The organism is Rodentibacter genomosp. 1 (genome assembly GCF_001999285.1).
Lineage (GTDB): Bacteria > Pseudomonadota > Gammaproteobacteria > Enterobacterales > Pasteurellaceae > Rodentibacter.
In genome coordinates, this window is the sequence record NZ_MLHN01000022.1 from 1 (window position 1) to 49,934 (window position 49,934).

General features: G+C 39.7%; 44 protein-coding genes and 3 pseudogenes. 20 read left to right on the forward strand and 27 right to left on the reverse strand.

Annotation, left to right across the window (positions count from 1 at the left end):
- Nucleotides 1–542, reverse strand: a pseudogene (locus tag BKK54_RS10150) (cell wall anchor protein); the annotation flags it as partial.
- A 22-nt stretch (nt 543–564) separates the two neighbouring features.
- A complete protein-coding gene (locus BKK54_RS10155) occupies nt 565–1,437 on the reverse strand; it encodes an OmpA family protein (protein WP_077542963.1) in 873 nt (290 codons plus the stop codon).
- Between the two features lie 799 nt (nt 1,438–2,236).
- On the opposite strand from BKK54_RS10155, the gene hemC reads away from it, so the two are divergent.
- From hemC to BKK54_RS10175, 4 genes are read left to right on the forward strand one after another with little or no spacing between them, the layout of a single operon-like run.
- Nucleotides 2,237–3,172 carry a hydroxymethylbilane synthase gene (hemC, locus tag BKK54_RS10160; RefSeq protein WP_077542964.1) on the forward strand — a complete coding sequence of 312 codons (936 nt, stop codon included), beginning with the start codon at nt 2,237–2,239 and terminating at the stop codon, nt 3,170–3,172.
- Nucleotides 3,172–3,912, forward strand: a complete 741-nt coding sequence (locus BKK54_RS10165; protein ID WP_077542965.1) for a uroporphyrinogen-III synthase — start codon at nt 3,172–3,174, stop codon at nt 3,910–3,912. The genes hemC and BKK54_RS10165 overlap by 1 nt, the downstream gene beginning before the upstream one ends.
- A gap of 21 nt (nt 3,913–3,933) precedes the next feature.
- Nucleotides 3,934–5,184: a uroporphyrinogen-III C-methyltransferase gene (locus tag BKK54_RS10170; RefSeq protein WP_077542966.1), complete on the forward strand. Its 1,251-nt coding sequence runs from the start codon at nt 3,934–3,936 to the stop codon at nt 5,182–5,184.
- Between the two features lie 9 nt (nt 5,185–5,193).
- Nucleotides 5,194–6,465, forward strand: coding sequence for a heme biosynthesis protein HemY (locus BKK54_RS10175; RefSeq protein WP_077542967.1), 1,272 nt, complete (start codon nt 5,194–5,196; stop codon nt 6,463–6,465).
- Between the two features lie 45 nt (nt 6,466–6,510).
- Here BKK54_RS10175 and ispF read toward each other — a convergent pair whose 3' ends face one another.
- Genes ispF through ftsB form a run of 3 tightly spaced genes read right to left on the reverse strand, consistent with a single transcriptional unit; the run spans nt 6,511 to nt 7,948 of the window.
- Nucleotides 6,511–6,990: a 2-C-methyl-D-erythritol 2,4-cyclodiphosphate synthase gene (gene ispF, locus BKK54_RS10180; protein ID WP_077542968.1), complete on the reverse strand. Its 480-nt coding sequence runs from the start codon at nt 6,988–6,990 to the stop codon at nt 6,511–6,513.
- Nucleotides 6,990–7,670 (reverse strand): 2-C-methyl-D-erythritol 4-phosphate cytidylyltransferase, encoded by a 681-nt coding sequence (gene ispD / locus BKK54_RS10185; protein ID WP_077542969.1) that lies wholly within the window; start codon nt 7,668–7,670, stop codon nt 6,990–6,992. Before ispD ends, ispF begins: the two co-directional genes overlap by 1 nt.
- Nucleotides 7,670–7,948: a cell division protein FtsB gene (gene ftsB / locus BKK54_RS10190; RefSeq protein WP_077543004.1), complete on the reverse strand. Its 279-nt coding sequence runs from the start codon at nt 7,946–7,948 to the stop codon at nt 7,670–7,672. The genes ispD and ftsB overlap by 1 nt, the downstream gene beginning before the upstream one ends.
- A gap of 241 nt (nt 7,949–8,189) precedes the next feature.
- Between ftsB and BKK54_RS10195 the strand changes: the two genes are divergently transcribed.
- Nucleotides 8,190–9,011, forward strand: coding sequence for a 5'-nucleotidase, lipoprotein e(P4) family (locus BKK54_RS10195; RefSeq protein WP_077542970.1), 822 nt, complete (start codon nt 8,190–8,192; stop codon nt 9,009–9,011).
- A gap of 46 nt (nt 9,012–9,057) precedes the next feature.
- Here the strand turns inward: BKK54_RS10195 and fabR are convergent, their stop codons facing one another.
- Nucleotides 9,058–9,684 carry an HTH-type transcriptional repressor FabR gene (gene fabR, locus BKK54_RS10200; RefSeq protein ID WP_077542971.1) on the reverse strand — a complete coding sequence of 209 codons (627 nt, stop codon included), beginning with the start codon at nt 9,682–9,684 and terminating at the stop codon, nt 9,058–9,060.
- Nucleotides 9,684–10,589: a DNA-binding transcriptional regulator OxyR gene (gene oxyR / locus BKK54_RS10205; RefSeq protein ID WP_077542972.1), complete on the reverse strand. Its 906-nt coding sequence runs from the start codon at nt 10,587–10,589 to the stop codon at nt 9,684–9,686. Before oxyR ends, fabR begins: the two co-directional genes overlap by 1 nt.
- A gap of 121 nt (nt 10,590–10,710) precedes the next feature.
- Between oxyR and BKK54_RS10210 the strand changes: the two genes are divergently transcribed.
- On the forward strand, nt 10,711–11,442 hold the full coding sequence (locus BKK54_RS10210; protein WP_077542973.1) for a glutathione peroxidase: 732 nt from the start codon (nt 10,711–10,713) through the stop codon (nt 11,440–11,442).
- Between the two features lie 114 nt (nt 11,443–11,556).
- On the opposite strand, the gene BKK54_RS10215 is transcribed toward BKK54_RS10210, so the two are convergent.
- Nucleotides 11,557–12,030, reverse strand: a complete 474-nt coding sequence (locus tag BKK54_RS10215; protein WP_077542974.1) for a DMT family transporter — start codon at nt 12,028–12,030, stop codon at nt 11,557–11,559.
- Between the two features lie 150 nt (nt 12,031–12,180).
- On the opposite strand from BKK54_RS10215, the gene brnQ reads away from it, so the two are divergent.
- From brnQ to BKK54_RS10230, 3 genes are all read left to right on the forward strand, one after another.
- Nucleotides 12,181–13,494, forward strand: coding sequence for a branched-chain amino acid transport system II carrier protein (gene brnQ, locus BKK54_RS10220; protein ID WP_077542975.1), 1,314 nt, complete (start codon nt 12,181–12,183; stop codon nt 13,492–13,494).
- A gap of 438 nt (nt 13,495–13,932) precedes the next feature.
- Nucleotides 13,933–15,033 (forward strand): alpha/beta hydrolase, encoded by a 1,101-nt coding sequence (locus BKK54_RS10225; RefSeq protein WP_077542976.1) that lies wholly within the window; start codon nt 13,933–13,935, stop codon nt 15,031–15,033.
- Nucleotides 15,034–15,101: 68 nt separating this feature from the next.
- The gene (locus BKK54_RS10230; protein ID WP_077542977.1) at nt 15,102–16,196 is read left to right on the forward strand and encodes a porin; all 1,095 of its coding nucleotides are present in this window, start codon (nt 15,102–15,104) and stop codon (nt 16,194–16,196) included.
- Between the two features lie 134 nt (nt 16,197–16,330).
- On the opposite strand, the gene BKK54_RS10235 is transcribed toward BKK54_RS10230, so the two are convergent.
- The 6 genes from BKK54_RS10235 to BKK54_RS10260 form a co-directional block, all read right to left on the reverse strand.
- Nucleotides 16,331–17,371 (reverse strand): Gfo/Idh/MocA family oxidoreductase, encoded by a 1,041-nt coding sequence (locus BKK54_RS10235; RefSeq protein WP_077542978.1) that lies wholly within the window; start codon nt 17,369–17,371, stop codon nt 16,331–16,333.
- Between the two features lie 211 nt (nt 17,372–17,582).
- Nucleotides 17,583–18,725: an aldo/keto reductase gene (locus tag BKK54_RS10240; protein ID WP_077542979.1), complete on the reverse strand. Its 1,143-nt coding sequence runs from the start codon at nt 18,723–18,725 to the stop codon at nt 17,583–17,585.
- 478 nt (nt 18,726–19,203) lie between these two features.
- Complete coding sequence (locus BKK54_RS10245) at nt 19,204–20,148, reverse strand: DMT family transporter (RefSeq protein ID WP_077542980.1); 945 nt, start codon at nt 20,146–20,148, stop codon at nt 19,204–19,206.
- 239 nt (nt 20,149–20,387) lie between these two features.
- Complete coding sequence (locus BKK54_RS10250; protein WP_077542981.1) at nt 20,388–21,632, reverse strand: sigma-54-dependent transcriptional regulator; 1,245 nt, start codon at nt 21,630–21,632, stop codon at nt 20,388–20,390.
- Nucleotides 21,626–23,545: an ATP-binding protein gene (locus BKK54_RS10255; protein ID WP_077542982.1), complete on the reverse strand. Its 1,920-nt coding sequence runs from the start codon at nt 23,543–23,545 to the stop codon at nt 21,626–21,628. Before BKK54_RS10255 ends, BKK54_RS10250 begins: the two co-directional genes overlap by 7 nt.
- Nucleotides 23,542–24,756: an ABC transporter substrate-binding protein gene (locus BKK54_RS10260; protein WP_077542983.1), complete on the reverse strand. Its 1,215-nt coding sequence runs from the start codon at nt 24,754–24,756 to the stop codon at nt 23,542–23,544. Before BKK54_RS10260 ends, BKK54_RS10255 begins: the two co-directional genes overlap by 4 nt.
- Before the next feature lie 287 nt (nt 24,757–25,043).
- Here BKK54_RS10260 and BKK54_RS10265 point away from each other — a divergent pair, with 287 nt between their 5' ends.
- Nucleotides 25,044–26,390 carry an MFS transporter gene (locus BKK54_RS10265; RefSeq protein ID WP_077542984.1) on the forward strand — a complete coding sequence of 449 codons (1,347 nt, stop codon included), beginning with the start codon at nt 25,044–25,046 and terminating at the stop codon, nt 26,388–26,390.
- Nucleotides 26,391–26,808: 418 nt separating this feature from the next.
- Here BKK54_RS10265 and copM read toward each other — a convergent pair whose 3' ends face one another.
- The 3 genes from copM to BKK54_RS10280 all read right to left on the reverse strand — a co-directional run bounded on the left by copM (nt 26,809) and on the right by BKK54_RS10280 (nt 30,359).
- Entirely contained in the window at nt 26,809–27,156 is a 348-nt protein-coding gene (gene copM, locus BKK54_RS10270; protein WP_077542985.1) for a CopM family metallochaperone, read from the reverse strand.
- 759 nt (nt 27,157–27,915) lie between these two features.
- A complete protein-coding gene (locus BKK54_RS10275; RefSeq protein ID WP_077542986.1) occupies nt 27,916–29,460 on the reverse strand; it encodes a class I SAM-dependent methyltransferase in 1,545 nt (514 codons plus the stop codon).
- 56 nt (nt 29,461–29,516) lie between these two features.
- Nucleotides 29,517–30,359 carry an aldo/keto reductase gene (locus tag BKK54_RS10280; protein WP_077542987.1) on the reverse strand — a complete coding sequence of 281 codons (843 nt, stop codon included), beginning with the start codon at nt 30,357–30,359 and terminating at the stop codon, nt 29,517–29,519.
- A gap of 115 nt (nt 30,360–30,474) precedes the next feature.
- Here BKK54_RS10280 and BKK54_RS10285 point away from each other — a divergent pair, with 115 nt between their 5' ends.
- Nucleotides 30,475–31,365 carry a LysR family transcriptional regulator gene (locus BKK54_RS10285; RefSeq protein ID WP_077542988.1) on the forward strand — a complete coding sequence of 297 codons (891 nt, stop codon included), beginning with the start codon at nt 30,475–30,477 and terminating at the stop codon, nt 31,363–31,365.
- Nucleotides 31,366–31,484: 119 nt separating this feature from the next.
- On the opposite strand, the gene slyD is transcribed toward BKK54_RS10285, so the two are convergent.
- The 3 genes from slyD to rraB all read right to left on the reverse strand — a co-directional run bounded on the left by slyD (nt 31,485) and on the right by rraB (nt 33,366).
- Entirely contained in the window at nt 31,485–32,108 is a 624-nt protein-coding gene (gene slyD, locus BKK54_RS10290) for a peptidylprolyl isomerase (protein WP_077542989.1), read from the reverse strand.
- Nucleotides 32,109–32,172: 64 nt separating this feature from the next.
- Nucleotides 32,173–32,892, reverse strand: a complete 720-nt coding sequence (locus BKK54_RS10295) for an SIMPL domain-containing protein (protein ID WP_077542990.1) — start codon at nt 32,890–32,892, stop codon at nt 32,173–32,175.
- A gap of 51 nt (nt 32,893–32,943) precedes the next feature.
- Nucleotides 32,944–33,366 carry a ribonuclease E inhibitor RraB gene (gene rraB, locus BKK54_RS10300; RefSeq protein WP_077542991.1) on the reverse strand — a complete coding sequence of 141 codons (423 nt, stop codon included), beginning with the start codon at nt 33,364–33,366 and terminating at the stop codon, nt 32,944–32,946.
- 121 nt (nt 33,367–33,487) lie between these two features.
- On the opposite strand from rraB, the gene truD reads away from it, so the two are divergent.
- The 9 genes and pseudogenes from truD (at nt 33,488) to BKK54_RS10340 (ending at nt 42,461) form a co-directional block, all read left to right on the forward strand.
- Nucleotides 33,488–34,507, forward strand: a complete 1,020-nt coding sequence (gene truD / locus BKK54_RS10305) for a tRNA pseudouridine(13) synthase TruD (protein WP_077542992.1) — start codon at nt 33,488–33,490, stop codon at nt 34,505–34,507.
- The gene (surE, locus tag BKK54_RS10310) at nt 34,507–35,247 is read left to right on the forward strand and encodes a 5'/3'-nucleotidase SurE (protein ID WP_077542993.1); all 741 of its coding nucleotides are present in this window, start codon (nt 34,507–34,509) and stop codon (nt 35,245–35,247) included. The genes truD and surE overlap by 1 nt, the downstream gene beginning before the upstream one ends.
- 39 nt (nt 35,248–35,286) lie before the next feature.
- Nucleotides 35,287–35,862: a YqaA family protein gene (locus tag BKK54_RS10315; protein ID WP_077542994.1), complete on the forward strand. Its 576-nt coding sequence runs from the start codon at nt 35,287–35,289 to the stop codon at nt 35,860–35,862.
- 11 nt (nt 35,863–35,873) lie between these two features.
- A complete protein-coding gene (locus BKK54_RS10320; RefSeq protein ID WP_077542995.1) occupies nt 35,874–36,059 on the forward strand; it encodes a lipoprotein in 186 nt (61 codons plus the stop codon).
- 13 nt (nt 36,060–36,072) lie between these two features.
- On the forward strand, nt 36,073–37,233 hold the full coding sequence (nlpD, locus tag BKK54_RS10325) for a murein hydrolase activator NlpD (RefSeq protein WP_077542996.1): 1,161 nt from the start codon (nt 36,073–36,075) through the stop codon (nt 37,231–37,233).
- A 47-nt stretch (nt 37,234–37,280) separates the two neighbouring features.
- Nucleotides 37,281–37,616, forward strand: a pseudogene (locus tag BKK54_RS10330) (alpha/beta hydrolase); the annotation flags it as partial.
- A 241-nt stretch (nt 37,617–37,857) separates the two neighbouring features.
- Entirely contained in the window at nt 37,858–38,145 is a 288-nt protein-coding gene (locus BKK54_RS11855) for a hypothetical protein (protein WP_167366626.1), read from the forward strand.
- Nucleotides 38,146–38,374: 229 nt separating this feature from the next.
- Nucleotides 38,375–39,016, forward strand: a complete 642-nt coding sequence (locus BKK54_RS10335; RefSeq protein WP_077542997.1) for a MerR family transcriptional regulator — start codon at nt 38,375–38,377, stop codon at nt 39,014–39,016.
- Nucleotides 39,013–42,461 (forward strand): annotated as a pseudogene (locus tag BKK54_RS10340) (acyl-[ACP]--phospholipid O-acyltransferase). The gene BKK54_RS10335 and the pseudogene BKK54_RS10340 overlap by 4 nt, the downstream one beginning before the upstream one ends.
- A 49-nt stretch (nt 42,462–42,510) precedes the next feature.
- On the opposite strand, the gene deoD reads toward BKK54_RS10340, so the two are convergent.
- The 7 genes from deoD to BKK54_RS10375 all read right to left on the reverse strand — a co-directional run.
- Complete coding sequence (gene deoD / locus BKK54_RS10345; RefSeq protein ID WP_077542998.1) at nt 42,511–43,230, reverse strand: purine-nucleoside phosphorylase; 720 nt, start codon at nt 43,228–43,230, stop codon at nt 42,511–42,513.
- Nucleotides 43,231–43,312: 82 nt separating this feature from the next.
- Nucleotides 43,313–44,560 (reverse strand): NupC/NupG family nucleoside CNT transporter, encoded by a 1,248-nt coding sequence (locus BKK54_RS10350; protein WP_077542999.1) that lies wholly within the window; start codon nt 44,558–44,560, stop codon nt 43,313–43,315.
- 95 nt (nt 44,561–44,655) lie between these two features.
- Entirely contained in the window at nt 44,656–45,453 is a 798-nt protein-coding gene (locus BKK54_RS10355) for a 4Fe-4S cluster-binding domain-containing protein (protein WP_077543000.1), read from the reverse strand.
- 75 nt (nt 45,454–45,528) lie between these two features.
- Entirely contained in the window at nt 45,529–46,161 is a 633-nt protein-coding gene (gene pdxH, locus BKK54_RS10360; RefSeq protein WP_077543001.1) for a pyridoxamine 5'-phosphate oxidase, read from the reverse strand.
- A gap of 71 nt (nt 46,162–46,232) precedes the next feature.
- Nucleotides 46,233–47,003 carry a HugZ family heme oxygenase gene (locus BKK54_RS10365; RefSeq protein WP_077543002.1) on the reverse strand — a complete coding sequence of 257 codons (771 nt, stop codon included), beginning with the start codon at nt 47,001–47,003 and terminating at the stop codon, nt 46,233–46,235.
- Nucleotides 47,004–47,228: 225 nt separating this feature from the next.
- A complete protein-coding gene (locus BKK54_RS10370; RefSeq protein ID WP_077543003.1) occupies nt 47,229–48,872 on the reverse strand; it encodes an ABC transporter substrate-binding protein in 1,644 nt (547 codons plus the stop codon).
- 265 nt (nt 48,873–49,137) lie between these two features.
- Nucleotides 49,138–49,934 (reverse strand): YadA family autotransporter adhesin (locus tag BKK54_RS10375; protein WP_208605823.1); only part of this gene is annotated, 797 nt, incomplete at its 5' end.

Consider the following 49,934-nt stretch of genomic DNA (forward strand, 5'->3'; position numbering starts at 1 on the left):
ATAGTTATCGTCGGACCTTTAGAAGACTCTGGCTTAGGTTGAGGAGCCGTATTTTTACTTCCACTACTTCCACCAGCAGCAATTGCAATACCCGCAGCTAATGGTACTAATGCTAATAACCACCATGGGTTAAATACCCAGAAAGCACTAGAAAGCTCTTCTCCCCCTAGTGCTTGCGGTGCAGCACTTCCTTCGGTCAACATACTCACTGCATCTGCTTTTACACCAGATTCAGGAACATAGGCATAAATGCCACCACTTTCGTGTTGACCAACGATCAAATTGGTCACTTTTTCTGAGTTCTCATCACCGTAGTAACCCTTAATCACCACATCCGAATACATATCTCCATCTTCTAGAAAGATTTTTAAATCTTTCCCTTCACGCTTAGCAATAATATTTTGTGGGCTAAATCCTGTTTGATCGTCAATCAATTGGTAGTTAGATTTATCTCTTGCCTCAAGAACTAATGCATCCCCTTTCTTAATTTTATGAGAGGCAATCACTTTTTTTGCACTTAATACTTTTAATGTAGTCGACATATTAATTCCTTAGATACTAAACTTATTTCGTTCCGTAAACCGTCACTTCAACACGACGGTTCGGTAAATTACATTGTTTTTCTGCAGCCCCGGATAATCCACCACAGTTCGTCACAACAGGTTCTTTCTTACCATAGCCAATTGCTTTCACAGGTACGGAAATACCCACTTGTTGTAACTGCTGTTTCACACTATTAGCTCGTTTCTCTGACAAGGAGAGGTTATAACTATCCGAGCCCAAATTATCTGAATGCCCTCCCACAACAATGTGAGAAACATTTAAGGTTTTTACGTGAGTCATAAATTGTTCTAATTTTTCACGACCATCCGGAAGAATATCTTTATAGCTATATTTATCAAAAGCGAATAATGCACTGCTATCTACTGCAATCGCTGCGATCACAACAGGCGGTTGACAGTTAGCTGCATTAGGCACCCTTGATAAGGTTTGATTCTCTTTCGGTAAATTTGCAATTTCTTGTTCAGCAATTGAACGCTCTACACGTTGTAAGTAAAGTTGCCCATTAGCCTCTTGCGATACCTTAACATATGCGACTTCACCTATAGGCAGCGTATAGCTCACCCCCTGTGTGCGATTACCAAATTTTTGATTTATGCTGAAAGATGTACTGAATAAATGTTTATCCGCGCATACCGGCACTGCACTGTAAGCATTTGGTAACAATGATGCTTGGTAGTTTCCATCTATATAAATATTGGTCGCAGGCCCCTGTAGATCTCCCTGGCGATAAAACACCGCTAAGGATTGGTTCTCACCCAGTTGGGCAGAAATTTTACTTTCGTTGAAGTTATTCCATACTTCTAATGGCTGACCATCACGTGAACAACCAGTCAAAGCATAAATAATGCCTAAACTAAGTAATGTTTTATTCATAAAAAAACCTCTTAAATAATTAAGTTATCAATAATAAAACAACCCAGCATGTTCAATTAAAAGCATCCTGAGAAGATTTAAGAAAAGTGTAGAAATCAGGAAAGGAAAAACCTAGTTGACAGTTGACAGTTGACAGTTGACAGTTGACAGTTGACAGTTGACAGTTGACAGTTGACAGTTGACAGTTGACAGTTGACAGTTGACAGTTGACAGTTGACAGTTGACAGTTGACAGTTGACAGTTGACAGTTGACACATTTTTATCCCTAATATGTTTAAGTCAAGATTTATTCCATATTTGTTGTATTGGTCAAACTAGCACTAGCACCAACTGCTTAGGGGTACTACCTAATTTTCGTTAAAATTTAAAGAAAAATTTACAACTCAACAAGCTTATTTACAAAAATTTACATAAACTCATCTTTTTATAAACAAAAGTTATTTAAACTTAACCACACTTTGTATATAAAACATCCCTAATTGTCATAGATTGATACGTTAATTAGACTAAGCCATCACAAATGTTAAAGAATTTAGACTCCTTAATTTGAAAGCAAGTCGTTCTATTACCAGTTTCACTAAATAACGGAACCCTTTACTCTTATCTCATTCATTTCTCATTTCGTTACGACTCTCAAAAGACTACATTAAAAATAAGATAGCTATTGAATCCTCCCAATCCTTCTACATTAGGGAAATATTGGGAAAACTCATACAGAACGAAAAATCAAAAAAACTGACTTTTCACTCTAACAGTGATAGGATAGGAGAATTGCTAAGACATAAACATCGTGATAATCATGTCGACCATTTTAAGAATTGCTACTCGTCAAAGTCCGCTTGCGCTATGGCAAGCGAATTTTGTTAAAGATCGTTTAGAAGCGCTTCATCCTAGTCTCTCCGTGGAACTTGTGCCCATGATCACCAAAGGTGATGTCATTCTTGATACGCCTTTGGCGAAAATTGGAGGAAAAGGCTTATTCGTTAAAGAATTAGAAAATGCGTTGTTAGAGAAACGGGCCGATATTGCCGTGCATTCCATGAAAGATGTTCCGATGCAATTTCCTGAAGGGCTTGGATTAAGTGTGATTTGTAAACGAGAAGATCCACGTGATGCCTTTGTTTCCAATCGCTATACATCACTTGACAAGTTACCTAAAGGGGCGATTGTTGGTACATCAAGTTTACGCCGTCAATGTCAGTTAAAGCAATTACGACCGGATTTAGATATTCGCTCATTACGTGGCAATGTCGGCACGCGTTTAAGTAAATTAGATAAGGGGGAATACGATGCGATTATCCTTGCTGCAGCGGGATTAATTCGCCTAGGAATGGAAGAACGCATTACTTCCTTTATTGATACCAGCCTTTCTTTACCTGCTGCCGGTCAGGGTGCTATCGGGATAGAATGTCGAACAGATGATATTGCCGTGCAAACATTACTTGCCCCTCTTTCAGATCAAGAAACCACAGCCTGTGTATTAGCGGAAAGAGCGATGAATGCTCATTTACAGGGAGGCTGCCAGGTGCCTATTGGTGGCTATGCAGTATTAGAAAACAACCAGATTTATTTAAGAGCCCTTGTTGGTGAACTTGACGGTTCATCCCTTATCAAAGCGGAAGGAAAAAGTGCGGTTGAAAATGCAGAAGAATTAGGTGTTCAAATCGCAGAGCAACTGCTCAGCCAAGGTGCGGATCGTATTCTTAGCAAAGTTTATGCCCAAGGGGAGCAATAATGGCTGTGCTCGTCACTCGTCCCGATGAACGAGGAAAACAACTGGTTGACTTACTCAATCAATCGGGAGTCGTAGCATTGCATTTACCTTTATTTACCTTTGAAAGTGGCAATGATCTTGGCGATCTCCCCAAGAAACTAAACCAGCTCAACACCGGCGATTATGTCTTCCTTGTCTCTAAAAGTGCGGTCGATTTTTCCGTGAGAACCTTGAAAGAAACCGGTTTTTCTTGGCGTGAAGATTTACAATACTTTACGGTCGGGCAGAGAACCGCGCAGTATTTTTCTTGTCAAAGCGAGCAAATTACCCGTTATCCTATTTCACAAGAAAATAGTGAAGCTTTACTTGCCCTTCCCCCTATGCAGCAACTTAATGGAAAACAGATTTTAATTTTACGTGGCAATGGCGGACGGGAATATTTTGCCGAACAAGCAAGACAACGGGGGGCAAATGTCGATATTTTGGAATGTTACCGCCGAGAACCTATTAATTATAATAGAGAGGAGCAAACCAGCATCTGTAAACGCTCCGGTGTGGATACTTTAGTCGTCACCAGCATAGAAATTTTGCAAGCACTCATTGAATTTGTTCCGGAAAATGAGCAGAATTGGCTTAAAAATTGTCGCTTAGTAGCAGTAAGCCCACGAATCGCTGAAGCTGCAAAAAGACAAGGCTGGCAAACCGTTATCTTATCGCCAAAAGCAGATAATCAAACTTTGTTAAAAACATTACTTAGCTAAATGACCTAATAAGGAATGAATATGACGAAAAATCAATCAAATGAAGTGCTAGAAAATCTTGATGATAGCGTACAAAATACGGTTGAAAATCAAGCAGATACACTCTCCCAAGCACCTCAAACTATCGTAAAAAAAAGTGGAACGGGGTTAAGTTTGCTCGCTATTTTAATCGCCTTGAGCGTGGGAGGCGCAGGCTATTATTTTGGTCAACAGCAAGTGAGCGAAATTCAACAAAAATTGACCGCACTTGAAGGGCAAATGATTCAAACAACGCTCAATCCTTCCGCCGAAAATAGTCAAGCGCAAGTTGTTACTCTTGAAAAAGCCAATGCTGAAATACAAGGCAAAGTAAGCCAGCTTGAACAGCAGATTTCTGCAAAAGAACAAGCCTTGAGTGCCATACGTCAACAGCTTGATTATGTGAGTAAACAAGCAGCAGCACAACAACCTAATGATTGGTTATTTTCTGAAGCTGACTTCTTATTAAACAATGCGTTACGTAAATTAGTCTTAGACAACGATGTCGATACCGGCGTATCTTTGTTAAAACTTGCCGATGAAACACTCGCAAAAATAAATAATACCGATGCAATAGCCGTTCGATCTGCCATAAATCAAGATCTGAAACAACTCCTTTCAGTGGATAGTATCGATCAAAACTCCGTCATGCAACGTCTCTCCCAATTAGCAAACTCCGTGGATGAACTGCCTGCACTCAATGTCAATTTTGGCGATGATCCAAATTCAGAGAAATTATCCGATTCTTTAGACGATTGGCAGGCAAATGCAGAAAAAAGTGCGGTTTCTTTTTTAAATCATTTTATTCGGATTACGCCAAAACAAGGGGCGGATAAAAAAGAATTACTCGCACCAAATCAAGACATTTATTTACGTGAAAATATCCGCCTTCGTTTGCAATTAGCCATTATGGCAGTACCACGCCAGCAAAATGACTTATACAAACAATCGTTAGATGCTGTAGCAACTTGGGTGCGTAGCTATTTTGATACCGATACTGAAGTGACTCAAAGCTTCTTAAAATCCGTTGACGAGTTGGCCGAACTCTCAGTTTATGTGGATGTACCAAACCAATTACAAAGTTTGAATTTGTTGGATAAACACCTCAATCGTGTACCGGTAGATGTACAAAAAATTGAAATTCAAGCAGAAAAAGCTTTCAATGAACCACCTAAAACAGAGGAAGCAAATAGTCAAGACGAACCGAAAGGCGTTTCCTCAGAGGAAAAACCAACAGCCGAGCCACAACAATAAGGATAGACTATGTTTAGAACACTCTTTTTAATGCTGGCTTTACTCGCCGGATTAATTGCAGGGCCCTATCTTTCAGGTCAGCAAGGTTATGTGCGAATTGAAACGGCAAACAATATTTATGAGATGTCCATCACAACTTTAGTTATTTTATTTATCGCAACACTTGCAATAATTTATGCGGCAGAATGGATAGTGAACCGTTTTTTACGTTTAAGTAATAACACTTATAGTTGGTTTTCACGCCGTAAACGGGTAAAAGCCCAAAAACAAACCCTTGAGGGTTTAATGAAAATGAATGAGGGGGATTATGCCAAAGCAGAAAAACTCATCGGAAAAAATGCGAAACATTCTGAAGAACCCATTCTGAACTTAATCAAAGCCGCTGAAGCAGCACAACAACGTGGTGATGAATTTAGTGCAAACCGCTATTTAATTGAAGCAACAGAGCTCGCCGGTTCAGACAACTTGATTGTAGAAATTACCCGCACTCGAATTCTATTACAACAGCGTAAACTACCGGCTGCACGTAGTTCAGTAGATAGCTTGTTGGAAATGACAGACCGCAATAAAGAGGTCTTAAAATTAGCTGTTGAAATTTATACTCAATCCAAAGCCTATCAAGCCCTTGATAATATTCTAGAGCCAATCCAACGTTCAGACTTGTATTCTGAGGAAGAGTTTAAAGCATTGCAAATGAAAACCGAAAATGGTTTACTTGATGAAAAAATGAATGAAGAAGGGGTCGATGGCTTACTCGCTTGGTGGGAAGAGCAACCACGCCGTCGCCGTAACGATTTAGACTTAAAGGTGGCGTTGATTGAACGATTAATTGATTGTAATGATCACGAATCTGCCTATGAATTTACTCTTGAGGTGTTGAAAAAATGGGGCGATAACACACCATTAAGCCAGACACTTTGCACACAAATAACACGTTTACAACCAGTTGATAATACTAAATTAATCAAAATAATAGAAAAACGAGCAAAACGTACGGATGAAAATCAACAATGTAGTCTCCAACGTTCCCTTGGCTATTTGTATGTCCGTAACAATGAATTTGCTAAAGCAGCCGAGTCATTCAAGAAAGTCATAGGTTGTCCAAAAGAGCTTGAATCAAACGATACCATGATGGCGGCTTATGTTTTTGAACAAGTCGGAGATAAAGCGATGGCAGAAAAAATCCGTCAAGAAAGCCTACACCATGCAATGTCGATCCAACCTAACGAGGTAGATAAAACTGAAGAAAATCCTACCGCACTTTTAGAAGAAAAAGCATAGTAGAAAAGGCGCAATATTTGTTTATTGCGCCTTAATTTTATCCGGTTAGATTGATTTCAGAAGCAACACGACTGCTTCACTGGCGATTCCTTCGCTTCTTCCGGTAAAACCTAATTTTTCTGTCGTTGTCGCTTTCACATTGACTTGCTCGATATCGCAGCTCAAGTCATCGGCAATCACCGCTCGCATATCATCAATATAAGGACGCATTTTAGGTGCTTGAGCAATAATGGTGACATCAACATTACCTACTTTATAGCCTTTCTCTTTCACTTGGCGAAAAGCCTCTCTTAACAAACCTCGGCTATCGGCATTTTTATATTGCATATCGGTATCGGGAAAAAGTTTTCCTATATCCCCTAACGCAGCAGCCCCTAACAGAGCATCCGTCAATGCGTGAAGGGCAACATCACCATCAGAATGAGCAATAAAACCTGTATGATAAGGAATTTCAACGCCACCAATAATTAATGGTCTATCTTCACCAAAGGCGTGTACATCAAAGCCGTGTCCAATTCTTATCATTATATTTTCCTTGTTAAATAAAATTCTGCTAATGCGAGGTCTTCAGGTCTTGTCACTTTGATATTATCACGCCTTCCTTCGATCAAGTGCGGTCGAAATCCGGCAAGTTCCATCGCTGAAGCCTCATCTGTAATAACACAATGTTGTTTTAATCCGTTATCAAGGGCATGTTTTAGCAAATCTGCTCGAAAAAATTGTGGTGTTTGAGCTTGCCAAAGTTGTGAGCGATCCTCTGTTGTAAGAATATCTCCCAATTCATCACTGCGTTTAATCGTATCCGTTACCGGAATGGCAAGAATTGCCCCATGCTCATCATTGATTTCTAGTAGCTTATTTAAATCCGTTTCTGTTAAACAAGGTCTTGCGGCATCATGCACTAATGCCCACGCATTTTCTTCGCTAATCGCTTCTAACGCATTTAAAACCGATGCAGCTCTAGTCTCCCCCCCCTCGACAAGTTGAATTTTTTTATGAGTGAGAACGGAAAGTGCCGAGACATACGGATCATCTTTTCCTACCGCCACAATAATTCGGGAAATCCTAGGATGATCAATCATGATACGCAGAGTATGCTCTAAAATCGTTTTACCTAAAACTGTTAAATATTGTTTCGGTCTATCCGCGTTCATTCTCGAACCCACCCCAGCCGCGGGGATAATCGCAATAATCGTTCGTGACATTATTTATGCTCTTTCACAATGTGGTAGAAGATCTCGTTTTCTTTTACAAGATCATGTTGCATTCTGGCACGCTCTTCAATAGATTCAAACCCTTTCGTTAAGCCTTGAATTTCCGCTGAAATCATTTGGTTTCTCTGCACGAGTTTTTCATTTTCAGCTTTATTTTCAATGATCTGCGCTGAAATGGCTTTATAATCCAAATAGCCATTCTTGCCAAACCAAAGATCGTATTGGAAAAGCGCAAGAATCCCCACAAGTATGACAATAAATATCCGCATAATTATTTTGTCTAGCTTACTGTAAAAAATGCCCATAGTTTATCTTGAAATAACAATAAAGGCGATGGAAAAGTGCGGTCAAATTTTGTGTATTTTTTCATCACCTATTAAATGGGACTAAATGTGATCTTAATCACAAATTTACGAGAATAGCTCCTCAATAAAATGAAATTTCATCGAATCTCAAAGAAAACTTGCTATACTTTTTCCGCCCTATTTTATCTTCTAAGAGGAAAATACAATGAAAAAAGCATTAAAAATGACCGCACTTGCTACAATTTCTGCTGTTGTATTAGCAGGCTGTACAAATAAGATGGATTCGCAAGAGCATGCCAATATGCAATTAGAGCAACAAGCCGTGTTAGGACTAAACTGGATGCAAGATTCAGGTGAATATCAGGCTTTGGCTTATCAGGCTTACAATACAGCAAAAGTGGCATTTGATCAGGCAAAAGTCGCCAAAGGCAAGAAAAAAGCCGTTGTCGTCGATTTAGATGAAACGATGTTAGACAATAGCCCCTACGCAGGCTGGCAAGTTAAAAACAACAAGCCCTTTGATGGTAAAGACTGGACTCGTTGGGTAGAGGCCCGTCAATCTCGAGCTATTCCGGGTGCGGTAGAATTTAATAACTATGTGAATTCTCATAAAGGAAAAATGTTTTACGTGAGTAATCGTAAAGATAGTAGCGAGAAAGCCGGCACAATTGACGATATGAAACGATTAGGTTTTAAAGGTGTTGATGAATCTGTCTTTTATTTGAAAAAAGATAAGTCAGCCAAGGCTGCTCGTTTTGCTGAAATTGAAAAACAAGGTTACGAAATTGTGCTCTATATTGGTGATAACTTAGATGACTTTGGCGATACGGTTTACGGTAAATTAAATACAGAACGCCGTGATTTTGTGGCGAAGAATCAGGCTAAATTTGGTAAAACTTATATTGTCTTACCCAATGCGAACTATGGCGGCTGGGAAGGCGGCTTGAAGAAGGATTATTTTAAAGGCGACACCCAAAGTAAAATTGAGGCACGTTTAGATGCCATTCAAGCATGGGATGGCAAATAGTCATTGATTGAAGATAAAGCGTTGTAAGAAGCAACGCTTTTTTATATTACGTTTGCTGAGCCTGTTTTTCTTTATCAGCGGCAAAATCTGCCCCTTTTGCAATCATACGTAATTGTAAAATCACGCGTTGTTTGAGTTGCTCACGTTCTTGTTTGGTCATATCTAACGCATTTGCACCGGCAGTAAAGACAATCGTCACAATCCCTTCCGCCTGCACATAGGCAATATATTGTGGATATTGATGTTTATGAGCAATATATTCCGCTAGTTCATCTACAAAATGTTTAATTTCTCTTGCTGCGGCAGTACGGAATGCCTGCGATGTCCCCGAACTTTCCCGTAATAATAATCGGAATACGTTCGTACTGTTGGTAATAAATTCAAAGAACGTATCAACTGACACAGCAATCACACTCCCACCGGCATCAATACGTTTACGAGCTTGACGCATAAGTTGGCGTAAAATCAATCCTGCTTCATCTACCATTTCTAAACCTAACTCATCCATATCACTAAAATGGCGATAAAAAGAGGTAGGGGCGATACCTGCCTCACGGGCAACCTCTCGCAAACTCAAATTAGAGAAACTTTTCTCTGCACTGAGTTGGTTAAATGCGGCATCCACCAAAGCACGACGGGTTTTTTCTTTTTGAATTGCACGAATGCCCGCCATTATTTTACTCCGGCAAGAATGGATTCAACCTCAGCTCTGACTGTTTTTGCCACACGCTCATAACGACTACGTAGCGGCGAGCCCGGTCGATATACCAACGCAATACTCCGTGCCGGTTCAGGAGAATGGCATGGAATATATTTCACACCTCTTCGCGTGCCCTCATTTCTAACTGCAAGTTCCGGCATAAATGTAATACCGGCATTAGCCGCCACCATATTACGCAATGTTTCAAGACTGGTTGCTTGAAAATGTGAGTTTTCCTTCGCACCTGAGACAAAACAATAATCTAATGTTTGATTGCGTAAACAATGTCCATCATCCAACATTAACATTTCTTGGCCGGTTAAACTGCTCATTGAGATATTTTTTTCTTTCGCCCAAGGATGTTCCTCCGGAACCGCCAGTAACATTTTCTCTTCAAAAATCGGCACTTCAATAAATGCCTCGGTCTGTTGCACTCTGGCTAAAATAGCACAATCTAAGCGTCCGGTTTCAAGCTGTTCTAATAATTGCTGTGTTTGAGCTTCATAAAGGAAAATTTCTAGATCAGGAAAAGCTGCTTTTAAAGTTGGCACAATATAAGGCAGCAAATAAGGCCCGACCGTAGGGATTAAACCGATATGGAGCGGGCCTGTCATTTCTTTGCCTTGATTACTTGCCATTTCTTTTAATAATTTCACTTCACGTAAGACTGTACGGGCTTGTTCAACAAGGAGCATACCGGATTGCGTAAATAGCACCTTTCTGCTCGTACGTTCTAATAAAATAATCCCAAGTTCATCTTCAAGTTTACGAATTTGCCCACTAAGAGTAGGTTGACTCACATTGCATGAATCGGCCGCACGGCGAAAATGTTTATACTCAGACAAGGCAACTAAGTATTCTAAGTCACGAATATTCATGAAGTCTTTCCTTATAGAAAAAGTCAATGAAAAAAATAAAATTAATTGGTTGAAACTATACCATAAGTTTGACTATAATCCAGCTTTCAATTAAAACTTGACTTAAAAACAAGGAGAAAATATGTCTCTTACTGATATGAGCGGTAAAAAAGTACCAAATGTCACATTCCATACCCGCCAAGGGGATGCCTGGGTTGATGTCTCTACCAGCGAATTATTTGATAACAAAACCGTCGTTGTATTTTCACTTCCGGGCGCATTTACTCCAACTTGTTCATCCACACACTTACCTCGCTATAACGAACTAGCTTGCGAATTTAAAGCGGCCGGTGTGGATAACATTATCTGTATTTCTGTCAACGACACCTTCGTAATGAACGCTTGGAAAGCCGATCAAGAATCAGAAAATATCACGGTGATTCCTGATGGTAACGGTGAATTTACTGAAGGTATGGGAATGCTTGTAAGTAAGGAAGACTTAGGTTTTGGTAAACGTTCTTGGCGTTATTCAATGCTAGTGAAAAACGGTGTTGTAGAAAAAATGTTTATTGAACCGGAAGAACCGGGTGACCCATTTAAAGTTTCCGATGCCGATACTATGCTCAAGTACTTAAAACCGGGTTGGACAGCAAAACCTTCCGTTACAGTATTCACAAAACCGGGTTGTCCATTCTGTGCTAAAGCAAAAGCCTTATTAAAAGCTAAAGATTATACCTTTGAAGAAATCGTTTTAGGTCGTGATGCAAGCACAATTTCTGTTCGTGCTATTACAGGCAAAACCAGCGTACCACAAGTCTTTATTGGCGGCGAATATATTGGTGGTAGTGACGATTTAGAAAAATATTTTGCATAACGAGGAATGCAAGTTTAGCTGATTTATTTAATTTGGAACTTTTATGAAAAAGCCAAACACTTTACTGAGTTTGGCTTTTTTATGAGCGAAATCTTGCCTAAATTCAACCGCACTTTACCCTTTTATGAAAGCCATCACCTTATCGCCAAAAAAGTAAAATGCCAATCCCAATCCAACAATTATCAACCCAACCAATTTTGTGATATTAACTTCCCGCACAGGCATACCGATTAAACCAAAGTGATCTATCGTTAAGGCCGCAAGCAATTGCCCGATAATGATAAAAAATAACATTGCGGTAATACCAAGTTTGGGCGCAAGCAATATTGTAGTAAACACGGCTAACGCACCTAGCACGCCCCCCAATAACTTCCACCAAGGTTGATGTGGAAGTGCGGTCAAACCTTGCCACAAATCTGCTTTGAATAAAGCAACAAAAAAGAGCAAGATTGTTCCCACTGAAAAAGAAATAAATGTAGCGATAATAGGTTCACTCCCCACGGCTTTTGCAAGCTGGGTATTGATCGCGGATTGGGAGGCGAGCGCCACCCCTGCAATGAATGCAATTAAAAGATAAATAAAAAACATAGCCCCTCCGAACCAATCAAATTATAGAAGTTTCATCACCATCGTCAAATGGGAAAACACCGGAAAAATTGACCGCACTTGATTTTTTCATACGAAGATCTTTCTATCGTGCTATACTCGCCACCCATTATTTACAGAGACATTATCATTATGATTAAAAAAGCAAGCTTAACAGGGCTTCTATTATTCGGTATGTTTTTCGGTGCCGGCAATTTAATTTTTCCTCCGGCCTTAGGCGCCCTATCCGGCGACCACTTTTGGCCGGCGATTTTAGGTTTTGTTCTATCCGGCGTTGGTATTGCTATTCTCACTCTAATTATTGGTATGTTAAACCCCAAAGGTTACGTGGACGAAATTTCCCAGAAAATTTCACCTTGGTTTGCGACCACTTATTTGGTGATGTTATATCTTTCAATCGGCCCTTTCTTCGCCATTCCCCGCACAGCAACCGTGGCTTATGAAGTCGGCGTATCTCCAATGTTATCCGCAAATATAAGTGAATACGGATTAATCCTCTTTACCTTACTCTATTTCCTTGCTGCTTATTTTATTGCACTTAATCCTTCAAAAATTTTAGATAGTATTGGGCGTATTCTCACTCCAATTTTCGCTCTATTAATAGTGCTTCTTGTGGGATTAGGCATCGCCAAATATGGCGCAGAATTACCTCAAGTAGCAACTGGCGACTATATAAAAAATGCCTTTGGAACAGGCTTTATTGAAGGATATAACACCTTAGATGCCCTCGCTTCCGTGGCATTTAGTGTGGTGGCAATTCAAACATTAAAGCAGTTGGGATTTCGTTCTCGGAAAGAATATGTATCCACTATTTGGTTGGTGGGAATCGTCGTAGCACTAGGTTTTAGTGTGCTCTACATTGGACTTGCTTACCTTGGAAATCATTTCCCCGTACCTATGGAAGTGATGAATGCCGACATAAATAAAGGGGTCTATATTTTATCTCAAGCCACACAAGCAATTTTTGGTGAATCCGCACAATGGTTTTTAGCCGTTATGGTTGCGATGACCTGTTTCACCACCACCGCAGGATTAATCGTTTCTACCGCTGAATTTTTCGCAACACGTTTCCCACGTTTTTCCTATAAACACTATGCTACGGTGTTTACAATACTTGGATTAGGTGTCGCCAACTTAGGTTTGAACGCAATCATTCATTTCTCACTCCCTGTATTACTCCTGCTTTACCCGATCACTATTGCCATTGTCGTGTTGGTGATTGTGGATAAATTTTTCCCTTTGTCAAAAATGGGAATGCAACTCACGATTGCACTCGTTACCTTTGTTTCACTCGCAAGCGTACTGGGAGAACAGTGCCAAGTTTTATTCATGACAGAATGGATTAACCGTCTCCCCTTTGCAGACCTTTCTCTGCCTTGGCTTATTCCGGCATTAGTGGGCTTATTGCTCGCAATGCTTCTACCTCGCCATAAAAAGAGAGAATAGCATGGTAAAAGTGCGGTCAATTTCACAATAAAAGACGAGACCGACCCATTTTCATTGTAACAACACAAAACGCACCTTTTGGTGCGTTTTTTTATCCGATAAATACAGGCTTTCTCTCAATCTACCCTCGCCTACATTTCTGTTTATGTGCATTTGCGACATCATACCTTAAACGTAATTACCATATCTCTCCCGACCTTTGTTCTTTTCAATTCATCGCTTTCCTCCCATTCATATGATGAATGTTCCCCACTCAGCATAATTTCAGACAAACCGACATCATCATTTCGACCATAAAAATACGCTTAGTGACAACCCGATACTTTCATCACAATTGTTGAATATTTTTCAATAGGGTTATGAATAAAAGGCTATTTTTTACAAAAATCAAAACGCTTACAATCACATCATATTTCATTTTTTTATTAAGGAACAACAATGAAAAAAACGTCTTTATTTTTAACCGCACTTTCCCTTGCTGTACTTTCCGGTTGCCACAATAGCAATTCATCGATCTTGCAAATTGAAAAACAAGGAAGCTTTACCGTGGGTGGTCGTTATGTTACTCATAAAGGCACATTTTCGCAGGAAAAATTTACCTCACCTGATGGGCAACGTGCTTATGGCGATTTTGCTTATGTGAATTATCAAACGCCGGTGAATGCCAAAAAATACCCATTGATTTTCCAACATGGTGGTGCACAATCTAAACGCACGTGGGAAACCACAGTGGACGGCCGTGAAGGTTTTAATAATCTCTTTTTACGCAAAGGTTATAGCGTTTATTTACTCGATCAACCTCGTAGCGGTGAATCCAACCTTTCAACCAAAGCATTAGATCCTGCAACGCCTTGGGCAAGCAATCCAATGTATGGCGATAGAACCTTCTATATTTTATCCCGTGTCGGTCATTATGATACACAAGGCACAGCTGTCCCTAATGCCCAATTCCCTGTTGGAGAACAATATTATCAAGCCTTCCAACAAAGTTGGTCGGTTGGTTCTGGACCGTTAGATAATGACTTAAATGCCGATGTATTAGCACAATTAGTCAATCAAACTGAAGGGGCTGTTTTAGTCACACACTCAATGGGTGGCACAATAGGTTGGCGTGCAGCAATCCGTAGCGATAAAGTGAAAGCGATTGTGGCGTATGAACCGGGTGGTACGCCCTTTGTTTTCCCTGAAACGGAAATGCCAAAAATTACAAAAGCACGCGTTGAACATTTATCCGCCACCGCAATCGGTCTGCCAATGAATGAGTTTATGAAACTCACCAAAATCCCCATCGTCTTGTATTACGGTGACTACATTAAACTCGGTTCTGAAAATGTCGGTGAAGATAAATGGGGTACAGAGTTTGCCATGGCAAAACAGTTTGTGGATACCATCAATAAACATGGCGGCGATGCAACACTTATTCATTTGCCAGCCCTCAATATCAAAGGCAATTCTCATTTCCTAATGGGTGAGAAAAACAATCAACAACTTGCCGATTTAATGGAAAAATGGCTGAAAGAAAAAGGATTGGATAAATAACCTCTAAATCAAGATGGGATGCGTTGCCAAACAACCTATCCCATTCTTTTTGGCACAATCAATTTAGGATGAAAATAACTCAAGTGAAAAATTTATTACTTCCCTCTCTTTTATTTTTTTATTCAGCCTCTACCTCGGCTTTAACATTATTCGATATTGAACCAAGCAAAACCAAATTAGAATTAACCGGCTCAATGAGAGTGAATATAAGCGGCTCTTCTACAAGAACAGAATATGCTGATAATAGCGTTCAACGACCCCACCAATCTCCTGCTTTTACAAATGATAGCTCCCGTTTTGGTTTTAAACTAACGCAAGAATTAGGCGATGGTATTTATACCGTTGGAAATGTTGAATGGCGTTTTCGGGGTACATCGGATTCCAGACATAACTTTGATGATATTTATACCCGACAACTCAACGCTGGATTTGGGCATAAGAAATACGGAGAACTTTTATACGGAAACATCTTATCCATTGCCGATGAAATCCGACGAACAGACTTAGCGAATGATTTAACGATTTCCTATCCCTTATTACCTGCCCTGCAACGTAGAATTTTGCAATATACGCACACCATAAATAACTGGCGATTCGGTGTATTTTACGGTGGAAAGAGTAAACGTAACAGTTTAGGATTGGATTTAACCAATAAGCGAAAAAATGTATGGGGCGGCGGCATTGTTTATACACATAAATTCAATGAATTTAACAGCACCAAAATCGCTTTCGGTATGATTAGAGAACAATTTTACAATCCCCAAACCAATCAGACCACTTATTCTATGGGAGGAAGTTATACCTATCGCAGTACGACAATAGGGCTTGATTTGGAACAAAGACGAACCAAAAATCGAACCTCAATTAATGACAAGCGATTAGAAAATGATATGAGATTGGTACTTGTCCAACAATTAAATCCGGATTGGCGGCTATATGGGCAATATGGAAGAAACCTCAATAAATTACAAAGTCAACTCAGTGATAGCACTCGTGAAACTGGACATAGATATACTGTTGGTATTGATTATTTTGTGATACCGCAATACGTTAAGTTATTTACCGAATTTCGCCAAGATTATCGAAAACATTATGTTAATCAAACATTTCAACGTAAAACCAAAGAAAATACTACTGCCGTAGGTATGCGGATTTATTGGTAAATATCAACGGAATGATCAATCTTTAACGAAAGTGCGGTCAAATTTTAATAAGATTTTACTCTTTTTTAATTTTGCTAAAAATTTGACCACACTTTGGATGGTTTACCGAAAATTGCCTCGTCAATCAATATTAATTATAACGCTACTTTCTTTCCTTTCTCGGCACTTTCAAACGCTTTTTCAATAATGTGTAAAACAAACACGACTTCTTCCATTTTAATTGCGGGTTCAGCCCCGTTAACAATGACCTGATACAAATTATCCACTAAATCCAAATAACTCACTTTTGCATTAGGATAAGGTTTACGGATAATTTCCCCCTCAACTTCCGTATGTAAAATCCCCCAATCGCTTTCATTTTCTTCATTCCAATTTCCTTGCGGAATAATGCCTTGATTTAGTAAGCTTTCTTGATTATCGGTATGGTGTTTGATATAAGAGCCAAGATCGCCGTGCAAAGCAAAATGAGGTGTCGTTTCACGCACGTATTTACTCGCTTTTACCGCCACTTTTAACCCATTTTCATAATAAAGGTGAATATCAAAATTATCGTCTGATAACGCCCCTTGATGTTGATAACGAATGTCGGCAAACACAGCTTGTGGTTTACCAAATAAACTGACTGCCTGATCAATCAAATGTACGCCAAGATCATAGACTAATCCCGTTCCCTTATCACCCGTTTCTTTCCATGCTTTGGCATTTTTATCTTTCGCATAACGATCGATTCTAATTTCACCGTCCACCGGCTTGCCAATTAAACCTCGCGATAAAATTTCACGAGCGGTAGCAACCGAGGCATCCCAACGGCGATTTTGATAAGTATAAAGCACGACGCCTTGTTGTTTGGCTAACTCTGCCAATTCCACTGCTTGGGTGGATGTCGCCACTAAAGGCTTTTCTACTAACACATGCTTTTTGGCTAATAGTGCTTGTTTAACAAACTCATAGTGGGTTTGATTAGGGGTAGTTATCACAATTAAATCCACCTCATCGGTGAGTAATTTTTCAAAACTTGACACAATATCAATATCAGGAAACCAAGCTAATGCCCTTGTAGTTGAGCGTTCAAAAAATTTTACAACCTTAAAACGGTGATCATTTTTAAAAAAGGGAACGTGGAAAACACGAGTAGAATATCCACTTCCTGCAATGGCAACATTGATTTTTTTCATATTTAGCTATCCTTAATTGATAAAATTATGGCAAATATAAAATCGTTTTTATTTATCTGCCAGTACAGAATACATAATAGGCTCACTTGGCCTAATCTGTGGCATATTTGTTCCTAAATAAAAGTGATCTGCATCTCAAATATCGTTTTGAGGTGCAGATCAAAGTGCGGTCAAATTCACCATAGTTTTTATAAAGTTGACGAGGAGATAATTATTTTGCCTCCGAAAACTTCAAAATGGCTTCCGGCAAACGTAAACCGACAATATCAATAGCCTCCAATTCTTCACGGAATTGAGCAAGTTCTTCATCAGAGAATTTCACATCGTCCGCCCCTAAATTATCCAATAAATGGCGGGATTTAGTCGTCCCTGGGATTGGTACGATAAAATTTTTCTGCGCCATTAACCATGCGAGAGAAAATTGTGCCGGTGTACAAAGTTTGCGTTTTGCCCATTTCTGTACAAGTCGAATTAACTTCACATTTTGCTGCATGGCTTCCGGTGTAAAACGAGGAATAATGCCGCGTAGATCTTGACTAGGATCGGACGAAAAACGACTGCTTTCGTCCACATAGCCCGCCAATGTCCCCATGGCCAATGGCGACCAAGGGACAAAACCAATCCCTAATTCTTCACAAACAGGAATCACATCTTTTTCACGCCCCCGAAAAAACAGTGAATATTCACTTTGCACCGCCGTTAAAGGCTGAATCACATGTGCTTTGCGAATCGTTTGTTCACTAGCTTCTGACAAACCCCAATTCAATACCTTACCTTGTTTCATTAAATCCTGGATTGCCCCAGCCACCTCTTCAATCTCGACATTAGGATCAACACGATGTTGGTAGAGCAAATCAATTCGGTCAGTTTGTAAACGTTGCAGCATACTGTCCACCACTTGTTTGATATGCTCCGGACGACTATTGAGCTTACCGGTGCGTTTACCGGTTTTTTGATCGATATCCCAACCGAATTTGGTTGCCAGCACCACTTGATCTCGAATACCTTTCAACCCTTCTCCCACCACTCGCTCGCTTTCAAAAGGCCCGTAGGCTTCCGCCGTATCAAAAAAGGTGACACCATGATCAAATGCCTGATGTATCAAACGCACCGCATGATGACGATGAGGTTGTGGCACAGCATACATATTTTGTCCTAGTCCTTGGCAGCCCAACCCTAAGCTTGAAACCCTTAAGTTTCCCAATTGACGCTGACTTGGAATTTTATCTTCAGAGGCTAGCCCACCCTGATTTAGCGTATTTGCCACAACCGATGTTGCCGTTCCCCCCAATCCCAATGCTAATGCGGTCAAACCACCGCTTTTTAATAACTGACGTTTAGACTGATTAACCATGTTTTACTCCTATCAAATAAGAAGACAACTATTGTAAAAGCAAAAAATTGTTTTGATTAGATAGTGATGATTGAATAAGCTTGTGAATGAAATTCAACAATTGTATGAAAAAGTGCGGTCGAATTTGAAAAAGTGTTCAGAATGGTACAACAACTGCACAAAAACAGGAATTTCAATGAAATGTAGATAATGACTACAAAGTAAGAAACATTTTTTCCGTCACTTAAATAAGAGGAATTTCTATGCTTTTCTAGCATCTAAACCGGGGAAAACCTGTTCCTGACAGTAAAATCAGAGAACGTTACAACCATCTGAAATCGCATGCTTTGTTTGGAATTTTCATCGGCTATATGCCGCCTACTATGTTTTACACAATAATTTTTACTTTCTTCACCTGAACTGATCACTAAATTTGGTTTCAGCAAAAAAGATATTGGTTTTATTTCTAGCACAATGCTGATTATGTACGGGTTATTGATTATTTACTCACTTGAATCATCACAACGCCTATCAATAACACAAATAAACCAACAATTTGGATAGCATTAACCGGTTTTTTACTCGCACCAAGCAAGCCAAATTGATCAATGATTAAACTACCGAGTAATAATCCAAATAATGATGTCACAATTGCCCCACCTGTACCAATTTGTGGCACGATTATCACAATTCCACCGATATAAACCGCCCCCAATAAACCACCTAACCATTGCCACCAAGGTTGAGGTTCTTTCAACGCATTTTTGAGATGCCGCCAAGCAGTCAGTTCTTTGAAACAAATAACCAATGCCAATAACAACGTCCCCATGATGAATGGCACAAATACGGAAAGTGTCGTGGATTGTAACGTTTGTCGTAATGCAGTATTGATTGCAGGCGTAATGCCGGAAGCGATACCACCGCCAATGCCAAGAATTTGCCAGAAAATCAAAGAATATTGACCGTACTTTTCCGGACTATTTCGCTTGAATAAAGGGAGAACAATCGCTATCACGATGCCAACCATCACGATAGTCAACCCCAAAAAACGCAAGAGAGAAAAGTCATATTGTGGTGCTGAAAACCAACCAAAGGTATCAATTAACGAACCAGTGATAACCTGCCCCAAAATTGGCATAATCGCCGTTTGAACACTGCCTAAACGAGGGAAAATCAAAATATTCACCGTTAAACCGAACATCGCCAATAATCCCCCCAACCAAATCCACCAAGGTGATTGAATGAAAGTTTCAGTCGAAATGGTAAGCGGTTCATTTTGAATTAAAATTAGCAGAATCAATAGGATAGAACCTACACCAAAAGAAACAAAAGAGGATAATAAGGGAGATCTCACATTTTGGCGTAAAACCGAATTCATTCCCGTTTGAAAGGCAATCCCTATTCCCACCAACACCCCTATTGGGGCGGAAAATAAAGCAATCATTGTTTTTCTCCAATAAATAACATTAAACGCATTATAGATTGCCAAAATTGTTTTGATTAGATGGAAAAAATTGAATGAGCTATTGAGTGAAATTCAATAATAAGTTTTGGGTAAAAAGTGCGGTCTAATTTCAATAAGTTTTTGTCAAACAACGATTAACTCATTATCTGATAATTTTGTCAGTCAATATTACAAAAATAACATGAGAATTTTGGACAAATTCTACTTTGCCCCTAAAATTAAAGTAACTCTTTATAATCCGCTTTATTCAAGGCATATTTTTTCATTCGTAAATACAATTTCTTACGGGGAATTTGTAGATAATTTGCCGCTTCATTAATTCTTCCTTGAAAGCGATCTAACACCTCTATAATGATCTGCTTTTCATACTCATCAATAAGATGATCAAGCGATAGTTCACTTTGTTCCTGCATCAACGAGAAACGATCATTTTGGACGGTAACACCGACTGCATAAAGTTCGGCTGTGTGAATTAATTGGGTGATATTGCCAAGCCACTGTTGGGAGAGTAGCTGCTTAATAAAATTTTCACTCACAAGCGGTTTCTTTTTATTTAATTTTTGACAGGTTTGGGCTAAATAATGGCGGAAAATCGGCTCGATATCAGAAGTTCGATGAGAAAGCGGCAAACATTCTATTTGTGTTAAATTAAACGCATAAAAAAGCTCCGGTAAAAGATTAAATTCTGTCAATAATTGGTATGGTGAATATTGACTAATTCCAATAAAACGAAAATGCTGTTGCTGAATTGATAATGCCAGCCTTTTCTGTGCCGCTTGTGAGAGATATTCAATATTTTTAAGCTGTAACAGCCCCTGTTTGGCTTGTTCAAGATGGGGCTGTAATGCTTCAATATCACAGGGGGCAAGCAATTCTAGGCTATGTTGAGGCGAAAATCGGTCTGCCGAAAAGCGGGCAAGATGTTGGGCGGCTAGAGTTCTCCCTGTGCCAACCTCACCAAAAATAAAAATCGGTAATGAGGTTTCCCCGAGTTGTTGTAAACGTTGGCGAAATTGTTTAATCCAATGGCTCTGTCCGATAAAACCGGTTTCTAATGCTTCTTGCTGGGCATTTTTAATCGCGAGTTGGTGTTGTCGTTGGCTCAACGCTTGTTCAAGCTGTATCAATAGTTTTTCCGGTTTGATGGGTTTTTCAATAAAATAAAACGCCCCTTGTTGCATGGCTTCAATGGCCATTGGCACATCACCGTGCCCGGTGATGAAAATCACCGGAAGATATTTATCCCTTTGATGTAAACGGCTCAAGAGTTCCCAGCCTGACAGTTGTGGCATATAAATATCGCTCACCACGACACCTTTCCAATTTTCAGGTATGATCTCCAGTGCATCTAACGGATTATTGATCGCCTTAATTCGATATCCCTCTGCATTTAATAGTGATTGGTAGGCAGTCAATACATCATTATCGTCATCAATCAGTAACACCGTTTCTTGATCTAACATTTTTCTTCCCCACTATGTAAAAATTCTAAAATAACAACCGCACTTTTAGAAAGGCTGGAGGCAATCGCCAATTTCCCCCCAAATTGTTGCATAATACGCTGGCAAATTGTTAAACCTAATCCTAATCCGACACTTTTAGTGGTGAAAAAAGGTTGTAATAATTTATCAGCATTATCCGTTTGCCAGCCACTACCATTGTCTTCAATAAAAACACAAGTTTTGTCTTGGTAGCAGACTACATCAACTTGAATAATAGGTATAGCTTGACCCGCCTCCAGAGCATTTGAGAGGATATTAACGAAAACCTGTTCCAACAAAATTGGATTTATAAGCAAGCAAACATCCCCTTTAATCTGCAGCTCGGCATTGAGAGGTTTATGACGGAGTTCTAATACATTCCATGCTTCAGTCAAACTTTGTTTAAGGGAAACCACTTGATGGGGTGTCGATGAAATTTCATTTTTAGCAAATTGACGTAATGCTTTAATAATATTAGCGATGCGCTCTATTAATTTTTCTATCTTTTCAATATCAAGATAACTTTGCTTATCTTTTTGCTGTTCAAGACGTTTTTTTAGCGTAAAAAGATAAATTGATATGGCATTCAAAGGTTGATTAATTTCATGAGCAAGTGTCGTCATTGTTTGCCCGACAACCGCCATTTTAGCCGCTTGGAGCAATTCATTTTGGGTTTCCTGTAAATCTTTTTCAATTTTTTCTCGTTCTTGCAAAATTTGAATATGATTATTTAATAATAAACCAATTTCTGTCAGCTCATCTTTTCCACTGACATTGATCGGTTGATTTATTCTACCCAGATTAAGGTTTTCGATAGCATAAATGAGTTGTGAAAAACGGTAACTTAAACGGCGCTTAACATAATATTGATTAAATAAAGCAATTAGAATAAGAAAAATAAGCAATGAAGAAATAATAATTACTCCACTTATTTTTGTCTGTTGTTTTAAATTCTCATTTAGTCGGGTAAAACTTCCTCTGGTTTCATTTAATTCTTGCTTTATCATTTCTTGAGTTTTTGCAACGATATCATTTTTCTGAGATTGAATATTTTTTAATTCAGTTTGATAATGAGTGATTTCCTGAACAAGATTATCTAATTCATGATGGGGTTCAATCATTTGATATAAATCATTAAACATCTGTTGCAATGGCACAATACTTGGATTCTTGATTATGTGGGAAGGGGCTTGAATTAATGCTGTAATTAGTTGCTTTAAATAAGCATAATCCTGCAAAATTGTAGTTTGATTAGGATATAAGTTATATAAAAATTGTACTAACTCGGTTCTAATTTGCTCTTCTTTATCTGCTAATTGATATAAATAAAATAACTCATTCTCTGATTTAGCTTGGTTTTTCTCATTAAGCAAAGAAGAATGTTTCAAAAAATAATTATTCTGCCAGTTTAATTCTTGAATTTGAGAAATAATTTCATTATTAAAATCATCATTTAGCCATTGAATCTTCGTTAATAATGTTTGTTTTTGCTGTAAAATCAAAAAATTATTAGATAAATTATTATCAATTTGGGTAGTGAGTTGAATTAAATCATTTAAGTATTGCTTAATCGTTGATCTTTTTTTCTGTTCAAATAACAAAGAAGATAACGTTTCAATTTCATTTAGCTGATGTTTAAGATTTTTAAACATAACCTGCCGGTTCAAATTATTTTGTAAATAGTAAAAACGTTCCAGATCATTAAAAAAAACATTAAACTTATCCTCCAATTTTAGGGCGGCATTGGTTTTTGGAAAATAATCTTCAATAATATAATTAACTTGTCGATATTGAGTATACCAAGCAGATAGACTTACAAGCCCAATAAGTAATGTTAATAGTAATCCAATGATTGAGGCTATTTTCAAATGCTGGGTGATTTTTCCCTGTTTCATTTTATGTCCTCTAATTGTGCAAGTACCGTATTAATCCGTTGTTGGAAAAAGTCCGTCCATTTCTTCTCTTGCTCCAACAAAAAATATCGATCATTTTTAATTCTTTTCAAATAAATCGGATCTATCGCTTGCTGCTCATTGACCGGAATTAAGGTTAATTGATGGCGAAGTGCGGTCAATTTTCGATTTGTTTTTTGTTCTTGTTGATAAATTAATGCCCAAATATCTTTCAGCTGATTAAGACGAAATGTGACAGCATTATCAAATAATTTTTCAACGAGATGTTGCCTTAATAATAAAATATCGTAATCAATCGGTGTTTGTGCTAACAGCTTTTTTTGTTGTTCGTATTGACGGCTATTTGGCGCTAAAGGTTTAAGTGGAAATTTTGCCATATTTGGCGAAGTAACAACTTCCTGCCCTTCCGCACTTAACAAAAATTGAATAAATTCAAGTGCTGGCTTTGAGGCTTTATTATTTTTATGTACGGCAATAAACGCCGGTGAAGCAATAGAATGAGGAAAATAGACAAAACCAAAATCCTGATTATTTAGGTTATTCGCATAGCTATCAATACTAATGCCCGCTGTTGCTAAACCGAGCTTAATTTTTTCTGCGACATTAAAGCTACGGGAAGAAATCAAGGATAGATTACCTGATAGTGTTAAAATTTCTTGCCATCCGGCAATCCACCCTTTTTGTTGTAAAAGCATCTCTAGCATGATGTGATTACTGCTGGATCGAGAAGGGGAACTGAGTAGTAAACTATTAAAATAAGCAGGATCAGTGAGGCTGTTCCAATCGCGAGGCTCCGGTAAATGATGTTGTTTAAGTAAATTTCGGTTAAATAAAATGCCGTAACCGGAAAAAGCAATCGCCGCTGTGGTTGATTTTAGTTGAGAAGGTACAAGTGCATTTTGATAAGTTTTTGGTAATTCCAACAATAATCCCTTTTCCTGTAAATCTTGGAACAGAAAGGGGGAAGAACTCAGTACTAAATCAACTTTTTCTATATCCGGTTGGATTAATAAACGCTTAAGTGAATTTGAGGTTCGATTAATCAAACGGACTTCTTGGTTGGGAAAATTGTTTTGCCATTGTTTAATGATATGTTCGGTCGTTTCCGGGGAAAAAGTCGTCGCTATCACAATTTCATTGGCTAATAACAACGGACTAATCCAAGACAGCAAAATAAAAAGTAAAAGTTTCATCACAGAGTTCGTCCCTATTTTGTGATCTAAATCACAAATTTTAAATTTTCTTTTTTCTGATTATTTTCATTATGGTGTGAAATTAACTCAATTTTAATAGCTGGAAAACTACTTTCTTCAACCTAACAATTTATGGGTCATTTTTGACACCTAAATATTAAAAAATCGGTCATTTTTGTGCATTTTTATCTGATTTTACCCATCATTTTAATCGGGTTAACATACAAAATAATTACTACAAAGTAAGAAACATTCTTTTTTTCATCATTTAAATAAGAGGAATTTCTATGCTTTCATTTTTAGCATCTAAACCGGGTAAACCTATTCCCGATAGTGAAATCAGAGAACGTTACAATCGTTTGAGATGGCATGCCTTGTTTGGCATTTTTATCGGCTATGCCGCCTACTATATTTTACGCAATAATTTTTTGCTTTCTTCGCCTGAACTTATCAGCGAATTTGGTTTTACCAAAAAAGATATTGGTTTTATTTCCGGCACCATGCTGATTGTGTACGGATTGAGTAAAGGATTTATGTCTGCCTTTGCCGATAAATCCAACCCAAAACATTTTATGATTTTCGGCTTAATGATGTCGGCTGTCGTAAACTTAATGATGGGATTCAGTGCATCATTTTGGGTGTTCTTATTTTTATGTATTTTGAATGGTATCTTTCAAGGAATGGGCGCCGGGCCGGCTTATGTTGTGCTCGCCAGCTGGTTTCCTCGAAAATCCCGTGGTGTAACAACAGCCGCATTTAATATTTCCCATAATGTTGGGGGCGGCTTAGTTGCACCAATAGCGGGAGCAAGTATTGCCTGGTTAGGGCAGGAACACTGGCAAGCAGCACATTTTATCGTACCAACTGCCATTGCTACTGTGGTGGCGATTATTTTCTATATTTTCGGCACAGGTCGAACCTATAACGAAGGTTTACCGCCTACCAGTAAAATTCTGGGAACAGAACAAGAAGAATTGGTTGTCACCAAAGAAGAAAATGTCAATTTAACCACATGGGAAATTTTTAGAGATTATATCGTTAAAGACATTAACGTTTGGTTTGTTTCTTTTATTGATGTATTCACCTATATGATCCGTTTCGGGGTATTAACTTGGCTTCCGCTGTATTTACTGGAAACGAAAGGCTTTTCTAAAGGACAAATGGCGACTGCCTTTGCTATCTTTGAATGGGCCGCCATCCCCTCTACCTTGCTAGCAGGTTGGTTGACTGATACCTACTTTAAAGGCCGCCGTATGCCGTTAGCAATTATAACCCTAGTTGGGGTCGGTATAGCGATGTTTGCTTACTGGGGAGGGCAAGATTTGCTCACCGTGACCATAGGTGCAGGCATTATCGGTTGCTTAATCTATGTACCCATGTTCCTCTCTTCTTTGCAAACCATTGAACTTGTGCCTTCATTTGCCGCAGGTTCCGCAACGGGCTTAAGAGGATTACTCAGCTATATTCTTGGAAGTTTCTCCGGTACAGCATTGTTCGGTATTCTCGCCGAACGTTTTGGCTGGAACGCGGGCTTTTATTTACTTCTGTTTGCAGTATGCGGTTGTATTTTCTGTTGTTATATGACTCACTTAGGTGTACTGCGTTTAGAAAAACAGCATAACAAAGACAAATAAAACAAATTGGAATAAATATGCCCCGAAAGATCATTCTCGGGGCAATAATATTGGCGGAATAAGACTAACTATTCCTTGGGAATAGGAGATTTTCGTTCCCTTGATTATTTACTCATTTGAATATTCCCCCTCATATCAATGAAAAAGAACACAAACAACGAAAATATTGTAGGTTGTAACGTTATTAAGAATAAAAAATGGAATGAACTATTAAATAATAGCTTTTGAGCGAGAAAAAGTGCGGTCTATTTTTCTTCTATTTTTGTAGTTCGACCCATTAAAAATTTATACGAGATAAAATTTCACTGAAATCAACCGCACTTTTGGGGGAGATAAATTATTTGGAGCGTGACACTCAGTACAATAATCACTAAAGTCTAAGACTAAAGTGATTATTGAAAAATAATAAAGGAATTGTCTATTTTTGATGTTTCTGCAACCATTGTTGCATAAATTTAATTTCATCTTCTTGAGCCTGAATAATATTTTTAGCCAGTTGACGTAATTCAGGATCTTTGCCATATTTCAGCTCAATCTCAGCCATTTTCACGGCACCTTGATGGTGAGGGATCATACCTGCTGCAAAGGCAATATCAGCATCTTCGCTTTCCATTCCTTTCATCATATCTTGATGCATTGCGTTCATTCCCTCCATCAATTCTTGTTGCATTGGGGTGAGCTGAGCATCGTGTTGATGATGGGGAGTGCTTGCTATTGCCGTTGCACCAAGTGTCAAAGCAAATAATGCGATCATTTGTTTTTTCATAAATCCTCCATTGGGTTAATTGAGTGGGCAGTTTAAACCCTAACCTTAGGTTAAGGTCAAGCACATCCAAAATTAATGAAAAAACGCTTACGTCCGTGCTAAATGAGCTATTCCTATCGACGCTTATCAGTCAGTAGTCTGATTAATTTTTTATAATTCAGTCTTGAGGGAGGTTTTGGGTAATTCCACTTTTTCTAACCAAGTGGCTTTGTTTTTTTTGGCATTCGGGCTGATAGCGATGTGAGACATTTTGCTATTTCCTCGTTCTGACGTATGGGGCATGCATAGCTATGATAATAATCTCACTCATTCATCTTTCAGTATTCCGTCAAATTTATGTTTGTCAATTAGGTTATTTTATAACTGAAACGCTTGACACATTTAACACAGATTTCAAGTATGGTTAAAACTTTTTCATTTTTAGAGTAAAGTATCAATCATAGATTAAAGGATTTAATAGGAAGAAAGACTTAGTTTACCGCCAAAAATACCTTGAAATGATATATCTATTTAAGTACCGGTTCTGATTTAATGGCAGTTTTAGAAGAAAGCATTTCTTTTATTGACTGAATAAATCAAAAAAACAAATAGCTTCAAGAGCAGGAAGAATTTATGTTCCATTTTCCCAAATGGGACGATAAGAAAAAGAAAAAAGCTATCTAAACCCAAATCTCGACAACATCCCTCTATAACTTACCTATTCCCCACCACCTTCGCATAAAAAATAAAGGGAGCAATTTCCCCTTATTTTTCATTTAGTTAAATAATCCCCAAACATTTTAAAGATGGTAATTGTTTTTCTAGAAACTCATTGTAGAGCGCTTTCATCATCGCCTTGCCTTCACTATCATCCTGTAAGGTTTTCCCCTCTTTTGCCATAAATAACCCGTTAGACTTTAGTAAGTGCCAAGCAAAATCCAGTTGTTTATGCTTTGCAATACCTTCAATATGCGCCAGTAAAAACCAACGCTGTACCATATCAATATGATGTGCACCACCGGAAATAGGGCTAACAAGATAATTAATACTGAATTGTGAAGAACGTGATTGTTCTAATACGTAACGATTAAAAGCAATGCAATGTGGTTTAGCCTGTTCAATGGCTTGCTCTGATTGCACAACTACTAAGTTATTTTTTCCGGCAAGGATTGCCAAAGCATTAAAAATATCTGCTTCATTAAAACGCTCCTTTAGGGTTTCAACAATTTCTCTCACCAAATGAATCTTATGATCCTGTAAAATATCTAATACAGGATTAAATAACTCTTCATTTAAATCAATATTTAAATGGCTTGAGGCTTTCATTTCAATTTGCTGACGGGGTGTATGTAGCAATACGCATAGTTTTTTCCACGACTCACTTTGTTCATAGCTGTTTAACCGACGTGCCCCCTTTACCCAAAAATCCTTGCGAAATTGTTTATTCAGGATAAAGTCCTTAACGGTTTGAGAAAAGGATAGATTGCTAAAACCCGCCATTAATTCGCGTTGTTCTTGATTGTATAGAGTCTCATTAAAATCGTCTAAATAATTACTGGAACAGGCAAAGGTTAGCTTAGCCTGCTCCAACCATTTTTGCATATCGGCAAAATACATGGGTTGCCAGTCTTTATTCAGATATTCATGAGCAATATAATTTGGATCTTTATCTTTCAAGTTTCCGAGACGAGATAATAGCTGCGGTGAACTTTGAGTAAGCGATGAACTCTGACCAAATACCTTCTCGACAAATTCCAAACTATCTTTGATATTTTGTTGGCGGCTATTAGCAGTAGAGGTCATCGTATTATGGTGTTCAAGCAATAAATGACGCAACGGTGAAGGCGCTGACCAACCCGGCAAGGTGTTATAACTGATATATAATATGCCGCCAACTTTTAATTTTCGACGAATAAAATCTACTACAATAGTACGATTTTCATCGGAAATCCAAGACCAGATACCGTGCAAGCCAATAAAATCAAATTCCGGTAAATCGTCACGTTGACAAAATTCATTAAAACCTTGGTCGGCAATTAAGGCGCCATTATTGGCTATATCTGAAAGATGACGGGCAAAATTCGCTTGGGAAGGATTAAAATCCGTAGCGTACCATTTGGCATAACCGGCGGTTGCATGTGCATTTACCGATACACCTTGACCGAACCCCAGTTCACAAGCGTGATATTGTCTGCTTAGGATTGCTTCGGGTAATGCCAATCCTGCCATTAAAAAAGGGATAACGGCATTATTCGGATTAAGCTCCGAATAATAGCCAAACGTATAATTTATATCGCTAACATAGCCTTCTGACCAACTAGACATCAAATCTCCTAAATAAGTGCGAATAGCGTTAAATGATATTGTTCAATGCTGAATGTTTATCCTCGATGATCTGCCAACCATTGAACCATTCTTGGATCACGGTGGTTGAAAATGATCTCATCACTGTTGAGCGTAGCAATTTGAGCGAAATCTTGCTCATCAAGGGTAAAATCAAAAATATTTCTGTTTTCAACCATCCGCTCAATTCTAACGGATTTTGGAATAATTGCTACGCCACGTTGATTAAGCCAACGTAATACGACTTGCGCGACTGATTTTCTGTGCTTTTGTGCTATACCGGTTAAAATCGGGTTGTTGAAAATCTCAAATTTTCCTTCAGCAAGTGGTGCCCATGCTTGTTGCACAATATCCAATGCCTTATGGAAAGCGATTTCATCTTCACGTTGATAGAACGGGTGAGTTTCAATTTGGTTGACTGCGGGTACGATTTTATGGCAAGTAATTAAGTCCATTAAACGATCCATATGGAAATTACTCACACCAATCGCTCGGGCTTTACCTACTTTGTATAAATCTTCCATGGCACGCCATTGTTCATGCACATCGCCAAAAGGTTGATGCATTAAATAGAGATCTACATAGTCTAACCCTAGACGATTTAACGAATCCTCCAGGGCTTTTTGGGTATTTTCATAGCCATTTTCACGCTGAATCCAAAGTTTTGTCGTCACAAAAATTTCTTCACGGGGAATACCGCTTGCCTTAATCGCACTCCCTACACCGGCTTCGTTACCATAAACAGCGGCGGTATCAATTAAACGATAGCCGGTTTTTAATGCCGCTAATACGGCTTTTTCAGTGTCCTCATCGCTCACTTGAAAGACACCAAACCCCACCATTGGCATTTCAATGCCGTTATTTAATTTTACTGATTTCATTTTGCTCTCCTATTTGATTTGAATAAATTTATTATAGCGAGCAAAGATGGCTTTGATTAGCAAGGTATTTTTTGATAGCCTTTTGAATTAAATTCAACAATCAACAGGATTTAAGATGATTGAAAATATGAATGAATTACGCAACTTTATTATTGTCGCACAAGTAGGCAGCTTTACCAAAGCCGCAGCACGTTTAGGCGTATCGACTTCAGCATTAAGCCATTCCATGCGTAAACTGGAAGACCAGCTAAAAATCAAACTATTTAACCGCACCACCCGAAGCGTAGCCACCACAGAGGCAGGCGAGCAACTTTTCAAAAAACTGTTCCCTCTATTTGAAAGTATTGAAGACAATGTGAATGCCTTGAGCATTTTTCGTGATACTTTAAACGGTACATTGAGAATCAATGGGGCGGATCACGCTTTTTTATATGCCATTTGGGATAAATTATTGATATTCATGAAAAAATATCCTGAAGTAAAATTAGAACTTACCAGCGATATGAAATTTGCCGATATTGTTGCCGGTCGTTTTGATGCCGGCATTCGTTTGGGTAAAGAAGTGGATCAAGATATGATTGCTGTTCGTATTTCTGATGATATGCAAATGACTCTGGTGGCAAGCCCACAATACCTAGAGAAATACGGCATACCAAAACACATTAATGATTTACCCCAACACCAATGTTTGTGCGTAAGAATGCCTACCTCTGAGGGGTTATTCGTTTGGGAATTTCGCCACCCCAAAACGAAAGAATTAATTAAATTTACCCCATCGGGTAAATTGATTGTCAATAACAATTTCTTAGTCAAAAAAGCCTGCCTATCCCATTTAGGCCTAGCCTTGATTCCGAAAGACAGAGTCTCAGAAGAATTAGAAAATGGCGAGCTCGTTGAGGTCTTATCCAACTATGCCCTCAACTATGAGGGGTATCATCTTTATTATCCTAATCGCCGCCAAAACGCTCCCCTATTTAAAGCCTTGGTGGAAGAATTAAAAGCCTAAATAAATGCCAAAAAATAACCGCACTTTGAGCCAAAAACTAAAGTGCGGTTAAATTTGAGTAACTTTTATTGAATAATACTTTATCTAAGCACTCACTCTTTCTCTTTCAAAGTAAAGAATTAATGACCACCGCAGCCACAACCGCCATGTCCGTGATGATCGTGCTTATGACCACCGCCACAGCAACCACCGTGTCCATGATCGTGGTCATGATGGTGATGATGGCCACCGCAACCACAGCCATGCCCCTCTTCATCGCTATCATGATGATGGCCGTGAGCACCGTGAACGTGACCGTGCGCAATTTCTTCCAATGTGGCTTCACGTGTGCTAACAACTTCAACGGTGAAATGTAATTCTTGACCGGCTAACATATGGTTACCGTCCACCACCACTTCATCGCCGTCAACTTCGGTAATCACCACTGGAACAGGCCCAATATCCGTATCAGCTAAGAAACGCATTCCCACCACTAACTCATCGACACCTTGGAAAACATCTTTCGGTACGCGTTGAACCATATTTTCATTGTATTCGCCGTAGCCTTCTTCCGGTTGAACACGAACTTCAAATTTATCGCCTACCGCTTTGCCCTCTAGGGCTTTTTCTAGACCAATCACTAAGTTATTGTGACCTTGCAAATATTCTAATGGTTGATTTGCCGGTGCTTCATCTACTAACACACCATCTTGGGTACGGACTTGGTAAGCAATGCTCACCACCACGTTTTTTGCTACATTCATGAGGTTTCCTTATTGTTTGAAAATCGTAGTCATTGTATAGAAGAAAAAATAATTGTATAGAAAATTAATCCTTAAGCAATTCAATTCGTGCATTTGCACGTACTCTCACTGTTTCCTTTCCATTCTCTAAAAAGGCATTATCTGCTGTCGATTCCGCAGATAACATCGCCACTTTTGCCGCACGAGGCGAAGCATAAGCCCGAATTGGTGCCAATTCATTTGCCGATGAAATCTCTAAATCAAGAATTCGGTAGTTTTTCATCTGTAATGAATGCTGAATTAAGGTGGCTTTATTTTTGAATTTTTCAATAGCGGCTTGAGTTAATTCATTTTCAACACCCATTAATTTCTCAGAGGATAATGTCGCATTCACATCTTCCACAGCAAGAACACCATCAAGTGAAGTCATCACGTTGGATAAGGCTTGAAAATCTTTACTTTCCAGCACTAAGGTTGCCCGTGTAATCCAACCATTCTTTTTCCCGTCTTCCGCATAGCGAACGGAGGTATGACGGGAATTGCCTTTAATTTCAATCGCACTTTGCCCTTTGACAATGCCCACTGCTTTATTTAAACGCTCTGAAATCGTTTGGTTTAAATCCGATAAATTTTTTCCCTCTACTTGGTAGAACAAACGGACACTTAATAGATCTCGCTCAATGTTTTTTTCGACTTCTGTACTAAATGACACAATATTGGTTTGCGGAGGCAAAACATTTTCCGCCAAAACAGAGGCGCTAAAGGGGAGGGCAAATAGGGCGAGACCGAAGGCTTTTAATTTCATAAATTTCTCCAAAAAATGACCGCACTTTATTTATGCGGTCAGCTCAGTAAATTAGTGTAAACGTGGGTCTTCGACCTCGTCTTCATCAAAAAATTCACCATCATTGCCGTATTCATCTTCATCGGCGTTCGGGTCTTCAAAGTAGGTTCCCCAACCATCATAAATCCCTTTATGCTTTTCAATTAAGGGCAAAATTTCTTTTTGCTGGGCATCAATAATTTCCGCTTTTAATTCCACTTCGCTGATGATGTCAAAACAGAAAATAGCTTTCCCATTATCATCTTCAAATTCTTCCGCCTCGGATACTTCATAGCCGGCTTTGAACGCATCCACGGCAATTTTTTCTAACAAATCAAAATCATGATGTGCGATGTGATGTTCAATAATATAAAGAGCGGAAGGATCGCTGCCGTCATTTAATAAATCGGTAATAATTTCGCGGGTTTCCTCTTGAAGTGCGACAAAATCAGTCATAGTCAATTCCTTAGTTGGCGTGAAAAGTGCGGTTATTTTAGTGGATAAATCCACAAAAGTCGCATAAAATCTCGCAGACAAAACAAAGTCTCTACATACTCTAACAATACATATCAAAATCATGCTTGAACAACTCCCTTACCTCACCTTAAAAACGCCGCTAAAATCCACCGCACTTTTAAAGCAAGAATGTGCCGATTTTATGGTGATTGAAGATCTTGGCTATAAAATGTCGGGGGAGGGGGAATTTGTCGCATTAAAAATACGAAAAACCGGTTGTAACACCCTATTTGTCGGCGAAAAACTGGCAAAATTTGCCGGCGTATCGGAACGCAATATGGGCTATGCCGGTTTGAAAGATCGTCAAGCGATAACGGAACAATGGTTCTGCCTACAAATGCCCGGGCAGGAAACGCCGGATTTCACGCAATTTGAATTGGAAGGCGTAGAAATTTTAGAGGTTACCCGCCATCATCGCAAAATTCGCACGGGAAGTTTACAAGGCAATCATTTTGAAATTTTGCTGCGTGAGGCACAGGAAAGCGATGAATTAAACGCTCGGTTAAATTTTGTCTCAAATTTTGGTTTTCCTAATTACTTTACGGAACAACGCTTTGGGCGTGACGGTCATAATCTCACACAAGCACTACGTTGGGCGCAAGGCGAAATTAAGGTGAAAGATCGCAAAAAACGTAGCTTTTACCTCTCTGCCGCACGGAGTGAGATTTTCAATTTAGTGGTAGCGGCACGTATTGAACGGGGGATTGCCCAACAAATTTTGCCGAATGATATTGTGCAATTAAATGGTTCACACAGTTGGTTTAAAGTGGATGAGTCGGAAGATTTAGCAGCATTACAAGTGCGGTTAGATTCACGAGATATTTTACTCACCGCGCCGTTAATCGGGGAAGAAAATCTTATTGCGTCAGATATTGAAAATGCCATTGTGGCACAACATAATGCCTTTTCACCTTTGATGAAACAAGAAAAAATGAAAGCGGCGCGCCGTCCACTATTAATGCGGGCACAGGATTTCCAATGGCAGTTTGTTGAGGAAGGATTAAAACTCGCTTTTTATTTGCCGTCGGGCAGCTATGCCACGGCACTTATTCGAGAATTAGTGAATTATAAGGAAGCATAATGCGAATTTTATTAAGTAATGATGATGGTTTTCACGCAGAAGGCATTCAAGTTTTAGCGGCGGAATTACGCAAATTTGCTGATGTGGTGATCGTTGCACCGGATCGCAATCGAAGTGCGGCATCCAGTGCATTAACTTTGGTTGAGCCGTTACGTCCCCGCCATTTAGATAACGGTGATTATTGTCTTAACGGGACACCGGCAGATTGTGTACATTTAGCATTAAATGGTTTTTTATCCGGTCAAGTGGATTTGGTGGTGTCGGGTATTAATGCCGGTTGCAATATGGGCGATGACACGATTTATTCCGGCACAGTGGCGGCAGCATTAGAAGGGCGTCATTTGGGGCTGCCTTCCATTGCCGTTTCCTTAGATGGTCGCCAACATTATGAAACGGCGGCTCGGGTGGTGGCGGATTTAATTCCAAAATTGCATAGCCAGTTATTAAATTCCCGTGAAATTATTAATATTAATGTGCCGGATTTGCCTTATGACGCACTCAAAGGCTATAAAGTTTGCCATTTGGGTTATCGCACTTCTGCAGCAGAAGTCATTAAGCAAGAAGATCCCCGTGGTGAAACCATCTATTGGATTGGCCCTGCCGGTTTACCGGAAAATGAACAAGAGGGAACGGATTTCCATGCGGTAAAAAACGGTTATGTTTCGATTACGCCTATTCAAGCCGATATGACAGCCCACCATTCAATTCAGGCTTTACAAGATTGGCTGGAACGTGAATAATGCGACGTTTTAACCTAACGGTAACAAAGGGTAAATAGAATGAATATTTTTGGGGCAATGTACGATAAAACTATGGAATGGTCAAAACATCGTTTTGCCACATTTTGGCTGTCTTTTGTGAGTTTTATTGAAGCAATCTTTTTCCCGATTCCGCCGGATGTGATGTTGATTCCCATGTCGATGTCGAAACCCCAAAGTGCGGTCAAATTTGCCCTTTATACGGCAATCGCTTCCGTTCTCGGCGGTATGGTGGGTTATGCTATTGGTTATTTTGCTACGGACTGGGTTCAGGGGATCGTGCAACAATGGGGCTATGGCGAGCATTGGGCAACGGCAATGACGTGGTTTGAGCGATGGGGCGTACTGGTTGTTTTTGTTGCCGGTTTCAGCCCGATTCCTTATAAAGTATTTACGATTTGTGCCGGCGTGATGCAAATGGCATTTTTCCCATTTGTATTGACCGCATTTATTTCCCGTGCAGCGCGTTTCTTGCTTGTCGCAAAATTAGCGGCATGGGGCGGAGAAAAATTTGCAGCAAAATTACGTCAATCCATTGAAATTATTGGCTGGTCAGTTGTTGTTCTTGCTGTCGCCGCCTACTTTATTTTGAAATAATAGGATATGTTATGAATAAATATTTATTTGCGTTGTCTATAGCTTTCGTTTTATCGGCTTGTTCTTCACCACCACCGAAAGATCCAGATGCCTTACCGAATGGTATTATGCAACCGGTTGAAGGAACCGGTGCCGTTGCAGGTGGAAGTTTTATGCCGGAAATAGAACAGCAAACTATGCCAAATACAATGAAATAAGAAGGAAAAATAAATGAAGAAATCGTTTTTATTATTACCCTTGAGTCTCGCAATTTTAAGTGCGTGTTCATCTAACACCCAAGCACCGATTGAAAATGCCGGAGGTGAACTTTCTCCGGGGATTATGCAGCCGATAGATAATAACAGCAGTGGAAGTTGGCAACCTGAAATTCAACAAAATACCATGCCGAATAGCATGGGCAATAGCGTACCAAATAGCAGTGTACAACCGACCTATAAACCAGTACAACCTATCACGCCCGCACCGGTACAGCCTCAGACAAAAACGGTAACCAAAACCGTGTCTGACTGCACAAACTCCGGCTCAATCAATGTGCCACGCAATCCAAATACCAATGCACCGGATTATAGCCAAATTCAAAAAGGCTCGTACAAAGGAGAGACCTATAAAGTCAATAAAGGCGATACCATGTTCTTAATCGCTTACTTAGCAGGTATGGATGTGAAAGAGCTTGCTGCAATGAATAATATGTCCGAGCCTTATAGTCTGAGTATTGGTCAAACCTTAAAAATCGGGAAATGTGCGACAAAAACTATCACAACGACAGTGCCGGTGAACAACCCAACTGCTACAGTACCTACCGAACCCGCAGTGACTTATACGCCTGGCGCAAATGGTACACAAATTGGCTCCGATGGAACGGTTATCGGACCAATCAAATCAGGTGTAGGGGTAGCCTCTACCGTACCGACACCTAGCACGCCAACAAGTGTTCCTACTCCTGTCGCAACAGGCAACACAACACCGGTGAATGCCAATGTCGTTGCACCCATTGCGTCTAATATCGCATGGCAATGGCCTGCTAACGGAAATATTATCCAAGGTTTCTCAAGCTCAGATGGTGGTAATAAAGGAATTGATATTGCCGGTTCTCGCGGACAATCGGTAAAAGCCGCAGCGGCGGGTCGCGTTGTATATGCGGGCAATGCATTGCGTGGTTATGGTAACCTGATCATTATCAAGCATAACGATGATTTCTTGAGTGCTTATGCACATAACGACAGAATTCTCGTAAGCGATCAGCAACAAATCAAAGCAGGGCAAGAAATTGCCAAAATGGGGAGCACCGGCACCAATAGCGTAAAACTTCACTTTGAAATTCGTTATAAAGGTAAATCGGTTGATCCGATTCGTTACTTACCAAGAAGATAACCAATAGGCAAAAGAGCGGTCAATTTGACCGCTCTTTTTTCTATTCGGATATGAATTTTTTCCGTGCGGAAATGTACGCCAACGAATCAGTTAGACAGTTAGCGGGCGTGTTAAAGCAACTTATTGATAGCGCTATCCGAATAAATATTATTACTCATTCCTTAGGGACAAGGATGGCACTGTCTGCGATGAATGTGTTGGGTGATTTTGATGGGGAATATGATGACAAAATCGATAACCTCACCATGTGGGAAGCAGCAGTGGCGGATAATGCCATGACAAATCTAGATAATTACGAGAAAAAGAAAGCCTATAATCCGGTGGCAATGGAGATTTTCCCATATGCCTATAAGGTACCGAAACATATTACCCTGTTGTTCAATTAGACCCAACAGCTGATCCGGTTCAACCCGTGTTTATAAAAAAGCAGCTATGACGGTGCCATTTTATGAGACAGAGAAATTTAAAACCCGTAGCAGAACTTTTTGGCTTTGGGTGGACGTTCAGATGCGTTATTTAGCCCTGATAAAAAATGGATTGTTGGTGGGGAGAAAATAAAAGGGATTATATGTGGAACCTTAACGATCTCACTTCCCGACTGGAATTGGACGATATTATGGGGTTATGGGCCCCGAAACACGAGCCTATGCTCAAAGCCGACTCCCACCGATTCCGGATGGCATTAATTTAGCTTCTCCGAATACAGTGACTTATGCCTTTGTTAGTGATACGGAATTTATTCAGCTTACGGAAACAGGTAGGAGAGAAGGTACAGGCAATACATTTATGAATTTATATACATTAGGCGACCCCAAAATCAAAGCTTTTATCGAAATAGGAGACACTCCCACTATTTCAACGAATTTCTACGAGCTAATAGTGTTGCCTCCGCTCAGAAAGCTCATATTTTAGTGACAGGACAAGCGTATCACGGCGGCATCAACGTTTACCGCTATCATCCCGATAAAATGGAATTAGAAAAAATCTGGGTGGCATATTAGCGGGAAAGTGCGGTGGGTTTTCTAAGTGTTTTTAAACATAGTTACGTTTTTCTTTTTTGAAAACTGTAAGGTAACACTATTTACTTTTTGCAGTGTGCTGTATAAAATCCTTTTCACATTTAATTAATAGGGGAAGCCTTATGCTAAAAATGAATGATTTGGTGAAGCTCAGCCAAACTCCGAAATCGACAGTGTTGTACTATGTGAAAGAGGGGTTGTTGCCTGAGCCGTTGAAAGATAAACCGAATTTTCATCTCTATGATGAGCGCTGTGTGGAATTATTGGCATTTATTAAATATCTGCAAACCAATTTCAATGCCAGCATTTCTCAAATTAAACAACTTTTTTCCCACCCTAATTTTGATTGGCAAAATCCTTACGAAAGTTTAATTTCGCTGATTGGTATTATTATGGGGGCGGAAAATGAAACCTTTTTGCCATCAGAACTTTGTCAAGAATTCTCAATTTCTGAAACTGAATTGCAAGCTATGGTCGATGATGGCTTGCTTAATCCGCGCGAGGGCGTTTTTACAGCAAAAGAGCGGGATATTCTCGCCATTGTTTGCCGTTGTAATGAGGCGGAACGTGAAATGGTGAAAACCTATTTACAAACAGCTAAAATGCTTGCGACACAGGAAGTGAATCTCACCCTATCCGCACTAAAAGACAGCGAGAAAAAAGACGAAAAACTGAAACATCTTTTTGATTTACTGTTGGTGCTGAAGCCTTATGTGTTCAATATGCAAACTTTAAAAATTTACCAAACGGAGAGCGTGAAATGAAACTCTTAAAATATGTGGGTTTTGTGCCTTATTTGGCGATTGCTTTTTTGAATGCGAGCGTGGATCTTGCTCACAAAATTACGATTCAAAATGTGTTGTTGAAAAGTTTTGAAGGCAATACGTTAGTGGTGCTAACGGCGTTAATCAACGCAATGATTTTATTACCCTTTATTTTTCTTTTTTCACCTTCGGCATTTATTAATGATAGATTCTGTCGCACCAAGGTGATTCGTTGGAGTAGCCTGGCTGCGGTGGGTATTTCAACGGCAATTTTATTCAGTTATGTGATTAGCGAATTTTATCTTGCCTTTGCCTTAACACTGATTTTAGCCGCGCAAAGTGCGGTCTATTCTCCGGCTAAATATAGCCTTATCAAATCCATTGTCGGCACGGAAAATATCGGGCTTGCTAACGGTGTGATTCAAGCCTTAACTATTGTGGCGATTTTGTTTAGCTCTTTTGCCTTCTCCATTTTCTTTGAAAGCTATTATGTGCCTTCTAATGATCCGAATGAGGTGCTGCAAAGCGTTTGGATGATTGGCATTGGTTTAGTCGTGTTTAGTTCCCTTGAAGCGTTTTTCGCTTTCAAAATTCCTTTCTTTCCACAAGAAAAAGAAGAAAATGAAACATTCTCTGCTACTAAATACTTATCTTTCGGCTATTTGAAAGACAATCTCCATACCTTGCGTAGCGATAAAAATATTTGGTTAAGTGTGATTGGCTTGAGCCTTTTCTGGGGCGTTGCACAAGTGATTGTGGCGGCATTCCCTGCCCATTACAAAGCGCTGTTTAATGCGGATAATGCGGTGATTATTCAAGCTATTCTGGCGGTAAGCGGTTTGGGATTAATCATCGGGTCTTACCTTGCCGGGCGTGCTTCCCGATTACATATTGAATTAGGCATTGTACCGGTTGGTGCATTGGGTATTTTTGTTTCGATCTTTGGTTTAACACTAGTGAGTACCAATGTCTCATTAATGTTATGTTCCTTCGGATTTGGTTTTTTTGGCGGTTTATTTATCGTGCCGTTAAATTCGACCATTCAATATTTCGCCCCTGAAAAAATCAGCGGCAAAATTTTGGCGGGTAACAACTTTATCCAAAATGTCTTTATGGTCGGCTTTTTACTACTTAGCATTGTATTCGTCGAATTTAGCCTTTCCACTGCCGGTATTTTTTTAACGATTTCTGTGGTTTGCTTATTAGGCAGCCTTTATGCGATGTGGCAACTGCCACATTTATTCGTCCGTTTGTTACTCTTGCCTTTGTTGAAGACCAATTACCGTTTCCACGTAGAGGGATTAAAAAATCTCCCGCAAAGTGGCGGTGTGTTAATGTTGGGTAACCACATTAGCTGGATTGACTGGATGGTGTTGCAGGCAGCAAGTCCTCGAGCGATTAAATTCGTGATGTTCCGTCCGATTTACAATAAATGGTATTTGACTTGGTTCCTGCGTATTTTCCGTGTGATCCCTATTGGTGCGGGTTCAAGCCGTGAATCCATTGAAATGATTCGTGAATACTTGGTTCGTGGTGAAGTGGTAGCGTTATTTCCGGAAGGGCATATCAGCTACAACGGTCAGATCAATGAGTTCAAAAAGGGCTTTGAACACGTATTAAAAGATTTGGATAACGTGACGACCGTACCATTTTATTTACGTGGTTTATGGGGCAGCAGTTTTTCCCGTGCAGATAGTTTCTATAAAAATCTCACGAAAAAACAAGGTAAACGTGAAATTTTAGTGGCGTTCGGTAAACCGATTCACGGCTTTATTGATGCGGCGGCAATGAAACAGAAAGTGCTTGAGCTTTCTTTCTCTGTATGGGAAAAAGTGATAGCAAAACGCAAACCGATCACACACCATTGGTTGAACAGTGCGAAATCCAACTTGTTCAAGGAATGTGTGGTGGATGGGCAGGGTATGAAACTGAATAATCTCAAGTTTATCGCTGCCGTGTTGATGTTTGGCAAACAACTTAAACAAACTTTAGGTGATGAGAAAAATGTTGGTGTGTTGTTGCCAAGCTCGGCTATCGGAGCCATTGTGAATATGGCATTGATGGTGATGGGGAAAGTGCCGGTCAATTTGAATTATACCCTCAGCCCTGAAGTGATGGAAAAAGCCCTTGCTAAAGCAAATATTAACAAGGTTATTACTGCGGAGAAATTCTTAAATAAACTAAATGCTAAAGGTTTTGCCTTTGATGAAGTGTTGGCGGGAAAAACAATTTTTGCGGAACAATTAGGCAAGAAAATCACAAAAAGTGAGAAAGTGCGGTCATTTTTAACGGCGTTTTTCGCCCCGCGTTGGTGGATTAAATTAATGTATTTTGCTGATGTGCGTTTGAATGACACGGCAACGATTTTATTCAGTAGCGGTAGTGAAGGCACGCCAAAAGGCATTGAATTAAGCCATAAAAACTTGCTCACTAATATCAAACAGGTGAGTGAATTACTTAACTTCCAAGAAGATGATGTTATTTTAAATTCTTTGCCGATCTTCCACTCTTTGGTTTAACGGTAACCACCTTAATGCCGTTGTGTGAAGGAATAAAAATGGTGAGTGTTGCTGATCCGACCGATGGTGCAGAAGTGGGCAAAATGTGCGCCCGCCATAATGTGAGTATTATATTTGGTACTTCAACATTCTTCCGTTTGTACGTCCGTAATAAAAAATTGCGTCCATTAATGTTGCAAAGTGTGCGAATGGTGATTGCCGGGGCGGAAAAATTGAAAGCGGATGTGAAAGAAGCCTTCCGTTTGAAATTCGGTTTAGAAATCTACGAGGGATACGGGGCGACGGAAACGGCACCGGTAGCAAGCGTGAATATGCCAAATATTTTAGATCCCGATAGTTTAAAAGAATTTACCTTTAATAAGGCGGGAACTGTAGGTATGCCATTGCCCGGTACAATTATCAAAATTGTCGATCCGAATACTTTAGCAGCATTGCCAACAGGCGAAGACGGGTTGATTTTGATTGGCGGCGGACAAGTGATGAAAGGCTATTTGGATGATCCTGAAAAAACCAATGAAGTCATTGCCGAACTTGATGGCGTGCGTTATTACAAAACCGGCGACAAAGGGCATATTGATGAAAACGGCTTTATCACCATTGTGGATCGCTATTCCCGTTTCGCAAAAATTGGGGGAGAGATGATTAGTCTCGGTAGTGTAGAAGAAAACATCGCACAAGTGTTGAACGATGAAAACCAATTTGTTGCGATTGCGGTGAATGATGAGAAAAAAGGCGAAAGTGTCGTGTTGTTAGTGAAATCGCTACTCAGTCTTGAGGAAATTAATACTCGCATTAAATCCCTCAACGTACCGCCAATTATGCTCCCAAGCCAAGTATTCTTAGTGAATGAAATCCCACTTCTCGGCAGTGGAAAAGTGGATTTTAAAGGGGCGAAGAAATTGGCGGAGGAAATATTGAGCCCATAAGGAAAAAGAGCGGTCAATTTGACCGCTCTTTTTAGCCTTGGACTATAAACTAGGCGTTTTTATCATCAATTAAAATACTTTCTAATGCAATTTCAATCATTTCGTTGAAAGTTAATTGACGTTCTTCCGCACTGGTTTGTTCGTGAGTGCGAATGTGGTCGGAAACCGTACAGATGGTTAATGCACGAGCACCATATTCAGCTGCGACACCGTAGATTCCCGCAGCTTCCATTTCAACACCTAGAATGCCGTATTTTTCCATCACATCAAACATTTCAACATCTGGCGTGTAGAATAAATCTGCTGAGAACAAATTCCCCACTTTCACAGCAATGCCTTTCTCTTTTGCGGCTGCAACTGCGGCAGTCGCTAAACCGAAATCGGCAATAGCGGCAAAATCATTATCTTTAAAACGAATACGGTTTACTTTGGAATCGGTACAAGCGCCTAATCCGATCACCACATCACGCAATTTGACATCCATTTTTACTGCGCCACAAGAACCAACACGAATGATTTTTTTCACACCATATTCAGTAATTAATTCTTTTGTATAGATTGAGCAAGATGGGATTCCCATACCGTGTCCCATAACTGAGATTTTACGACCTTTATAAGTCCCCGTGAAACCGAGCATATTCCGGACATTTGTGACTTCCTTGACATCATCTAAAAATGTTTCTGCGATATATTTGGCACGCAGTGGATCGCCTGGCATTAACACCGCATCAGCAAATGCGCCCTCAGGTGCGTTAATATGTGGAGTCATATATTTACCTCTTTTTGACTAATATTTGAGAGAAATGCACCACGCTAGCCGTGATGCAAAATAGATTGAAATTAACCGCACTTTAGAGTACTGCGCCACTCAATCCGATAAAAAGCCCAGCGATGGTTGCACTCATTAAGTTGGCCAGTGTACCTGCAATAACCGCTTTTAAACCTAAACGAGCGATATCGCTGCGGCGATTTGGCGCCATTCCACCTAGACCACCGATTAAAATTGCAATAGAGCTGAAGTTTGCGAAACCACAAAGTGCAAAGGTAATAATCGCTTTGGTTTTTTCACTTAGTATCACTGCGGAATCAGGTTGTAAATATTTGGCAAATTCAAGGTAGCCCACAAATTCGTTTACCGCTAATTTCATCCCGATCATTTGACCGGCAATACCTGACTCTTCCCAGGATACACCAATTAAGTAAGCTAGCGGTTTAAAGATCCAACCAAAGATAGATTGTAAAGTTAAATCACCATATCCAAACCAGCCACCAATACCGCCTAAAATACCGTTAATAAGCGCAATTAACGCCACAAAAGCAATCAACATTGCCCCTACGTTTAAGGCTAATTGCATACCCGCACTTGCCCCACTCGCCATGGCTTCTAACACATTAGAAGGTTTTTCGCTATCATCTGCTTCAGGTTGGGAATCAGTGAATTGTTGAGTTTGAGGGTAAAGAATTTTGGCAAACAACAAACCTGCCGGTGCAGCCATAAAAGAGGCGGCAATGAGGTAAGTGAGCGGGACGCCCATACCGGCATAACCTGCCATAACAGAACCTGCGATTGAGGCTGTTCCCCCGACCATAATGGCAAATAATTCAGATTCCGTCATACGGCTGATATAAGGCTTCACGACCAATGGTGCTTCTGTTTGACCAACAAAAATATTCGCCGCTGCAGACATAGATTCTGCTTTTGATGTACCAAGTACTTTTTGCAATGCGCCACCGATAATTTTGATTACTACTTGCATAATGCCTAAATAATAAAGCACAGAAATCAAACCGGAGAAAAACACAATAATCGGTAATACTTTCACCGCAAAAATAAAACCAATATTACTTGGATCAGCCAGTCCGCCAAAGACAAAGTTAATCCCTTCGTTACCGTAGGCAATCACATTTGCCACTGCATCAGCCGTTGCCCCTAATGCCTTTTGGCCTGCCGGCACATACAAAATAAGGGCGGCAAATCCAATTTGGATTGCAAACGCCCCTAATACCGTTCTCCAATTAATCGCTCTGCGATTATTTGAGAATAAAAACGCAATGGCAACTAACACTACCATACCAAGAATGCTCATTAAAACACTCATATACACCTCAGAATCGTTAAAGATAAAATTGGCGTCATTCTACTGTTTTTTTATTAAATTGTGTGAACTTTTTCCCTAAAAAGAGAAGCAATTACCTAATAAATCGTCAATATGTGATCGATGCCACATTTTTTTGCATAGTCGGCAAGCCGGTCGATTTCCTCTCGACTTGGCACAAGAGAGAATAGCCCTTGTTCATCCCGAGCCCCTCGGGTATGCATGCGAATAATTTTTAAGGGAACCCGGGGATAAGGTTTAAGATAGGTTGCAATTTGATTAATTAATTTAAAGGGATCAAAAAAATCCTTCACAAAAACCAACCGCACTTCTTCCACTTTATTGAGAGGGAGAAGCCTTGATAGGTTAAATAAATGGCGGGTAAGGTTTTCGTTTTTCATCCATTGTGCTTCAGGTAAAACGTTACTTGGAATCCATCCCTCACGATTTTTCCTGTCAAAACAAAGGGTTTGTAATCCCAATCCCTCGCCTTTTAAATCAAACAGAAATTTATCTGTCACCTCAATTAATGGGCGAATACGCTCAAAATCAAAAAAACCACTACTATCTAAATAGCAACTCAACCCTTGCGCACGAAATGCATTAAATAAAGGAATCAGCTTTTTATGATGTAGAGTCGGTTCACCGCCTGAAATCGTGACGCCACGAATAAAAGGAACAGCCTCCATGACTTGCTCATAAAGATAGCGTAAACTGACCTGTTGCACACCTTCAGCATAGCGTGGAATGGTTTCAGGATTATGGCAATACAGACAATTAAGCTTACAACCCTGCAAAAAAATGCTGGTGCGATTCCCTTGCCCTTCCACGTTGGAAAAAGGAATAATACGATGAAGTGGGACATAGAGAGAATCAAGCATAGAAAGTGCGGTCATTTTTTCCCTTATTTAGATAAGATATCGGGGCTATCAATTGTTTTTCTTGTGTTATCGGAAAAATTTCCAACCTTGCTAAGGTGAAAGACGTTCTCGAATCCATTCATCATTTTTAAGGCGATAACGAATACGGTCGTGTAGACGGCTTGGGCGACCTTGCCAAAACTCCATGCAGTCTGCCATCACAATATAACCCCCCCAATGTGGGGGACGAGGAACATGAATGGGATTTTTTGCGGCAACCAGCGCTGCTTTTGTCAATAGTGACTGATAACCGGAAATAACCGCACTTTGCTCACTTGCCCAAGCGCCAATACGGCTAGTGTAAGGTCGGCTGGCAAAATATTCGTCAGATTGCTTATCTGGGATTTTCTCTGCCTTTCCTTCAATCCGCACTTGACGTTCTAACTCAGGCCAAAAAAAAGTAAGGGCAACATAAGGACGATTCGCAATATCTCGACCTTTTTGACTGTGATAGTTACTGAAAAAAACGAACCCTTGATCATTCACTTCTTTAAGTAGTACCACACGGTTACTCGGTTTTCCGTTCTCTCCTACCGTAGCAACATTCATTGCAGTTGGCTCATTGACTTGACTGACTATCGCCTCATTCATCCATAATTCAAATTGTGAAAGCGGATTTTCATGGCAATCCTTCTGTGACAGTACTCGCTTACGGTATTCTTCTCGAATATGATGTAAATCCATGTTTGTCTCCTTTGCAAGAAAAAGCCCTAGTTGGCATGCTAGGGCTAGGATAGTTCTTGCCGGAACATTCGTCAATTAAGATTAACTGCACTTGCTCTTTCGTGAGGGTTACCTTTAACACCAATATGTGAAATATCACCATTTGGGAGAATTGAGTAGGCTTGACCAAAACCACGAACAAAGCGCCCTGAACCAAATGTCAATTCAATCAGATCAAAATCTGTAAAATCTCTAATGGTTTTAATACCACCAACGTCATCCATAGTTTCAGCTAACTTATCAAGGGCTTTTTCTACGATAGGATCCGCTCTTGGAATGAATCTAGCGGTCGCTTTGTAACGCAAGCGAGTACGCACAATAATCGATTTAGCTTGACTTTCATCTTCCAAAAACATGACTTCAACCTGATTTGGGTTTCTTTTCAGATTTTCATAATGTTCTGCAACGGCACTAATATAAATATAGTTTTTACCATCAAGGCAAATGATCGGAGCATAAGAGGCTATCGGTGCGCCTTCTTCATTAAGTGTTGCCAATACGCAGCTTTTCACACTTTGACGAAATTCATCAATTTTTGCTTTAACTCGGTCATAGTTTGTCGTGGCTTTACTTTCTAAACAGAGTGAAACTATCGCCTGTTTGATTGAGCTTTCATTTACCGGCTGAGGAAACTCTATGCGTATCTTCTTACCATCATTATAGTCAAAATCTAAACCGCCAAAATCGACATTAATCAATTTGACATCAGTCACCTCTTTTTCTCCACCAAATTTTTTGCAAAGGGCAATCATATCATCTTGGTGATGATCGTTCATATGAGTAACAATTCGTTTGAAATCCATTTTAACTCCTTAATCTGTGAGTGATTCAATCGTTTTACGGCTTTATAAATAAAAGAAATAATCCCTATCATTATACGGAAGAAAAAAAGATTTTATAGTCAATTTGCAAAATATAATTATTCTTATTTGTAAAATAAAAAACGAAAGTAGGTAGATGTTGCGGATAAAAAAAGTGCGGTCAATTTTAACCGCACTTTACACATTGATTTTAATACGATTTAAGAATTATTTCCCATCCACACTCACACCATAGAAGGCATCATAACCAAACGGACTTTGAACATAACCTTTTACACGTGGGCTTAACGGAGCAAATCCAACAGAATGTGCCACCGGAATCCAAGGTGCTTGCTCGTGAGCGATCACCTGTGCTTGTTTATAAAGCATCGCACGATCTTCTTTATTGGTTAAGCCAAGGGCTTTGTCCAACAAGGCATCGAATTCAGGATTTTTGAAGCGTGCATAATTGGAGTTACCGGCATTTGCACCGGCTAATAGTGGAGATAAGAAATTATCCGGATCACCATTATCACCTGACCAACCAAAAATACCCGCGGTTAATTCACCGGCTTTTGCCCGTTTTTGGTAATCCGCCCACTCATAGGTCACCGGATTTGCTTTCACCCCGACTTTTGCCCAATCCGCCATCACAAGCTCAGCCATACGTTTTGGATTCGGGTTAGAAGCACGCACGACCGGTTGGATCCAAAAATCGGTTTCAAAACCGTTTGGATAACCTGCCTCTGCTAAAAGTTGTTTGGCTTTTTCAGGATCGTAAGGATAATCTTGAACCTCATCGTTATAGCTCCAAATAGTTGGTGGTAACGGGTTTTTCGCCTGTGTACCTGCGCCTTGATACACGGCATCAATGATGGCTTTTTTATCCACCGCATAATTCAATGCTTGGCGAACCTTCACGTTATCAAACGGCGCTTTCTCCGTATTGAATGCAATATATGCCACATTCAAGCCTTTTTGCTCTAACAGCTGTACCTTAGGATCAGTTTTCATTTTGGCTAAATCCGCCACATTTGGGAACAAAATCAAATCACAGCTACCGGCCTGTAATTTTGCGTAACGTGTCGTGGCATCCGGCACGATACTGATCACTAAACGATCGAGTGGCGTACGCCCTTTCCAATAATGTTCATTTGCCACATATTGTGCAGCCTGATCAATTTTATAATCGACAAACACAAATGGACCGGTGCCCACAGGGCGATTATCAATAGTTTCGGGTTTACCTGCTTTTAACATCGCATCGGCATATTCGGCGGAATAAATAGAAATAAAGTCCATACCAAGACTTGCTAAGAAAGTCGCATCTTTTTTGTTCAAAACAATGCGAACAGTATTATCATCCACTTTTTCCACCGATTTTAACAAGCTAGGAAATTTCATTGCCTTGAAATAAGGATAAGTCCCTTTTGAAACATTATGATAAGGATGATTTGGATCTAACTGACGTTGGAATGAAAAAATCACATCATCCGCATTAAAATCACGGCTTGGCGTAAACTCTTTAGTAGTATGAAATTTCACCCCTTTGCGTAAATGGAAAGTATAAGTCAACCCATCATCGCTGATCGTCCAACTTTCTGCCAATGCCGGCTCAATATCTGTCGAACCTTTTTTAAACTCCACCAAACGGTTATACACTTGCTGCGAACTCGCATTGTAAGATGTTCCCTCCATCACCAATGCCGGGCTGAATCCTAATGGAGATTTCGCCGTACAATACACAAAAGTATTATTTGATGAAGTGGAATGATTTGTCGCTTGTGTATTTTTATCAGATGAACCCGCTTGATCACAAGCTGCTAAAAATAACGAAGCCGATACAAGTGTTAACGTTGTTTTTAATTTCATAATGAATCCTCAATTTTTAAGTGAAACTCAGGTAAGTTACCGTTTTCAATGGAAAGTTGCAAATATATGATCGAGTTTACCTATAGAAAAACCGACCAAATACCGTCATACCCTATTAAGGCTCTCTTTGACTCATATATTTTAGCTATTGCTCCCTTTATAAAGACGGGCGTACCAAGTACGCCCATCTTTATTTCAACTTAAAAGGCAGTCTAAATACAATGACTAAATAACTTCACCGATTTTAACCGCACTTTCCGGCGCATTAGAACTTCCAGCCTACCGCAGCACCGCCGGCATAATCGCCCGAATTGTTCGCGCTACCACCAATTTTGATAATCATACGACCATTATCAGTCACTTTGGAATAGCCTATTGCGATTGCCGATGCGCCACGATAAGTACCGCCCCCCACACTCACAATATTTTCCCCAGCACGAGTAGATTGTGGCAATAAACTCATCGCTACAGCAGAGGCAATACCACTACGTAAACGACGATCAACACGATTAATACGACTGTGTACTTCACCCATATTTAACGACAGTTTTTGGTTAAAATAACCTAAATTAACAGCATCATTCAAATCCTTAGGATTAGCGACATTAGTTACCCGAACAGGCTTATCAGAACCGCTATTGACTCTGACCACCTCTGTTTGACGCTGAACATCTTTGTTTGTTTTAGGATCAACATAAACAAGTGGTCCGGTCATCTGCAATTGATCCAACGCCTGACTAAGTGGTTTTTTATCAGTATCCCCATAAATATTAAAGTTGCCTTCAACATCTGAATTGCCTAAATCAATTTTAGCATTATCCGCAAGGGTTAAAGACTGATTAATCGTGACCTCTTGTAAGATGCTACTTCCCTCAACTCTCAGTTCTTTTTCAACAGTTAAATTGCCTTCAATTGTTGAATTACCTTTCGTGAGACTATCTCCTTCAATGGTCGAATTTCCTTTCACCACACTATCGCCATTAACGGTTGAATCACCTTTCACCGTTAAATCTTTTTCGATATTGGCATTATTCGTGACGTTTAAGTCTTTAGTTGTCGTTG

Bases quoted from the DNA above. Each gene is read 5' to 3' on its own strand.
- BKK54_RS10155 (WP_077542963.1), bottom strand. From the start codon at position 1,437: ATGAATAAAACATTACTTAGTTTAGGCATTATTTATGCTTTGACTGGT.
- hemC (WP_077542964.1), top strand. From the start codon at position 2,237: ATGTCGACCATTTTAAGAATTGCTACTCGTCAAAGTCCGCTTGCGCTA.
- BKK54_RS10165 (WP_077542965.1), top strand. From the start codon at position 3,172: ATGGCTGTGCTCGTCACTCGTCCCGATGAACGAGGAAAACAACTGGTT.
- BKK54_RS10170 (WP_077542966.1), top strand. From the start codon at position 3,934: ATGACGAAAAATCAATCAAATGAAGTGCTAGAAAATCTTGATGATAGC.
- BKK54_RS10175 (WP_077542967.1), top strand. From the start codon at position 5,194: ATGTTTAGAACACTCTTTTTAATGCTGGCTTTACTCGCCGGATTAATT.
- ispF (WP_077542968.1), bottom strand. From the start codon at position 6,990: ATGATAAGAATTGGACACGGCTTTGATGTACACGCCTTTGGTGAAGAT.
- ispD (WP_077542969.1), bottom strand. From the start codon at position 7,670: ATGTCACGAACGATTATTGCGATTATCCCCGCGGCTGGGGTGGGTTCG.
- ftsB (WP_077543004.1), bottom strand. From the start codon at position 7,948: ATGCGGATATTTATTGTCATACTTGTGGGGATTCTTGCGCTTTTCCAA.
- BKK54_RS10195 (WP_077542970.1), top strand. From the start codon at position 8,190: ATGAAAAAAGCATTAAAAATGACCGCACTTGCTACAATTTCTGCTGTT.
- fabR (WP_077542971.1), bottom strand. From the start codon at position 9,684: ATGGCGGGCATTCGTGCAATTCAAAAAGAAAAAACCCGTCGTGCTTTG.
- oxyR (WP_077542972.1), bottom strand. From the start codon at position 10,589: ATGAATATTCGTGACTTAGAATACTTAGTTGCCTTGTCTGAGTATAAA.
- BKK54_RS10210 (WP_077542973.1), top strand. From the start codon at position 10,711: ATGTCTCTTACTGATATGAGCGGTAAAAAAGTACCAAATGTCACATTC.
- BKK54_RS10215 (WP_077542974.1), bottom strand. From the start codon at position 12,030: ATGTTTTTTATTTATCTTTTAATTGCATTCATTGCAGGGGTGGCGCTC.
- brnQ (WP_077542975.1), top strand. From the start codon at position 12,181: ATGATTAAAAAAGCAAGCTTAACAGGGCTTCTATTATTCGGTATGTTT.
- BKK54_RS10225 (WP_077542976.1), top strand. From the start codon at position 13,933: ATGAAAAAAACGTCTTTATTTTTAACCGCACTTTCCCTTGCTGTACTT.
- BKK54_RS10230 (WP_077542977.1), top strand. From the start codon at position 15,102: ATGAAAATAACTCAAGTGAAAAATTTATTACTTCCCTCTCTTTTATTT.
- BKK54_RS10235 (WP_077542978.1), bottom strand. From the start codon at position 17,371: ATGAAAAAAATCAATGTTGCCATTGCAGGAAGTGGATATTCTACTCGT.
- BKK54_RS10240 (WP_077542979.1), bottom strand. From the start codon at position 18,725: ATGGTTAATCAGTCTAAACGTCAGTTATTAAAAAGCGGTGGTTTGACC.
- BKK54_RS10245 (WP_077542980.1), bottom strand. From the start codon at position 20,148: ATGATTGCTTTATTTTCCGCCCCAATAGGGGTGTTGGTGGGAATAGGG.
- BKK54_RS10250 (WP_077542981.1), bottom strand. From the start codon at position 21,632: ATGTTAGATCAAGAAACGGTGTTACTGATTGATGACGATAATGATGTA.
- BKK54_RS10255 (WP_077542982.1), bottom strand. From the start codon at position 23,545: ATGAAACAGGGAAAAATCACCCAGCATTTGAAAATAGCCTCAATCATT.
- BKK54_RS10260 (WP_077542983.1), bottom strand. From the start codon at position 24,756: ATGAAACTTTTACTTTTTATTTTGCTGTCTTGGATTAGTCCGTTGTTA.
- BKK54_RS10265 (WP_077542984.1), top strand. From the start codon at position 25,044: ATGCTTTCATTTTTAGCATCTAAACCGGGTAAACCTATTCCCGATAGT.
- copM (WP_077542985.1), bottom strand. From the start codon at position 27,156: ATGAAAAAACAAATGATCGCATTATTTGCTTTGACACTTGGTGCAACG.
- BKK54_RS10275 (WP_077542986.1), bottom strand. From the start codon at position 29,460: ATGTCTAGTTGGTCAGAAGGCTATGTTAGCGATATAAATTATACGTTT.
- BKK54_RS10280 (WP_077542987.1), bottom strand. From the start codon at position 30,359: ATGAAATCAGTAAAATTAAATAACGGCATTGAAATGCCAATGGTGGGG.
- BKK54_RS10285 (WP_077542988.1), top strand. From the start codon at position 30,475: ATGATTGAAAATATGAATGAATTACGCAACTTTATTATTGTCGCACAA.
- slyD (WP_077542989.1), bottom strand. From the start codon at position 32,108: ATGAATGTAGCAAAAAACGTGGTGGTGAGCATTGCTTACCAAGTCCGT.
- BKK54_RS10295 (WP_077542990.1), bottom strand. From the start codon at position 32,892: ATGAAATTAAAAGCCTTCGGTCTCGCCCTATTTGCCCTCCCCTTTAGC.
- rraB (WP_077542991.1), bottom strand. From the start codon at position 33,366: ATGACTGATTTTGTCGCACTTCAAGAGGAAACCCGCGAAATTATTACC.
- truD (WP_077542992.1), top strand. From the start codon at position 33,488: ATGCTTGAACAACTCCCTTACCTCACCTTAAAAACGCCGCTAAAATCC.
- surE (WP_077542993.1), top strand. From the start codon at position 34,507: ATGCGAATTTTATTAAGTAATGATGATGGTTTTCACGCAGAAGGCATT.
- BKK54_RS10315 (WP_077542994.1), top strand. From the start codon at position 35,287: ATGAATATTTTTGGGGCAATGTACGATAAAACTATGGAATGGTCAAAA.
- BKK54_RS10320 (WP_077542995.1), top strand. From the start codon at position 35,874: ATGAATAAATATTTATTTGCGTTGTCTATAGCTTTCGTTTTATCGGCT.
- nlpD (WP_077542996.1), top strand. From the start codon at position 36,073: ATGAAGAAATCGTTTTTATTATTACCCTTGAGTCTCGCAATTTTAAGT.
- BKK54_RS11855 (WP_167366626.1), top strand. From the start codon at position 37,858: ATGGGCCCCGAAACACGAGCCTATGCTCAAAGCCGACTCCCACCGATT.
- BKK54_RS10335 (WP_077542997.1), top strand. From the start codon at position 38,375: ATGCTAAAAATGAATGATTTGGTGAAGCTCAGCCAAACTCCGAAATCG.
- deoD (WP_077542998.1), bottom strand. From the start codon at position 43,230: ATGACTCCACATATTAACGCACCTGAGGGCGCATTTGCTGATGCGGTG.
- BKK54_RS10350 (WP_077542999.1), bottom strand. From the start codon at position 44,560: ATGAGTGTTTTAATGAGCATTCTTGGTATGGTAGTGTTAGTTGCCATT.
- BKK54_RS10355 (WP_077543000.1), bottom strand. From the start codon at position 45,453: ATGACCGCACTTTCTATGCTTGATTCTCTCTATGTCCCACTTCATCGT.
- pdxH (WP_077543001.1), bottom strand. From the start codon at position 46,161: ATGGATTTACATCATATTCGAGAAGAATACCGTAAGCGAGTACTGTCA.
- BKK54_RS10365 (WP_077543002.1), bottom strand. From the start codon at position 47,003: ATGGATTTCAAACGAATTGTTACTCATATGAACGATCATCACCAAGAT.
- BKK54_RS10370 (WP_077543003.1), bottom strand. From the start codon at position 48,872: ATGAAATTAAAAACAACGTTAACACTTGTATCGGCTTCGTTATTTTTA.